The organism is Camelimonas sp. FR25, from assembly GCF_059740505.1.
On sequence record NZ_JCAWFG010000066.1, the window covers coordinates 1 to 57,671 of the forward strand.

Below are 57,671 nucleotides of genomic sequence, written 5' to 3' on the forward strand. Positions count from 1 at the left end.
GAACTGCATCGGCAAGCTCGTCGACATCTTCAAGCCCGATGAATGTGAGAACTACTTCGTTTCATGCGGATATGAGCCGGAATGATCGAAAAACGCTCTAGCGCCATTTTTCGTTTCAGGTGGAACAAACACCCTGCGTTAACCCTTCTGTCGACGGTCCGCACCGCGATGGGGGCGATGGCAGGGGGTAAAGAATGGGTTTGACGAGGAGGATCGGCGCGGGCGCCGTGGCTAACGGCTACGGCGGTGAGCGCCTTGTTGGTATTGTCGCCAGACATGGTCGTGGCCGGCAGCTGCTCACCGGGCGCCGGCGCGTTCACGGTCGCCTGCACGGGCGCAGCGGGCGATGGCGGCATGCCAGATCCAGCCTATCGCAGGGGCGGCTTCGGCCCGGATGCAGCTGACACCTTCCCTGAAAGCGGCTCTGTGTCGCTGACCATGGGCCCTGGCGCCGGGATTGATACGCGGGCAGATACAACCGTCGACAACGCGATCGCCATTTGGATGACGGGCGACGTCATCGCCAACCTTGCAGCCGGCTCCAGCCTTGGCGCGCATGGAACCGCCTTCCACGCCTACGGCGAGGGCGGAGTCAATGTCACAGCCGCCGGCTCCGTTCACAGCACCTATGGCGCCGCTTACGACCTGCGCTCCCATGGCGACCTCATCGCCAGCATCGGCGGCGATGTATATGGCGGGTCGAATGGCGTCTCCGCCGTGAAGACGGGCGCTGGCGTGCTCAACGTCGCGGTGTCTGACGGCGCCTCGATCATCACGGGGGCGGAAAACGCCGTCTATCCGTCCGGACCGTTCCCGGGGCCAGTGGCGATCGACACGCTCACCCTGGCCACCAATTTTCCCGTCGCCGTGTTCGCTGACCATGGCGGCGATGGCGACGCGACAGTGTCCATCGGCGCCAACGCCACTGTGGCGGGTTTCAATGGCGTTTCGGCCTATCTGTCCGGCACGGGCGTGCTGGACATCAGCACCGGCGCCGGCTCCATCGTCCGGGGTCATGGTCTGTCGGACGTGCCGGATAGCGCGCTTGCAGGCACAGGCTTTGGCATCTCTGGCTATGTGAGTAACCCCGCTGCAACGCTGCGCATGTCCACCGGCGACAATGCGCTGGTTGAGGGCGCGCAATATGGTCTCATCGCCCAGAATTACGGTGAGCAGGCGACCATTATTGAAACGGGCGCAGGGTCACAAACCCTGTCAGACCAGTTCGCCATCCTTGGCGCCGGCGGCGGCGTGTCGGCGTTCAACGCCACCCTGGGCGCTGGCAGCCGGACCATTGGCGGGGTCAGCGGCCTGATGGCGCTGGGCGGGAGCAATGGGCTTTCCGTCAACACTGGCGCTGGCAGTCTGGTTGAAGGCGGCTGGGCTGGCATGGTGATCAACGCCGTGGGCGACGCCAGCATTGTTACTGGCGCTGGCAGCACCGTGCGCGGCGCCGGCACGAACATGCCGATGGGCCTGCCATTCAGCTTCTATGTCCCGAATGACACGATCGGCTTGCCAGAGGGCAGTACATTCGGCTTTGGCATCGTCGCCATGGTCGGCTCGCAGCCGACGGACGGCTGGCGTAACGCGTCGATCACCACAGGCGCTGACAGTGTTGTTGAGGCGCGCGGCAATTATAACAACGCCATCCACGTCAATGGTGTGTTCGCCAATGGCGGCGCCGTGCAGGTGACGACAGGCGATCGTAGCCTGGTGGAAGGCGGCGCAGCTGGCATCGCCATGCCGCAGGGCATGGCCGCGGGCGCCGGCATCCAGGTCCAGGCGATCGGCGCCGGCCTCACCGCTGACGCCCCGCCGGTGGACGTCAGCATTGTCACCGGCGCAGGCAGCGTCACACGCGCCGGTCCCGTCGGCATCGCGGCTATGGCCCATGGCGGCTACGCGCCAGCCACCCTCAACATCACCACTGGCGCGGGCAGTATTGTGGAGGCCACCGCCGCCCCCATCACCCTGACCCAGGGTGATGAGACCTATATGACCGTGTCGCGGCTGCCGACCATGGGCATCGCCGCCTCCACCTATGGCGCTTTTGCAAGTTCGGTGCACGTCGCCACCGGTGAGAGCAGCATCGTGCGGGGCGCAAGCTTTGGCATCGCCGCCATGCCGGGCGTCTACAACGGACCAGGCGTCGCCAATCCTGGGGTGACGATCGACGTCGGCGCCAATTCCCAGGTGCTGGCCACGGGAGAAGGCCCGATGGCCTATGCCATCATGGAGGGGGTGCGCGGCGACATGGGCATCCTCGGCGAGGCCGCCGGCATGGCCGACCTGTCCGCGGGCATCCACGTCGGCTCGGTCCAGTTCAACGCGTTCATCGCGCAATATGCGCCGACTGGCGACCCGGACAACCCATATGATGTGCTGGCGATGGGGCCGGCGAAAGCCGCGCCGGTCAATATCACTACCGCCCCAGGCAGCCTGGTGCGCGGCGTCGGCAATGGCGTCTCCGTCGCCAGCTTTATCGTCGCGCAGGAAATGATCGCCCTGGATGGTGAGGGCAACATCGTCGACATCGCCTCGCCAGATGTTGTGCATCTGGAGCCGGTGATCGTGCCCTATGCCGGCATCGCCGGCGACGTCACCATCACGGTCAACGGAACCGCGAAAGGTGAGACGGCGCATGGCGTTTATGCGGCCCATGGCGGCAACGCCACGCTGACCACGGTCAATGTCGGCCCCACCGGCGTGGTTCAGGGCGCGATCGACGGCGTACACGTCGCTTCCGTCGATCCGGCCACCCAGCCGGAAATCGCCAGCCAATTGTTCTTCGGCCTGGATCAGAGCGCGGCTGAAGCTGTGATCAACAATGCGGGCGAAATACGCAATCTGTCTGGCGTCTCCTCCGACCGGGCCATCACCACCTCGCGCACCATGACGACCATCAACAATGCGGGGCTGGTCACCGGCGTGGTCAATCTGGATTCAGAGCGCGGCAACCGCTTCATCAACCGCTCTGGCGGCGTCTGGAACACGGCCAATGGCGTCAATGAGATGGGCGCCGCGCGCATGCTGAACAGCATCAGCAATGAGGCTGGCGCCAGCATTGTCGCGGCCGCCGACGCTGGCGTGACCGAGACCACGGTGTTCAATGGCCTCGGCGTGCTGGCCAACGCTGGCCTGATCACCATGCAGGACGGCGCCCCCGGCGACCGCGCCATCATCAATGGCGACTATGTGGGCCAGGGCGGCCGCGTGGCTCTGGATACCCATCTTGGGCCCGACGCCTCGCCGTCAGACCTGCTGCATGTCAGCGGCGCAACATCGGGCGCGTCGTTCTTGCAGGTGCGCAACGCGGGCGGCGCCGGCGCGCAAACCTTGGCTGACGGCATCAAGGTTGTGCAGGTCGACGGCGCCTCGAACGGCGTCTTCCGGCTCATCAGCGATTACAATATCGCCGGCCAGCCTGCCGTGGTCGCCGGCGCCTATGGCTACACGCTGTGGCAGAATGGCGTGACTGACCCGGCTGACGGCGACTGGTATCTGCGCTCACAACTGGCGCCGGTTGCGCCGACCCCTGAGCGTCATGTGATCACGCCGCTCTACCAGCCCGGCGCGCCGGTCTATGAAAGCTATCCGCAAACCTTACAGGCGCTCAACGGCTTGCCGACGCTGCATCAGCGGGTTGGCAACCGCTATTGGTCACAATTGGGCCTCGCGCCTGGCGAAACAGGCGTCAACGGCGCGGTGGCCCAGGGCAGCGGCGCGTGGGCGCGCGTTGAAGGCGTGCTGGAGCGGTGGCGGCCCGCCACCTCCACCACGGGCGCGCGCAGCAACGCCAGCGTGTTTTCCCTGCAGGCGGGCCTGGACGGATTGCTAACCTCTACGGCTGACGGCGTGCTGGTGGGCGGGCTTAACTACCGTTACGGCTCGGCCAATAACGACGTGTTCTCGCGTTTTGGCGACGGGCGCATCCGCACCACCGGCCATGGCGTCGGCGCCACCCTCACCTGGTACGGCTATAATGGCGTCTATGTCGACGCCCAGGCCCACGCCACCTGGTACAACAGCGATCTGACCTCGCTTCTCGCCGGTCGCCAGCTGGCGCGGGATAATGGCGGCTTTGGCTACGCGCTGTCGGTGGAAACCGGTCGCCGTATCCCGCTCAACGCACGCTGGGCGGTGACGCCCCAGGCGCAACTGGTCTGGTCGCATGTGAGCTTCGACAGTTTTGTCGATCCATTCCGCGCGCAGGTGAGCGCCGGGCGCGGCGACAACCTGTTGGCGCGCCTCGGCGTGGCGCTGGATGGCCGGGAAACCTGGCGCAATTCCCGCGGCATGATCAACCGCCTGCATATCTATGGCGTCGCCAATCTTTACTATGCCTTCGGCGACGGAACCCGGGTCGATGTGGCTGGCGTGAGCCTCACACAAAGACAAGACCGCTTGTGGGCCGGCATGGGTCTTGGCGGCTCCTACAATTGGGACGACGACCGCTATTCCCTCTATGCGGAAGGCTCGGCCAACACCAGCCTGGCCAGCTTCGGCCAGAGCTTCAACGCCAAGGGCACGCTCGGCTTCCGCATGCGTTTCTAGCGTTTATGCCAGAACCCGATGCGCCTTGCGCAACGGGTTCTGGTCCGGCCCGGCGGGCGCATTGTCGCCGGGCAGATGCTGGCAGCCTTGCGAACTCTGACGCGGCGCCTGGCCCCTGCTCGCCCCTGTCACAATAGCGCGGTCGGTCGCCGCCGCAGACTTGAGGGACGCAAATCTCTCCGATAAACGAAAGCTTGTGCACAGGCGTCCTGGGTGGTCGATGCTCTGGCGCTGACCCAGTTCTGCCGGATAATCTGGCAGATTCAGGTTTTGGACAGAATAAGGGGGCGGACGCATGCAGAGCAGACGCGGTTTTCTTGGCGCCATATTGGCGATTGCGGCCGGCGGCGCGCTGAATGTCATGGGCGGCGACGCTGCCGAAGCGCGCCCTGCCTCTCCGAGCCACCGCCCGCCGCCTGGCGCGCCGCCGCCGCCGCAACCAATGCGCGAGCGGGTTCCGCCCATTCGCCGGGGCTATGTCTGGGCCGCCGGCCATTGGGTCTGGGATGTTCGCCGCCGCACCTATGTCTGGGTTCCGGGCCGCCAGATCCGCCGCCGCCCCGGCCTGCGCTGGCGCCAGCCGCGCTGGGTGCGGCGCAATGGCCGCTGGGAACTGATCCCAGGCGCCTGGGTGCGCTGAACGTCTGATGACCAAACCCGACGCGCATGCCGCATCGGGTTCTTGTCGACCCAGGCGGCGATTGAGCATTTCCGGTCGCGGATGCGTCAGCAATTTCGCGGCCGGGTGTGGGCCGGTCACCGCGCACAGCAGGCGCCGGGCCATGGGCGATCGACTGGACCGCTCGTCACGCGCGGCTTGATAGCTGGCGCTCCGCCTGTCGCTTAATAGCGGAACGACCGCGCCAGCTGGTCCTGGATTGGCTTCACCACATAGGCCAGCGGCGTGCGCTCGCCGGTCTGGATGAAGGCCTCGGCGGGCATGCCGGGGGTCAGCTCCTTGCCGTTCAGGCGGTCAATTTCCGGGCGATCAAGGGCGATGCGGGCCGTGTAAAACGTCGCGCCGGTCTGCTGGTCAACGCTGGTGTCGGCCGAGACATGAACAAGTCGCCCCTTGAGATCCGGCGTGGTGGCGCTGTCGAAGGCCGGAAAGCGCAGGATCGCCGGCTGCCCGACATGCAGGCGATCGATCATCGTCGGCTCAACCCGCGCCTCGACCACCAGCCCCTCGGTTTCCGGCACGATCAGCATCACCTGCTCGGCCGGGCCGATCACGCCGCCGATGGTGTGCACGCTGCGCTGATGCACGAGGCCGTCCTGGGGCGCGCGCATGTCCACACGGGCCAGCTGGTCGCGCGCCGCAATCCGCCGCTCCGACAGATCGGCGATCTTGCCCTCCACGTCACGCAATTCGCCGGAGACCTCGCGCCGCAGGTCCTGGTCGATCTGTAGAATCTGCAATTCGATTTCGGCGATGCGACCCCGCGCCCGGGCCGTATCAGCAATCAAACTGCCCTCCTCACCGTCCAGCCGCGTCGCTTCGCGCTGCAAAGTGGTCAGGCGGGAGATCGCCACCAGATTCTGGGCGAACAGCTTTTCCACGCCCTGCAATTCCTCGCGGATAATCCGCGCCTGGCTGCGCACCGCCGCAATCTGGGCGTCGAGACCCGTGATCTCCTGACGCGACTGGGCGATGCGTTCGCGCAATTGCGAGCGCTGCACCTCGGCCGCCGCTTTGCGGCTGCGAAACAGCGTCTTCTCACCCGCCATCGCCTGGGCGACCGTCGCCTCCTCAGCCTGTTGCAGCAGCGCCTCAGGCATCTGCAGGTGTTGCACGCCGTCGCGCTCGGCGATCAGCCGGGCGCGGCGCGCCTGAAAGCGGTGCAATTCGATATCAATCAACGCAAGGCTGGCGCGGGCATGGGTATTGTCGAGGCGTAGCAGGATATCGCCCGCCTTGACCCGGTCGCCGTCACGCACATGGATTTCCGAGACGACGCCGCCGGACGGGTGCTGCACCTTGCGCACATTGCTTTCGACGACGATCCTGCCCGAGGCGATCACCGCGCCGGAGAATGGCGCTGTCGCCGCCCACAGCCCCACCGTGCCACACATGATGGCGATCGTCGCGAGGCCCCAGATCGTGGCGCGGCGGATGTCGCGGCGGGGATCGAGCCGCCCTCCCAGTTCAGGCTGCGCCGGTGCGTGAGTTGTGTCATTGCGTTCAGCCATGGGCCTCGACCTTGCTGATGGGGGCGGAAGGCGACGCGGCGCGCGATTTTGGTTGCGGCCTGTCAGGCTGGCCGGGCTGCGGCGCCGCCGCCAGGCCCTTGCGCAGCACCTCTTCCTTGGGGCCAAACGCCTGCACCTGACCGCCGCCGAGGATCATCACCAGGTCGACCCCGGCCAGCGCCGATGGGCGATGAGCGATGACCACCGCCACGCCGCCCCGCGCCCTCACCCCCATCAGCGCCGTCGCAAGGGCGGCGTCGCCATCGGCGTCGAGATTGGCGTTGGGCTCGTCCAGCACCACAAGGAACGGTTCGCGATACAAGGCGCGCGCCAGCGCGATGCGTTGCCGCTGGCCGCCGGACAGTCCGCCGCCGCCCTCCGCGATCTCCGTGCTGAAGCCCTGGGGTAGCCCCAGGATCATCTCATAGGCGCCCGCAGCCTTCGCCGCAGCCAGCACCGCGTCTTCGGTCATTGCAGGATCAAAGCGGGCGATATTGTCGGCGACCGTGCCGGCGAATAGCTGCACGTCCTGCGGCATGTAGCCGATCATTGCGCCACGCAGCTCATCTGGCCATTGGTCGAGGGTGGCGCCGTCAAGACGCAGCTCGCCGCGCGCCACGGGCCAGACGCCGACCAACGCCCGCGCCAGGGTGGATTTTCCGGAGGCGGACGGTCCGATCACCGCCAGCCCCTGGCCCGCCTGCAGGCTGAAGCTGACATCCTTGAGCACCGGTAGCGGCGCGCCGGGCGCGGCGACGAATGCATGGTTCAACGTCACGCTGGAGACGGGGCGCTCTGGCGCCACCGCAGGTTGCGGCTCAGGCTGCGACAGCGCTGCGCCAAGCCGCGCCCATGCCTGACGGGCGCCGATGAACGGCCGCCAGTTGCCGATCGCCAGCTCGACCGGCGCCAGCGCCCGGCTGCTGAGCACCGAAGCGGCGATCATCACGCCGGACGAGGCCTGATCATTCATCACCAGCCAGGCGCCGACGCCAAGCATTGCTGACTGCAGCATGAAGCGGATGACCCGCGACAGGGCGCCGAGGCCGCCGGTGATATCCGCAGCATGGAGATTGGCGCCGATAAAGCGGTCATTGACCCGCTCATACAGCGCGGTGATGCGTTGCATCATGCCCAGCGCCACCACGGTTTCAGCGTTGCGGCGGGCGCCTTCGAGCATGGTGGCGCGCTCACCCCCGGCGCGCGCGGCGTCCAGCCCTGGGCGCCGTGACAACAGTTCGGTCAATAGCGCCAGGGCGATCAGGATCACCGCGCCGCCGACCAGCGTCCAGCCCAGCAGCGGATGCAGCACAAAGCACAGGCCGCCATACAGCGGGATCCATGGCAGATCAAAGAAGGTGGTGGGCCCAAGACCGGAGAGGAAGCCGCGCACGCTGTCCAGATCGCGTTGCAACTGGCCGGCGCCTGGCGCCTGGCGCAATTGCGCGTCAAGGCTGGCGGCGATCACCGGCCCGCCGAGCTGGCGGTCGAGCTCCACGCCAATACGGCTGAGGATGCGCTGGCGCAGCCAGTCAAAGGCGCCGAGCAGGATATAGAGCGTGGCTACAATTAGCGACAGCGCCACCAGCGTCGGCAGGCTGCGCGACGGCAGCACCCGGTCATAGACCAGCAACATATACATCGAGCCGGTCAGCATCAGCACATTCACCAGGGCGGAGAACAACGCCACGGCCAGAAGGGCGGCGCGGCAGGAGGCCAGCGCCGTGGCGGCTGGCGTCTGCGGCGACGGGGAAAACGCTTGTAACAACACAGTCTGATCCGTCCGCTGCTATGTGGCGCGCAAGATCTGCGCGAGGCGATGCCCCGGCGCCTAAAGACCTTGTGCGTAACCAGGATGACGGCAGCGCGTATTTGCCGGTCGCGCCAGCTCACGACGGCGTGCGCCGCACATGACAATCGCAGTTAAAAAACCTTCAACCGACCGTCATGCGTTTCCGGCACTGAAAGGGCCGATTTATTTCTGCGACAGGCGTCGGCGACCAACGGAGACGCATCGCAGCATTCAGGACAATGACTGAAGGGATTGGCGCGATGGCGATGGCTGCGGATGGGACCGGACTGGTCGGATATATGGCCGATGGCGGCGATGGCGTGGTGTTCTCGGTGCTGGAGCCGGTGTTGGCTGGCTCGGTGATCCAGTTCAGCCGGGAGGATGCGGTGGGCGCCGCAGCCAATTGGAACTGGACGGCGGACGCCGATCTTGCGCCCGGCGTGCGCTATCACGCCCGGCCCTCCGGCCTCGTCAGTGAAGCGGAGGCCACGCTGGTGGTGAAGGTCGCGCCGGCGCAGGGCCCGGCCACTGATGGCGCAATGTCCGAGCCCGAGGCGCCTGTGGCGGTGAGCAAGCTGCGTAGCGCGTCCCCGCAAGAAGATGACGGCGTGGCGCAGGTGGTCGGTGGCGGCGGAGGCGCAAGCCAGGCCGCCTCCCGGAGCAATGCCGTGGACACAATGTCGCTGGCCATGGACGAGGTGACGGCGAAAGTCGCGCCAGGCGACGGCAATCCCAATCTGGACGATCCCGACCTCATCGATGCTGGCGAGAGCGACAAGGCGCCGTCAGTCCCCGTCGCATTTAGCGACGCCGATGACGTGCTGGACAACGCAGCGCTGCTGGAAGATGGCGTCGCCATGCTCGGCGGCGACGACGAACTGATCAATTCCGGAACCATCATCGGCGCGCATGGCGTGGCGATCGACATGGGCGATGGCGACGACCGCGTGTTGCTGCAGACCGGCTCGCGCATCTATGGCGACATCCTGCTCGGCGCTGGCGATGATGAGCTTGAAGCCCGCGACGTCACCGCCTCGCTTACCATTGACGCCGGCGACGGCAATGATCTGGTGCGCGCCGGCGTTGGCGACGATGATGTCAGCGGCGGCGACGGCGACGATGTGCTCGACGGCGGCGCAGGCGATGATTTGCTGCGCGGCGGGGCCGGCAACGACCAGCTTCTGGGCGGGGACGGCGACGATCTGCTGTATGGCGGGGCTGGCGATGACATTCTGTCGGGTGGCGCAGGCGATGACCTGCTGGATGGCGGCGACGGCGACGATCGGCTGAACATCGGCGCCGGCGACACCGCTTTGGGTGGCGCGGGCGACGACAGCTTCATCGTCACTGCCGGCGACAGCGCCCGGCTGACGATCAATGGCGGCGCGGGCGATGACAGCGTGCGCCTTGGCGGCGCAGGCGCGGGCCAGTTGGCGGCGACGAGCGGGGTCGAGAACCTCGTGGTCAGCGGCGGCGCCTGGTCGGTGGCGCAGAGCCAGAATTACAGCCGCATCAGCATTGGCGATGGCGCCAGCATCACCTCCGCCATCACCCTGGATCAGGCCGATGTGCTCGACATCGCCACAGGCGGCGCGCTCGCTGTCGCCCAGGGGGCGATCATTTGGGCTGGCGCAAGCGACAGCAACGGCGCCAGCGTCATCAACAATTCCGGCGCCATCACCGGCGCGGCCGCCGCCCCGGTGCTCGCAGTCACCGCCGGGGCGACGGGCGCTCTGGTCATCAACAATCACGCCGGCGCCGCCATCACGGGCCAGTTGTCGCCAACAGCGGCGGCGGCGAACGGCGCAACCATCACCATCAACAACGCCGGCGTCATCGAGGCGAGCGGACGGGTGATGGATTTCCGGAAATTCGACGCCAATGGCGCGACGGCTATCATCAATAATCTGGCTGGCGGCGTCATCACCCAACACGGCGACAACACGGACGTGCTTCGCCCTGGCCAGAATGGCGTCGTCAACAATTGGGGCACGATCACCACGGACGCCAGCTTTGCCGGCGGCGGCGACCTGATTGATTTCCAGAGCGATACGGGCGGCAAGGTCAACAATTACGCCGGCGGCGTCCTCGACGGCGCCAAACATGCGGTCACCGGCGACCGCGCGGTCACCGTGGTCAATCATGGCGTGATGATCGGCCGCAACGGCTCAGCGGTGAATATCGATAATGATGGCAGCGACGCCGAGCGCGTCTCCATCAGCAATTACGGCGTGATGCAGGGTCGCTCCGCCGGCCTTGATGACAGCGATGGCGACGCCATCGACGTGGATGGGCAGCTGTATCTGCTGAATTACGGCAAGGTGGAAGGCCTCGGCGCCAATGGGGCGCATGATGGCGAGCCCAATGTGTCGGAAGCCATCGCCTTTAGCGGCGGCACGATCGTCAATGATGGCGAGATCATCGGCTATGGCCGTGGCGTGCAGGTCGACAATTCAGGCAACCAGCAGGCCCCGGCGGCGACTCTGATCGTCAATCGCGGTTTGATTGAAGGTCAGGGCCATGGACCGGCGGGCGTGCCCGCTGAAGACGCGGCGCGGTTTGGTCTGCGCGGCAATGAAGCGATCAATCTGATCGGCGACCACGACGACGAGATCATCAATGTCAGCACAGGCCGGATCATTGGCGGCGTCGCCATGGGCGGCGGCAACGACCGGTTCGGCAATTCGGGCCTCGTCACCGCCACCGGCGGCGCCGCCATCGACATGGGCGATGGCGATGACCACCTGACGCTGTATGTCGGCGCCCGGGTGGAGGGCAAAATCCTGCTCGGCGCGGGCCATGATCTGGTGACGGGCTCCGCCTATGACGCCGGCTTTGACATCGACGCGGGCGACGGCGACGACCAGATCTACATCGGCGATGGCGACGACCGCATCGACGGCGGCGCGGGCGATGACGTCATCTACAGCGGCGGCGGCGCGGATTTCATCCAGGGCGGAGCCGGCGCTGACCGGCTGTTCGGCGAGGCTGGCGACGATGTGATCTACGGCGGCGCCGGCGACGATCACATCAATGGCGGCGCGGGCGACGACGAGATTTTCGCTGGCGACGGCGATGACCTGATCATCACCAGCGACGGTCGTGACCGCATTGATGGCGGCGCAGGCTTTGACACCCTCGACCTCTCCGCGGCGACCGGCCCGATGCGCGTCGACATGGCCGCCGGCATCGCCTCTGGCGCCGGCATCGGCCTGCAGCAATTTACCGGCGTCGAGAACATCAGCTTTGGCGACGGCGGCGTGCATGTCACCGGCGGCTCGGGCGATGACCGCTTCACCGCTGGCGCAGGCGATGATGTGCTGATTGGCGGCTCCGGCGACGATGTCCTCGCTGGCGGCGATGGCGCCGATGACCTGCGCGGCGGCTCCGGCGATGACCAACTCGACGGCGGCGCCGGCGACGACGTGCTGGCCGGTGGCTCGGGCGACGATGTCCTCGCTGGCGGGCGCGGCGATGATGTGCTGGCCGGCGGCTCGGGCGCGGACTGGCTCGACGGCGGCTTCGGCGACGACATGCTCAGCGGCGGCTCAGGCGCCGACGCCTTCGTGTTCGCGCGCGGCTATGGCAAGGATGTCGTCAGCGATTTCTCCAGCGTCGATGGCGACGTCATCGCTTTCTTCGCCGACATCGCCAGCGACTTCGACAGCCTGATGGGCAACGCCGCCCAGCTGGGCGATGACGTGGTGTTCAGCTTTGCCGCCGGCGATACGCTGACCCTGAGCAATGTCAGCCTGAACACGCTGCAAGCAGACGATTTCCGCTTCGTCTGACGGGTGAACGAGCGGGAGCGTGATGGCGCCGCCCTGACACGCCTCCTACCAGCACCCGATGAGCTTGACTCATCGGGCGCTGGTCAAGCCCGTGCGGCGACTGAGCATGCCAGGTTGCGGATGCGTCAGCATCTTCGCGGCCTGGCGTCAGGCTCTCAACCCGGATTGGCCGATGCCACTGCGCGTGCGCGCCGCTGCATTGCGTGGCGTCAAAGGCCGAAGCGGTCATGGCCGTCGTGCTGGGTGCGACCAGCCTCCAGCCGGTCGCAAACGTCGCGCGCCGCATCGAGAAACGCCCGGATCAGCGGCGAACGGACCAGATCGCGCGGACAGGCGACGAATTCATCAAAACCCGGCGCCGGCGCCTCAAGCGGTACGAACACCGTGCGCGGATCGTGGCCGGCTTCCGAGCGCAGCACTGGCGCGAGGCCAAAGCCGCAGGCCACCGCCTCCTTGGTCGCCTCGCGGCTTTCCACATCAATCAACGCCGGCAGGGGCAAATCCGTCGCCTGCAGGGCGCTGAGAAAGGTGCTGCGGGTCACCGAGCCCTGCTCGCGGATAATCAGCGTCTCCTGCGTCAGGGCGCTCATCGCCACCGCCTCCTGGGTGGCGAAGCGATGCTGACGCGGCGCCAAAAGCCCAATTTCGTCGCGGCGCAGTAACTGGATATGGAACTTGCTGTCGCCGGCCTTGAGATCGGCCATGATGCCAATGTCGATGTCATATTTCATCAAAGCGTCGAAGATTGCGCTGGAATTTCCTGTACGTAAGGAGAATGTCACGTCGGGATGACGCAGGCGTAGCTCCTGCAGGATCGGCAACGCCTGATAGGGGCCGACCGCGCCAATGCGCAGCCGCCCCTGGCTCAGGTTCTTGTGGCCAATCAACAATTCCCGCGCTTCTTCCTGCGCCGCGTAAATCCGTTCGGTGATGGCCATCAGATGCAGGCCGAAATCGGTCAGCTCGATCTTGCGACCGACCCTGCGAAACAGCTGGACGCCATAACCTTCCTCAAGAATTTTGATCTGCGTCGAGACGGTTGGCTGGCTAATGCCAAGTCGCGCGGCGGCCCGCGTAATGCTTTGTTCCTGCGCCGCTACGTGAAAGCAGCGAAGTTGGGCGTCATTCATCAGCCGGCTACCTTGTAGCTGGCCCAGCTATGACTCGCATTGGCGGTTTCAATTGGATGAACCCCGGGCTGATCTTCATAACCAGCAGGCCCGCCCGTTTCTGTTATGAAGAGAGTGCCGGACATGAAATACCTCAACCCCATCAACGACCAGTTGCTGCGCCTTGGCGTCGACGCCACGAAGCATATTGATCTCAAAGCGGCTTTTGGCGACAGCTATACGACATTCACGCTTGAGAGCAGCGATGGCAGCGCCATCGACGCCAGCATTGTCGATGGCGTGCTGACCGTCAGCGCGCATGACCTCGGCTATACGGATCTGGTGATCACCGCCGCGACCGACAGCGGCGCCGTCATCACCGACAATGTCCGCATCAACGCCGCCGGCGCCAATGCCTTCACCATCGCCGCCTTGCCGGACACCCAGAACTACACGTCGAACCCGGCGCTCAACTATATTTTCGGCGACATGACCGAATGGCTGTCGCGCAACGCCGACAGCCTGAACATTGATTTCGTCATTGGTCTGGGCGACGTCACCGACAATAACAACGCCGCGCAATGGGCTATCGCCGAAGCCGCGCTGCGCAAGCTCGATGGCCAGATCCCCTACTCAATCCTGCCTGGCAATCACGACCAGGCCGCCGGCGGCTCCGCCGCCAACCACAGCACGGATTTCCTCGACACCATCTTCTCGCCTAAGGCCCAGGCCGCGACCAATCCCGACACGTTCGGCGGCGTTTATGACCGGGAGCCCGATCGGTCGGCCAACACTTACCATACCTTCAGCGCCCCCGACGGGACGAAGTGGATGGTGCTGAGCCTCGAGTTTGCGCCGCGCGACGACGTGTTGCGCTGGGCTGGCGAGGTGATCGGCGCGCATCAGGACCACCGCGTCATCCTCGCCTCGCATACGCTGACCAATTACGCCAGCCGCTCCGACCCGATGGCCGGCACAATCGGCGCCGCGCCGGTGCAGGGCTATGGCGTCGCCAATTCGCCCGAGGGCGTCAATGACGGCGAAAACGTCTATCGCCTGCTGACCAGCCAGTATCCGAATGTGGTGATGACGCTGTCGGGCCATGTGCTTGGCGACGCAGCTGAGACCAATGTCAGCTACTCGCAGTTCGGCAATCCCGTCCTCGAAATGTTCGCGGACTATCAGGGCGGTTCCTCAACGGAAATCGTCACCCGTGGCGGCGAAGGCGCCATTCGGCTGCTAACCATCGACCCGGACAATGGCCGGATCTTCACCTCGACCTATTTCACCGACCGCGACGAATACATGGTCGGCTACCGCGACAAGCCGGAACTCGACCGTGACGGCCTCACCGGCCCGTACCGCGACCACCAGCAGGAATTCACCGGCCTCGCGTTGGGCACGCCGGAACAATTCGCCGTCGCCCGCGCCGGCAAGGACCTGTTCCTAGACGCCGAAGCCGGCGCCGACAGCGTCATCGTCGCCCTCGACGCCAGCGCCTCCCTGAACAGCGCCAGCGCCATCGCCTTTGAATGGCGCGACGCCGACGGTCGCCTCATCGCCACGACGGCGCAAGCCAGCATCGACCTCGGCGCCGGCAAGCATCGCCTGACCCTCAGCGTCACCGACGCCAGCGGCAAGGTCTCCACCGACGAAAAGCTCGTCATGGTGCGCGATGAGAACACGCTTCTCATTGACAATTTCAATGATGGCGACGCCGCTGGCTGGTCGCGTCCGCCGGCCCCGCCGACGCCCGATCTTGCTGATCGCATCGCCTTCGGCGCGCCGGCCGACTTCGGCCTGCCTGATGGCCCGGACGCCGCCATGGCTTTTCCGGCGCTGGCGCCGACTACCGAAGGTTTCCATATCCGCCCCGACTTTGCGACCACCGGGCCACTCAAGAGCTATACCTTGGCGATGGAAGTGCTGGTCTCGTCGCAATACGCTGGCAAATGGTTCGCCTTGCTGCAGACCGACCCGGCCCAGTCCTCCAGCAATGACGCCGACTTTCTGATCAACAAGGCCGGCGGCGTCGGCATCAGCGGCGATTACAAGGGCGCCTTCCAGTACGACCAGTGGCAGCGCATCGTCGTCACCCTGCAGGATCTGGGCAATGGCACGTCGACGATGGCGCGCTATATTGATGGTGAATTCGTCGGTTCACTCAATCTGCCGACATCCCGTTTCCAGATCGACCCCGACAAGGGCTTCGCGATCTTCTCGGACAACGCGCCGAACGGAAGCGATCTGCAGACCCAGCCCGGCTATGTCGGCGGCGTCATGCTCACTGACCGCGCCATGAGCGCGGCGGAAGTCGCGGCGCTTGGCGGCACGTCGGCGGGCGGCATCCTCGCCAGCGCGCCGACCACCGGCAATACCCTCCAGTTCAACTTCACTGGCGCCGAGCCGTTGGCGCCGTCGCTGGGCGATGGCGCCTTCAACATCAATGAATACGCCAGCATCCATGACGCCACCCACTTCGGCACGGCGGCGGAGCTTGGCATTCCCGCGCTGTCCGGCGACGCCAGTGACAGCGTCATGGCCTTCCCGGCCGTGGGCCCTGATGAAGGCTACCTCGTCAGGCCTGGCTTTGCCCCGGCTGACGGCAAGCCGCTGACCACTTACTCCATCGTCTGGGACATTTACGCGCCAGGCGCCGTCAATCACTGGATGGCGCTGTTGCAAACCGATCCCACCAATCGCAGCGACGCCGACTTCCTGATCAATATGGACGCCGGCATCGGCATCAGCGGCAATTACACGGGCAAATTCGACGCCAGCCAGTGGCAGCGGGTGGGCCTTACCGTCAAGGACAATGGCGATGGCACGGTGACCCTGAGCAAGTATTTGCAAGGTCAGCTGGTTGGGGAACAGAAGATGGATGCCAGCCGCTATGCCATTGATCCGCAGAAGGGCTTCCTGATCTTCTCCGATGAGGGCCATTTCCAGTGGAACTTTGAAACGCTCGACGGCTATGTCAGCAGCGTGTTCTTCACCGACGCAGCCCTGACCACCCAGCAGATGACGGAACTCGGCGGCGCCAGCGCCGGCGGCGTCATGCAGGCCGCCGACGTCGATCCGGCCCACGCGGTGCAGTTTGACTTCAATAAGGGCGCGCTTGCGCCGAGCTTTGGCGCCGGCACGCTAAGCCTGTGGGACAACAGCACGCTTGTCGATCTCGACGGCTGGAAGGTTCAGGGCACGGCCAACGCGCCGGGCGCTGACGGGGTCAATGGCGAAGGCGCCCTGCATGATCGCAGCGACGCCGCTGGCAAACATCTGGTCTGGGACAACGCCGACGCCCGCCAGTGGAGCAACTACATCTATGACGTGACTCTGAAGTCGACCGACAATGACGACATCGGCGTGCTGTTCTACTACCAGGACGCGGCCAATCACTATCGCTTCGTCATGGATAATGAGGCGGTGTCCCGCAAGCTGATCAAGGTCAGTGACGGCCTCGAGACGGTGTTGGCGCAGACCTCCGCCGGCTACCGCTTCAACGACGACCTCGACCTGCGCGTCGTCGTCTCCGGCGACAAGATCGACATCATCCTCGACGGTCGCAGCGTCTTTGACGGCCCGGTCAGCGACGCCACGCCGCTCAATGGCGGCACGATCGGCGTCTACTCGGGCGAGCAGAAGAGCTCGATCTTCGATGACGTGATGGTCAATCGCCAGAGCCTCACTGCGCACGGCGAAAGCGCCCTGCGGGTCATCGCTGAGGACGGCGCCGACAGCGCCATGGTTGAACTCACCGCGCGCTCCTCCTTCGGTCCGGACGACATCGTAGCCTGGCGCTGGCTGGTGGATGGCGAGGTGGTCGCCACCACGGCGGAAGCGGCCATCGAACTCGGCGCCGGCGCGCGCGACGTGGTGCTGGAAGTCACTGACAGCACCGGCAAGACGGCGACGGACATTGTCCATGTCACCGTGGCCGGCGCACGCGACGTGCTGGCCCGCAACGGCTTCAATGGCGATGCGCTCGGCTCGGCCTGGTCGATCCTCGACGAGGGCGATATTGAGGGGCCTTCTGACTGGGTGATCCAGGATGGCCGGCTGTTCCAGAACTCCAACATCTACAGCAAGCAGCTCACCGCTGGCGGCCCGAGCAACCCGGACGACTGGCAGAAGGGCTGGAGCCCGCTTGGCGACGGCAATTTCATGCTGCGCAAGGGCACGATCGCGGTCTACGACGGCGACAATAACAGCGCCCACGACTGGAAGGATTACTCGATCGACGTCTCGTTCCGCACCCCGGACGATGATGGCCTCGGCGTGGTGTTCTACTACCAGGCCCCCAACAATTACTACAAGCTCGAACTGAACCACCAGTACAATGTCTGGACCCTGCTGCGCATGCAGGACGGCATTGAGGAGCAGCTGGGGCAGGCGTGGAACAAATACGCCCTCAACCAGGACACCCACCTGCGCGTCGACATTGTCGACAACCAGATCATGGCCTGGATCGATGACGAGGCCCTGTTCCCGTACCCGATCGAGGACCGTGGCCTGAGCCATGGCGCTTTTGGTCTTTACTCATGGGGCAGCAAGGGCGTCAGCTTCGACGACGTCACGGTGGTCTCACTGGCCAACCGCAGCCAGATCTCCGGCACGGACGGCGACGACGTGCTCAGCGGCACGGCGGGCGACGACATCATCCTGGCAGGCGCTGGCGATGACATCGTAGCGGCTGGCGCAGGCGACGACGAGATCGACGGCGGCTCAGGCGATAACCGCCTTGACGGCGGCGACGGCGATGACCTGATCCGTGGCGGCGCCGGCGACGATGAACTCATCGGCGGCGCAGGCGGCGACCTGCTGGCCGGCGGCGCGGGCGATGATCTGCTCGATGGCGGCGACGGCGTCGACACCGTGTCCTACGCCGATGATACCAACGGCGTTGAGGTCAACCTCGCCACTGGCGAAGCTTCCGGTGATGAAGCTGGCTTGGATGCACTGGTCAGCATCGAAAACATCATCGGCGGCGCGGGCGATGACATCCTGATCGGCGACGCCAACGCCAACCGCATTGAGGGCGGCGCGGGCGACGATGTGATCCGGGCGGGCGCCGGCGATGACCTGATCATCGCCGGAGCTGGCGATGACCAGGTCGATGGCGGCGCGGGTTACGACACCCTCGATCTGTCGGCTGCGACGGCTCCGGTTCAGGTGGACTTCGCCGCTGGCAAGGCGAGCGGCGCTGGCATCGGCGTGCAGAGCTTCACCAATATCGAAAAGCTGCAATTTGGCGCAGCCGATGATGTGGCGACCGGTGGCTCGGGCAAGGAGACCCTTGCGGGCGGGGCTGGCGATGATGTGCTCAACGGCGGCGCCGGCGACGACGTGCTGTGGGGCGAGGCCGGCGACGACCAGCTCGACGGCGGCTCGGGCGCCGACCATTTGCTCGGCGGCGCAGGTCAGGACGTGATCCGCGGCGGTTCGGGCGATGATCTGATCGAGGCCGGCGCTGGCAATGACAGCGTCAACGGCGGCTCGGGCGCGGACCGCATCATCGGCGGCGCGGGCGATGACGTGCTCACCGGTGGTTCCGGCAATGACGTCTTCGTCTTCGCGGCCAATTTCGGCCACGACCGCATCACCGATTTCCGCAGCAGCGGCGGCTCTGCTGACGTCCTCGAGTTCGCCGCCGATATCTTCGCCGACTATGACGCGGCGATGGCGGCCGCGACGCAGCAGGGCGCCGATACGGTGATCACCGTCGACGCTGATCACAGCGTCACCCTCACCGGCGTCCAGATCGCCTCCCTCCAGGCCGACGACTTCCGCTTCGTCTGACCAGGGGCTCGCAACGATCTGTCGCACGACAACCCGACAGGGCCCCGGCAATGGGGCCCTGTCTGCCTTTTTCTGGCGCGCGCGCCAGGCGCTTCCGGCCACCTGACGCCAGACCCCGATGAACACAACTCATCGCGATCTGGTCAAGCCCGTGCGGCGCCTGAGCATTTCAGGTCGCGGATGCGTTAGCATCTTCGCGGCCTGGTATGATGGCTCAGGGATCAGCGGCCATGACGCAACGATGTTCTGGCCGGACGTGGCAGCGTTTGCGCGGCGCGATCAGCAACAATGCCCAGGCGCCTGGCGGACGCCGGCCACAGCGCTGCCCCCGGCTGCAGCCTTGGGGGGCGGCGAAGGGCGCCTGTGTGGCGACCCATCGCCACCCGACCGCCGCGCGGGTCGTCGGGTGGCGGCGCGCGATGCGGCGTTGGGTCAGTTGTGGTTGAAGCCGGCGGCTTCGTCTTCGGTCATGGGGGCGGAGACCGGGTGCTTCTCGAACCAGGCGATGGCGCGGCGCATGTCGTCGAGCAGCAGCGTCGCCAGATCGCGGCTGACGCCGTGGCGGACGAGGATGCGCTGCACTACCAGATCGGTGCGGTTGGCCGGCATGGAATAGGCCGGCACCTGCCAGCCGCGGCTGCGCAGGCGGTCGGCGAGGTCATACAGCGTATAGCCGCCGATGCCCCGCTCGTCCTTCAGTTTCCACGCCAGCGCCGGGATGCCAGCCTTGCGGTCGCCGTTGAACAGGATCTCGAACGGTCCCATGGCGGCGATCTCGGCGGCCAGAAATTCCGCCGTGTCGTAGCAGGCGTTATGCACGGCGGCGTAACCGTCGCGGCCAAGGCGGAGGAAATTATAGTATTGCGAAATGATCTGGCCGCCGGGACGCGAGAAATTCAGCGCAAAGGTCGGCATGTCGCCGCCAAGATAATTGACGTTGAACACCAGCTCTTCTGGCAGATCGGCCTTTTCACGCCACACCACCCAGCCCACGCCCAGCGGCGCAAGACCAAATTTGTGGCCCGAGGTGTTGACCGATTTGACGCGCGGCAGGCGGAAATCCCACTCCAGCTCCGGCGCGCAGAACGGCGCGAGGAAGCCGCCCGAGGCGCCGTCGACATGCACGGGAATGTCGAGACCAGTCTCCTGCTGCAATTTGTCCAGCGCCTCACACACCGCCTTCACCGGCTCATACTGGCAGGTGAAGGTGACGCCGAGGGTCGGCACGACGCCGATGGTGTTCTCGTCGACGCGCTTCAGCACCTCATCGACATTCATGATCAGCCGGTCGCCCTCGAGCGGGATTTCGCGCAGCTCCACGTCGAAATAGCGGGCGAATTTGTGCCAGCAGATCTGCACCGGCCCGCAGATCAGATTGGGCCGGTCAGTGCTCTTGCCTGCGGCGGCGCGCTTCTTGCGCCAGCGCCATTTCAGCGCAAGGCCACCGAGCATCGCCGCTTCTGACGAGCCCGTGGTGGAGCAGCCAAGGGTGGTTTCCGGCGAAGGCGAATGCCACAGGTCGGCGAGCATGCGCACGCAGCGCGCCTCGATCTCGGCGGTCTGCGGATACTCATCCTTGTCGATCATGTTCTTGTCGATCGACAGATCCATCAGCTGGCGGATCTCGTCATCCACCCAGGTCTGGCAGAAGGTCGCGAGATTCTGGCGCGAATTGCCGTCGAGCATCAGCTCGTCCCGCACCGCGGCGAACACATCCGGGGCCATGCTGGCGCTCTGCGGGAAGGCGCTTTTCGGCAGGCATTTGCTCAGCACGGTTGAGGCGTAGATGTCATCCAGCACGTCATTCCGCCGCGCGCTGTGGGGTTTCTCCGACATTCCATCGTCCTCTCTTCACCTGGGCGCCGTAAGCGCATCACTCAGGCTCAAGCTTAATTGTTTGCAACCGCGCTTTGCAACGGTTGACCTGCCAAACAAATGCGCAGCTCTACAACAGGTGTGTGGCGCAACCGCCGCGGTGGCGGGGCCGGGGCGGCGCGGCACGGCGACGCGTCAGCGCTCCCGCAACGCCTCCCCCGCCTTGTTGAGCGGCTTGAGCAGATAGGACATCACCGTTCTGCGGCCGGTGCGGATTTCAGCGGTGGCCACCATGCCAGGCATGATCGGATGGCGCTTGCCATCGGCCGATTGCAGGAAGCCCTGATCGGTCAGCACATAGACCCGGTAGTAATTGATGCGCTTGTCGACGTCATCGATGATGGTGTCGGGCGAGATCCGGTCGACCCTGGCGCTCAGCGCGCCATAGATCGCCGAGTCATAGGCGGTGATTTTAACCGTCGCTTCCTGGCCAGGGTGGATGAAGGCGATATCGCGCGGGCTGAGCCTGTCCTCCACCAGCAATTGGTCATCGAGCGGCACCACTTCCATCACCACGCCGCCCGCCGCAACCACGCCGCCAATGGTCGATACGCGGATATCCTTGACCACCCCGCGCGCCGGCGCGGTGATGGTGGTGCGCCGCAACTGGTCGGCGCGACCCTCGCGCACCTTCAGCAGCGGCTCAAGCTCGGCCATGGTTTTGGCGAAGTCGGATTTGAGGGCGACGTAATATTCGCGCAGCGTGGCGGTCAGCCGTGTGTCGATCTCGGCGATTTTCTGGCGCATGCGCAGCACCTCCGCCGAATTGGCGGCGCCGCTTTTCAGCAAGGGCGTGGCCATCGCCAGCTCCTCGCGCGCCAGCTGCAGCTGCAGCCGCAACTGGGCGGCGTTTTGGGTGAAGGCCCGGCGATTGGCGGTGAACAGCTGGCGCTCGCGCGCTATCACGGCGCCGGCGTCCTGCAGATCATCATCGAAGCGCACGTCGTCGGCGTCGTGCATTTCCGCCATCAGCCGCGCCGCTTTGGCGCGCAAGGCGACGATCCTGACCTGCGCCTCCTCCATGGCGGTGCGCGCCTGCACCGGATCGAGCACCGCCAGCTGCTGCCCCACCTCGACGATGTCGCCTTCGCGCACCAGCATCTGGGCCAGAATGCCGCCCTCAAGGCTCTGGATGATCTGGCTGCGCGAGGCCCGCGTCACCTTGCCTTCGCCAATCGCCACCTCATCCAGCGCCGCAAAACCGGCCCAGACCAGCAGCGCCATGAGCCCGCCCATGATCACCCGCAGCAACAGGCCTGACCGGCGAATGACGGGGACGTCGGCGATCAGCAGCCCGCTCATGGTCTCGCTCCCATGCGCGGCGTGGCGGCGACCGGAGCCGGCGGCGAGGCAGCCGCCCTTGTCGCCGCGCCAGATAGCGCCCGGATCACCTCATCCTTTGGTCCATTCATGGCGACGCGGCCGCCATCAACCACGATGATGCGGTCGACCAGATCGAGCAGTTGATAGCGGTGCGTGGCCACCACCAGGGTGCGGTCGCCCAGCCAGCCCTTGAGCTGGCTGATGATCGCCCGCTCGGTGGTCTCGTCCAGCGCGGCGGTCGGCTCATCCAGCAGCAGAACCTGCGGACTGCGCAGCAACAGCCGCGCCAGCAGCAGGGCCTGACGCTGACCGCCCGACAGGCCGGCGCCGCTCTCGCGCAAGTGCAGGTCAAGCCCATGTGGCTGGTTGAGCAGCAGGCTGTCGGCGCAGGCAAGGCGCATGGCCGCCAGCATCTGTTCGTCGCTGGCCGTCGGGCAGCCCAGGCGCAGATTGTCGCGCAATGTGCCATAAAACAGGCTGGAATCCTGCAGCAACAGGCCAATGTCACGCCGTATGTCGGCCACGTCGAGCACGCCCATGGCCGCGCCGTCGAGCAGGATGCGCCCATTGACTGGCGTCGCCATGCCCGCCAGCAGGCGCAGCAGGGTGGATTTTCCTGCCCCCGCCCGGCCCAGGATGGCGATGCGCTCGCCAGGCTCAATGCGCAACATCGGCACGGTCAGCGCCGGCGCATCGTCGGGGCCATAGGCGTAGACGACGTTCTCGAACTGATAGGCGCCGCGCAGCCGTGGCCGGTGGTAGGCGTCGCGCCCTGGTTCATGATCCACCGGCAGATCCAGCAGCCGTTCCAGCGCCTTCTTTCCAACCCGGGCGCCTTGCACCCGGCCGAGCACGCCGGCGATCTGCCCCAGCGGCGCGATGGTCCGGCTGGTGAGGATCGAGCAGGCCAGCACGGCGCCAAACGACAGGGCGCCGTCGAGGATGCCATAGACGCCGCCGACGATGACGGCGGCATAGGCCAGCTGCTGCACGGTGGCGGCGTAATTGACCAGCACGCCGGCGATGAACCGCTGCCTGAGGCTGATGTCGCCGGTCTTGCGATTGGTCGCGGTCCAGATCTGGCGAAAACGCGGCTCGGCCTGCAGCAACTTGATGTCCTCGGCGCGATAGATGCTCTCCATCAGCACGGCGCTGCGCAGGGCGCTCTCCTCCATGCCGGCGTTGGCCAGCTGCGCCAGCGGGAATTGCAGCAACAGCCCCGGAATGACGATGAGCGGAACCGCCGCCAGCGGCGCCAGCGCCCCGCCGAGCAACCAGATGATGAACAGGAACACCAGCACGAGGGGCAGATCGAGCAGCACGCCGAGCGTCGACGAGGTCAGCAGCTCGCGCACCTGCTCCAGCTCGCGCAATTGGGCGATCAGCGTTCCGGGCGAGCGCGGGCGGGCGTCATTGCGGATATCCAGCACCCGGGCGAAAAACATCGTCGACAGCCGGATGTCCGCCTGCTTCCCCGAAACTGTCGGTGAGCGCCACCCTGAGGGTGCGGATCAACAGCTCCAGCGCAAGGGCGATGGCCACCCCCGACGCCAGCACCCAGAGCGTGTTGATCGACCGCGCCGGCACCACCCGGTCCCACACCTGCATGGCGAACAGCGAGGTGGCGATGGCGAGGAGATTGCCGCACAGCGACCCCATGCCGAGATCAAGCAAGATGCGCCAATTGCTGGCGAACACCCCGCGCAGCCAGGCTTTGGGCCGCTCGCTGAGAAACTGGTCGAGACGGGTCTGACCGGCGGCGCGGCGCGGTTGCAGCAACAGGAGCCGCAGCGGGCCAAGCGCCCGAAACTCGGCCAGCGGCACATGACGCGTCACCGCCTGGCCGCCCATCGGCACGACCATGGTCACCACATCCGCGCCGATATGGGTGATGACCCCGGCGTAGCGGGCGCCGATCGGCGCGATCGCTGGTAGCAGCATTGGACTGAGGCCGGGCACGGCTGCCTTGACCAGCACGCCCTGCAGACCGGCGGCGAGCGCGATGTCGGGCAGCGCCGCGTCCGCCGCCAGGCCCATGGCCCAGTCACAGGCGTTGCGCGTCTGCTCCGGCGACGCCGCGACCTCCAGTTCGGCGGCGGCGATCAATATGGCCTCGGTCCAGTGCTGCAGCATCACCGGATCGGCGACCTCGCCGGTCCTGGAGCCCAGGCGCCCGTCGCTGCGATGGCCGCCGTGCTCCACCTTGCCAGCGCCGGAGACTGAAGCGGGCGCAACGTCGGCGTTGGTCGCGCCGCCTTCGCTGGCGGCGGCTCGCCCCGCACTCTCCTGCGCTTCACCTGCCCCGCCAGCGGCTGATGCGGCCGTCGCCACGGTCCAGCGCATCAGTCGCGCCCCTTCGCCTGGTCGCGCAGCAGCGGCGTCAGCTGGCCCACCGCCGCGTGCAATTTGAGCCGGGCCAGCACACCGTCAGCCACCGCGTCGAGACGCTCGGTTTCAGCCTGGTAGATGTCGCGCTCGGCGTTGATGACGTCGGTCAGCGGGCGCTTGTTGAGGGTGTATTCATCCCACGACAGGGCGCGCTGGCTACGCGTCAAGCTGATCACCTTCTCGAAGCTGACCGTGCGGGCGGCGGCGCCTGTGGCCTCCAGTTCCGCCGAGCCGAGCGCCGTGCGGGTGACCAGCTTCTGGTTTTCGAGATTGTGGGCTGCTGCGTTGCGCTCGGCCTCGGCGGCGGCGATGCGGCTGCTGGCGAGCCCGCCGAGGGAAAAATTGCCGCCGATGGTGACGCCGACAAAGGCGTTGTCATTGGCGTTGCGCGGCCCGGTCGACACCGAACGGCTGAGCCCCAGCCCGATCTGCGGCCAGCGCTCCGCCTCGGCGACACGGACGCGGGCCGTTGCCGCGTTGAGCGCCGCATCGGCGGCGCGGACCGCAGGCGTGTTGTCAATGTCGCCGCGCCCCGCGCCGAGCCTGATGGTGAAGCTGCGGGTGGCCCCAAGCGACGCCACCCGCGTCGGGCGGACCCCGAGCAGATCGGCGAGCCTGCCGCGCGCCACCTCCACCTGCGTCTGGGCCTTGAGCTCCTCCGCCGCGGCGCGCTGGATGGCGACGTCGGCGAGGTTCTGGTCGGTGGCGTCCGACAGGCCGGCCCGCACCCGCTCGCCAATGCGCGCTCGGGTCTCCTGCAGCCCCGCCGCCTGGCGGCGGGCGGCGAGATGCCGGTCCTGGGCGGCGGCCAGCTCGACAAAGGTTGAGGCGCAAGTGTAGGCCACCTGCTCGATGGCGTCGTCCAGCAGCCGCCGTTTCTGCGCGAGCGTCGCCTCCGCCGCCGACACCGTGTTCCGGGTGCGGCCGAAATCATGGATCAGCTGGTTGACGCCTATCGAGGCGCTGGCCCCGAGCGCGCGCTTGTCGTCGCCGTAGACCCGGCCATAGCCGGGGCGCACGCCATATTCGAGGGTGGGATACCAGGCCGCCCTGGCGATGGCGACGTCTGACTGTCCGAGACTGACCACAGCGTTGGCCTGGGCCACCGAGGGATGACGCGATATGGCGATGCCAACGGCGTCTGACAGGCTCAGCCCGTCCAGAGCGACGCGGCGCACCCCGCCAGAGCCTGTTCCCGGGTCAGATCGTGGCCCCCGGTCCGTATCCGGGCCCTGACCAGCCCCCTGCCCGACGCCATCTGCGGCGCTCCCGCCAGATCCGTGCGGTGACGCGGCGCTGGCCGAGGCGCCAGCCGGCTCGCTGATGGCGGCGCAGCCTGGCAACGCCAGGGCTATGCCCAGCAGCGCCGCGCGAAACGCCGCAATGGTCCACCGCCGGCGCGCCAGCCTGGATGACGCCGCTGGCGCCGGCCGATCGGGCGCCATCTGGAGCCACAGCTGCGACGACAGGCGCGGCGACGGGAGGCGCGGGCAGGAGCGCTTGCAGGACGCCGGCGCGCGGCCAGCCACGATGTCAGACAAACGTCTACCTCTTACGCAGGAGTGCTGCATTGCATTGGCCGCATGGCCAGCCAGCCCGCCGATCCGGGGGCGCTGGCATGACAATGCGGCACGCCTCAGAACGGGGAAATTCGCTGCAACGCCATATGCCTAAGCCAGAAGCCGGGAATTGCGCCGCCAGCGCCGGTCGCATGCGCCAGTGGGGTAGCCCCGGCGCAGCGCATCGATTAGCAGGCGCGCTGTTGGCGGCTGCGCGGCGCGGGCCAGCCCAACATGAAAGGGCGGAGCCTATGAGGCCCCGCCCTTGCGCATCGGCAGACCAGGACGGCGGGCGGCGACATCTGTCGCCGTCCACCGTCCGCCGGTCACACCACGGTCATGCCCTGCTCCACCCAGATATCGCCCAGCGTATTACCGGCGGCCAGATCGATGTGATGGTAGATGTCGAACTGGCCGCCGCCAACCGACTGGCTGCCGGTGAGCTGATATTTGGTCAGATCAAGGTCGAGCGTGTCATTGCTGTCGCCAAGGATGGTCAGCGGCTGCGTGTGTGCGCCCGACTGGCTTTCTGTGAGCCGCAGAACATCGGCGAGGCCGAGGATCACGGTGTGGCTGCCATTTTCCTCTGGCGAAGCGCCCTGCAGATCGATGATGCCAAAGTTCTGCACCTTCGCACCCAAAGCGGCGAAGTCCAGGGTCAGCGGCTCGATTGAATCGACGCACAAGGTGTTCAGGCCAGAGCCGCCGTCGATCCGGGTGAAGTTGAGGCCGACGATGCTGATCAGATCGTCGCCAGCCCCACCATAGCCCACGTCGAACAGGCCGCCGTCGCCAACATCGGCGGCGTCACCCAGGCCCAGGATGGCGTCATCGCCCCAGAGCCGCGACGGCGGTCGTGCAGCGCCAGCCGGCCGCCCGCCTTCTCCGCCAGTTGCCGGCTAATCGGCAGGCCGAGACCCGTGCCCTCGGGCCTGGTCGTCATGAACCTGTCGAACAATTGTCCGGCGTGGGTGGCGGGAAGCCCCTGACCATTATCAATCACCCACACCGTCAGCCGATCCCCGCCCCTGCGCACTGCGATGCTGACGCAGCCGCGCGGGGCCGACGCGGGAATGGCCTGCAGGCTGTTGAGCAACAGATTGACGATAATCTGCTCGAGCTCACACCTTATGCCGATCACCATGGCAGGTCGGCGATGACCAGGACGGAAGCGCAAGGGAACGCCGCGCGCGGCGAATGCGTGCTGCATGAGCTGCAGCACCTCGGCGATCGCCTCATTGATGTCGACCCGCGTTGGCTCCTCATCATGTGCTGCGGCACATCTGCGAATGCGCATCATGATCTGCCGCGCCCGCTCCAGCTGGGCCGCCGCTTTCGTTTCGGCGCCATAGGCTTCCTCAACGTTTCTTTGCGGCTGATCGAGCCAACGCTGTGTTGCGCCGATGAAGATCGCCGCCGCATTGATCGGCTGGCTGATTTCATGCGCCATGGTCGCCGACAGCGCCTCAAGCACCAGCAAGCGGTTCATCCGCGCCATTTCAGGCCGCCAGACCTCGTGCGCTGTCCCGGCCACGGCGCCATCCAGATCACCGGCGGCCTCCGTTGACGACGACGGATCGGGCCGTTGCTGAAGGATTGTCGTGACCGGCGCCCACGCCAGACCTGCGGCAGACGGCTGACGCCTGTTGGCCCCGCCGCCAGCAGCGACACGAGCGACGTTCACTTGGCGACTGGCCGCCGCAAGGAAGAGTTCAGCGAGGCCGGCGCCCATCAAGGCAATGGCGACTTTGCTGACAGGGGTCCATGCGGCATCCGCCGATGGTCCGACCAGGAACAGCAAAAACGGCGCTGAACTTAGACCAAACAGCGCCATATTGGCGTAAATACTGCCCATACTCGTCAATAACATGCCATTGACATGCATTGTGATGGGCAACAACGCCAGCACCAGCGCTGTGTCCGATATGGCTTCCGGAAAGATAATCAACTGACCGATGCACATCAGGTAGGTGGCGTTCAGCAGAATGCACAATGGCCCAGCTGGCGTCGCCGTCCCGTCACGCGCAATCATCGCAAGCGCCAGCAGCAAGAGCGCCAGACCAAGCGCCATGTGCAGCAATGGCAGTCGCCATGGCGCCATAAATAACACGAGCCCAAAGGGCGTTGTCGCCGCCAGGATCGTCGCCCGCCCCCACTTCGACAGCGCGGGCCCCGGCACGGCGCCAATACGCAACGTGCCTTCTTCGGTTTCGTTTGTGTCAGTTATGCGCCGCACATGTGCGCTGGCGCGCCTCAACGACATCGCCAAACGGCAGGCAATATTCAGGCTCCGGCAAACGATCCTCATCTTTTTCGCAACAGACGTGCGGGCGACCGGACGCAGCTGCAACGCAAGGGCCGCGACGCTGTGGCGGCCCCCTTGTCGTATGTCGCGCCTGCATGTGCGGTCCCTTCTGCGCGCCAGTGCTGGCGTGGTCTTCGCAGCGGAACTGTTCTGAACGGTCTGGACCCTTGCGACTGATGCGCCGCACGCCAGCCAGAACCAGGCGCCCGGCGCGATGGCGCGCGGCTGGTGCGATCACTGGCTCGCCGCATGCAGCAGCAGCATCTCGCCGAGGGATTGCACGCCGAGCTTGTTGATGATGTTGCGGCGATGCACCTTGACGGTCGCCTGCGACATGCCGAGTTCAGGCGCAATCTGCTTGGTCAGACGGCCCTGACACAACAGCAGAAACACTTCCAGCTCCCGTCGCGACAGGGTGTCGATGCGGCGCACGGCGTCGGCGCGGGCGCGCTCGCGGTCACGACGGGCGCTGTTGCGCGCCAGCGCCACGTCAATGGCGTCGAGCACATCCTGGTCCCGCACAGGCTTGGTCAGAAACTCTACGGCATCGGCCTTCATCGCCTGCACCGCCATGGGAATATCGCCATGGCCAGTCATAAAAATCACCGGCGTCGCCAGCACTTTCTCCGCCAGCCGCCGCTGCACCTCAAGGCCACTTGGCCCTGGCAGCCGCACGTCGAGAATAATACAGGCGTCGATACCGTCCCCCAGCACATCCAGCAGTTCCTGACCCGATCCGAACAGCTGAACCTGATAGCCGACCGACCGCAGCATGGTGTCCAATGCGCTACGGGTGGCGACATCGTCATCGACAACAAATATATTCTGCTCATGCATGTATTCAGATACTTTCCGTCAATTTGTCGCGACGGTAAGCGTATTTAGATCCAATGTAAAAGAGGGTGCAGCCAAAAAGGGTAGAGGCGCTGACGTTTGAGGTAGAACGCCGGATAGATTCCCCGGACGGCGCGGCATGGCGCCGTCCGTCGGCCGCGCGGGCCATCTGCTCCTGTCGCGCCGATCAGGCCATAGCGTCACGGCAGGCCTTGCACCTGCGAGGCTGGCGGCGTCACGTTGCAGGCGCAGCCAGGGCGAGCGCCGCGCTGGGCCGTCCCGTTACGGCCGCAGCATGTTCTTGTAGATCCGGCCATCCTTCATGATGACCAGCAGGCGGCGCTCCGGGTCAGCGAGCAGATTGATATCGCGGGTCGGGTCGCCGTCCACAAGGAGAAGATCCGCCAGCGCGCCCTGCTCGACCACGCCCAGACGCCCCTGATAGGGCGACCGCTTGCCCGACAATTGCAGCAGTTCGGCGTTGCCGCCCGTCGCCTGCTGCAGGATCTCGGCCGGTGTGAACCAGGCCGACAGGGACGCCAGCATGCGCCCCTGCATTTTCGCCATCGCAGCCGAAAACAGCACGTCGGTGCCGAAAGCAAGCTTCAGACCATGTTTCCTGGCCATGACGTAGAGGCGGTCCGTACCCGCTATCACCTCCTGCGCCTTTTGCGCCTGATCGGAGCCGGGTGGAAACATGCCGCCGAAAAATTCAGCAGTGATAGGTTGCGCCGACAGCCAGACACCCTTTTCCGCCATGTAACGCGCCGTATCGTCATCCATCAGTTGCGCGTGTTCAATCACCCGCACGCCGGCGTCCACGGCGCGGCGAATGGCCGGCGCGGTATAGGCGTGCACGGTGACATAGGTTCCCCAATTGGCGGCGGCGTCCACGGCGGCCTTCAGTTCTTCAGGCGTGAAGGTCAAAACATCGAGCGGGCTATGCGGCGAGGCCACGCCGCCGCCAGCGGTCAGCTTGATCTGGCTGGCCCCCAGCATCAGCTGCTCGCGCACCCGTTCACGCACGCGGTCGGGACTGTCGGCGACCATGGCGGCGCCCAATTGCTCCATGCGCGACAGGGGACGGGAGCCGTCTCGCGGCAATTCTGAGCGCAAACGGAAATCGCCATGGCCGCTGGTTACGGTGATCATCGCGCCTGACGGCCAGATGCGCGGGCCAGGCAGCACATCGGCGTCGATCGCCTGCTTGAGGCCGAACGTCGGGCCGCCGGCATCGCGCACCGTGGTGAAGCCACGCAGCAACGTCGCGGTGGCCTCAGCGCCAGCCTGCAGAACGTTGAAGCCATAGTCGCCGCCCAGCAATTGCTCTGGCGAGGGGCGAATGTACATGGCGTGCCAATGGGCGTCGATCAGCCCGGGCATCAGGGTGCGGCCTTCGCCCTCCACCACCAGGGCGCCGGCTGGCGGCGCGGCGGCGGCGCCAATACTGGCGATGATCTGGCCCTGCACCAGCACGGAGGTCAGCGCCGACAGCGCGGAATTGTGGCCGTCAAACACCCGGACGTTGCGAAACAGCGTTGGCCGGAGAGCAACTTGTGAGGCTTGCGATGGCGTGACGCCAGGCGGGGTCGGCGTGACTTGATGCACAGCTGCCGGCAGGGCCGACGCAAGCGCAAGCATGATGCCTGCAATGACCCTCATGAGCGCCGTCCCCCCTGTCAGGGCCATGGCCTGCCAGCCCGCGACGCAAAGCTTAATACCAGAACCCGATGAGTATGACTCATCGGGTTCTGGTTAAGCCCGTGCGGCGCCTGAGCATTTCAGGATGCGGATGCGTAAGCATCTTCGCATCCTAGTATAAGCTAGACGGAGATTTAGCCCAAATCACATCGGCCTGAGCCGGCGACGATCAGGGTGGACCCGCGCCAGAACGCGCCGCGCCGAGCATGGCGACGTCAACCGCAGCGCGCCAGTCCGGCCCCAGGCCAGGGGTCAGCCGCAACAATTGTGCGCGAACCAGGTCCGCGCCGCTTGTTCCAGCTGTGGCCAGGCAGCCTGCAGGGCGAGGGCCGTGAGCGTGCGCTGGCGGTACAGTCGCCGCATTGTCTCCTCCGCAGCGTCAAGGTCGATCCCCTGCGGCCTGCCGTCGGCGACGATGCGCCGCCCGGCCACCGTGACGTCGCGCACGCAGGCCATATTGGCGCGCGCGAACAACAGGTCGAGCGGATCGACCGGCATGATCTGGTCGCGGTCGAGCCGGTCGAAATCGAGCGTCACGAAATCTGCCGGCGCGCCAGGTCTTATCGCCCCTGTTCCGGGCGCGCCAAGGCTGCGGCGGCCATTGTGGGTCGCCAGCGCCAGAAACTCACCCCGCCCCCAGGTGCGGTCGAAGCCGACGCCGTCATGGGCGAGTTGCACCAGCCGGTGCTCGCGGATGGCGTCATCATCTTCATCGAGCGCAACCCCATCGACGCCGACCGCCACGCGGCAGCCGCAGCGATGGGCGCTGGCGATCGGTCCCATGCCGGAATGCAGATGCAGGTTGGAGCTGAAATTGGTCACGATGGTCGCGCCAGACGCCGCGATCATCTCCAGCTCATCAGGCCGTGCATGGATGCAATGGGCCAGCGTCAGCCGCTCTGACAGCAGCCCGATATCTCGCAGATAACGCACCACGCCTTGCGGAAAGCGCTCATCGGCCCACGCTCGCTGGCACACCGTCTCCAGCAGGTGCATGTGCACCCGGCGACCGGTTTTGGCCGAACGCGCCGCAATGGCTTCCAGCAGCGCCTCCGAGCACCATTGCACCCCAGCCGGCCCATATTGGACATCGACAAGCGGGCCGGCGATGGCGGCGTCAATGGCGTCGATCAGATCCAGATAAGCCGCCGGCGTCAGCGGCTGGGTCATGAACGTCGCCGCCACCGGCGCCTGCGCCTCGGGCGGCAGGGACGCCAGCACCGCCGCGCTGTCGCCATAGGTCAGCGGATTCTGGTCGCGCAGCGCCAGCGCGAAGGCCATGCGGACGCCAACATCATGGGCGGCGCGGGCAATTTCGCCCGCCTCAGCGACGATATCCATGCGGCCGCTCGGGCGGGTATAATGGATCATCATGCCGCCGCAGCCAGCGCGGGCCGAGCGGGCCAAGGCGACGGCGGCAGCCAGGTAAGCGTCTGGCGGCGTGGCGAGGGCGGCGCGCAGGATCCAGGTTTCCAGCGGCATGCCGCCAGCTCCGAACGAGGTCATGGCCGGGCGGGCGTGGTCATGGGCGTTGACCAGCGCCGGGATGATCAACCGACGTGGTCCGTCTGGCGCCGGCTGGTCGGGCCGCACGGCGGTGATGACGCCATCGCGAAAGCTGAGCGCCACATTGGCCCATGTCCGCTCGCCGTCGAACAGATGGTTGGCGAACACCGTCTCCGTCATGCCGTGCCCCCGGGGCAGCGCCTGACGCCTGCCGTTCGAAGAGTGATGGTCGCCATGCGGCGGGCTGGGCCGCCGCATCAGCCGAGGGCGCTGACGCCAGGCCGCGAAGATGCTGACGCATCCGCGACGAAAATGCCCAGTCGCCTCATGGGCTTGACCAGAACCCGATGTGTCATGCTCATCGGGTTCTGGCATCAGGCCGTTTTTCGCTGCATCAATTGGGCGTGTAGACCAGCGCGCGCGCGCTCTTCGGCGGCAGGAACGCGCGGGAGAACACCTCTTCCGGCTTTGGCTTGCGCGTCAGCTGGTAGCCTTCGGCGATAATGTCGATGGCCCGGGCCATGCGATCATCCCTGGTGTCGCCGACGCCAATCTCCTGCATCTCGGGCGAGACGATCAGATTGGTGAAGGAGAACTGCATGCGGCGCTTCTCGATCGCTTCATTGACCAGATTGTCGAAGTCCAACACGCTCTTCATGCCCAGATTCTGGTCCCTGGCGATCTCCATCAACGCCTTGTTGGTGGCGCGCACCAGGCCTTCGACCGCCCTGGGGTTCTCCTTCAGCAGCTTCTGCGACACCATCAGGCCGTTGGAATACAGATCGAGGCCGTAGTCACCGAAGGTCAGCCAGTTGAAATCCTTGTCCGGGTCCTGGCGATTGAGCAGCAGGTTGAAATAGCTGGTGATGTTGAACACCAGGGCGCCGTCGATATCGCCCTTGATCAGCATCGGCTCCTGCAGATTGGGCGCCATATTGCTCATCTTCACCTTGCTGGCGTCGACGCCATTCTTGCGGGCGAAGACCTCGAACAGGCGGGTGGTGGGCGTGCCCTGGGCCCCGCCCAGCGTCTTGCCCTCCAGGTCTGCGGGCTTGCTGATGCCCGTGGCCTTCTTGCTGGAAATGGCGAAGGGCGGGCGGTTCCAGATCATATAGACCATCACCGGGTTCTCGCCCGGTCGCGCGGCGGCGTTCTGGATGATGGCGTTGACGTCGCCGAAGCCGGCGTCATAGGCGCCGCCCATGATGCGGGTGACCGTGGCGCCGGAGCCTTCGCCCTGGTCGATGCGCACGTCGAGGCCTTCTTCCTTGAAGTAGCCCTTGTCGCGGGCGACGAAGAAGGCGGCGTCGGAGCCTTGCGTCTTCCACCCCAGGGTGAAGCGAATGACCGTGTCTTTGGCCAAGGCCGGCGCGGTGAAGGCGACGGCGGCGAGCAGCGTCGCAGCAAACAGCTTCTTCATGGTCCTGATACCCCTCTTTGAAACGCCAGGCGCAGGCGCGCCCTGTCAGGCGGCGGCGAAATCGTTCTTGCGGGTGGCCCAGCCGGTGACGCGCATCTCGATCAGCGAGAAGGCGACGTAGAGCGCCACGCCCAGCCCGGCGAGAATGAACAGGCAGGCGAACACCAGCGGCACGTTGAAGTTGGATGAGGCGGTCATCATCACATTGCCGATGCCGCGGTTGGAGGCGACGGTCTCGGCCAGCACCGTGCCAACAAAGGCGTAGGTGACGGCGACCTTCAGCGAGGCGAAGAAGAACGGCATGGTGCGCGGCAGGCCGACATTCCACAGAATGTCCAGCTTGTTGGCGCCCAGCGCCTTCAGCACGTCCTCCATCTCCGGCTCGGTGGTGGCGAGGCCGGTGGCGATGTTGACGACGATCGGAAAGAAACAGATGGCCAGCGAGGTCAGGACGGCAGGAACCGTGCCCGAGCCAAACCACAGCACGAAAATGGGCACCACCGCCACTTTCGGGATCGAGGAGAAGCCAATCAGCAGCGGGTAGACCGTGTCATACGCCGTGCGCGACACGCCGATCATCGCGCCAAGCACGCCGCCCAACAGCACCCCCAGCGCAAAGCCGATCATTGTGGTGGCCAGCGTCTGCAAAATATGCGGCCACAGCACCGGCATGCGCAGGATCATGGTTTCGATGATCTGGCTGGGGCGCGGCAGGATCAGATCCGACATGCCGCTGGCGAGGCAAAACACCTCCCAGCCGACGAAGAACAGCACGATGAGTGATGCGGCGCCCAGGCGGCGCCTGAAGCTGGCGGACATCTCAGGCGTCTCCCCTGGCTGGCTCGCCCGTGCGGGCGTCGACGATCAGCGACCGCAGACGCTGGTTGAGCGCCACGAAATCGGGCTCGAAGGTCATGGCGATACTGCGCGGGCGGGCGAAGGCGACGGGGCTGTCGTCGATGATCCGGCCAGGCCGGGCGCTCATCACGCAGATGCGGCTGGCGAGGTAGCCCGCCTCCTTGAGATCATGGGTAACCAGCAGCACCGTCGGCCGCTCGGTCATCCAGAGGTCCTGCAGGATCGCCCACAACTCCTCACGGGTGAACTGGTCGAGCGCGCCGAAGGGCTCATCCAGCAGCAGCATGCGCGGTTCGTGGATCAACGCCCGGCACAGATTGGCGCGCTGCAACATGCCGCCGGACAGCTGCCACGGATATTTGCCAGCGAAACCCGCCAGCCCGACCCGCGCCAGCAGCGCCTGGGCCCGGTCGCGATAGGCGCCGCGCTTCTCCTTGCGGAAGTTCGAGCGGAACGGCTCGACGATCTTGAGCGGCAACATGATGTTCTGCTCCACCGTCATCCACGGCAGCATGGTCGGGTTCTGGAAGGCCATGCCAATGCGGAGCGCCTTCGCCGCCACCTCCCGCCCGCCGACGATGACCGCGCCCGAGGTGGGGCGCACCAGCCCGCTGACCAGACGGAGAATGGTGGATTTGCCACAGCCCGAAGGGCCGACGAGGGCGACGAACTCGCCATCCTCGATCCGCATGCTGGTCGGCGTCAGCGCCGGCGTGGCGGTCGGGCCGCTGCCAAAGGTGACGGCGGCCTGGGACAGCTCAACCGCAAGCATGGCGCGTGCGGCTGGCGGGCGTCCGGGCGGGGACGCGACCTCAGGGGCAGGGGCTTGCCGGGCCAGGCCTGCTTCGGTGGGAGAAATGTCGACGTGGCTCATGCCAAAGTGCATGCAATTGCCGTGCCAGAGCGCTGACCTTTTCCTCCGGGTGCATGGCTGCGACGCCTTTGCCGGTCGGCTCCGCTCTTGCGCTTCCGGCCCCGGCGAGCTGGGGCGATGCGGCGCGGATTGTACGCATTGCGCATGGGCGCGTGTGGCGGTACAGCGGGTCAGCCGCTCCGGCGCATGACGGCCCACAGGCGTCGGCCTCTCGCGTCTGCGCCGGCCGCGAGCGGCGTGAGGCCGGCGCGGACTGATCTGGCGCGGACTGATCTCGCGGCGGACAAACAGAACCGGAACCTATCGATGGCGCGACCCACCGGCAGCGACAGTGAGACGCCCGACAAGGTCGGAGCGATCTGCCGCGCCCTGCGCTGCGCCATCATTGAGCGCGCGCTCGAGCCAGGCGCCAAGCTGCCGGAAGATGCGCTGGGTGACCGTTTTGGCGTCAGTCGCACGATCGCGCGGCAGGCGCTGGGCCAGCTGGCCGCCGAGGGGCTGGTGGAATTGCGCCGTAACCGCATCGCCCTCGTCGCCACGCCGAGCTGGCAGGACGCCCGCCACACCTTCGACATTCGCACCGAGCTGGAGCGACTGGTCGTGCGGCAGCTTGCCGGCAAACTCAGCAAGGCGCAGATCGCAAGGCTCCGGGCGCATGTCGCGTCAGAAGAAGACGCCCGCCACGGTCCGGACGCGGTGTCGATCCGGCTGGCGACAGAATTTCATATCCTGCTTGCAGAAATGACCGGCAGCCCGGTGATGATCCGCTATGTCAGCGAGATCGCCTATCGCTGCTGCCTTACCCTGTCGCAGTTCAGCCGGCCGCATTCGTCAGATTGCGGAATAAATGAGCACCGCCTGCTGATTGATGCGCTCGAGGCCGGCGACGCCGACGCCGTGGAGCGGCTGATGCAGAGCCACATCCATTCGGTGGCCGAGCGGGCGCTGGTGACCGAGAGCCCGCAGCGCCATCGCGATTTCATGGACATTCTGGCGCCTTATGCCGCCGCAGCCACGATCCCGCCCCCTGCGCGCCGACGTCAGACGCGCAACGGGCGCTGACGCGTCTTTGCCTGGGGGCCAGGGTTGCGGGCCAGTTGAGGCCACGGAGCGGGCGTGCGACGCATGTGGCTCCGCTCAAACCCGCGCGGCGCCTGAGCGGCTCAGCATAGGGATGGGGCGGCGGCCAGCCGCCCTGGAATGCTGACGGGCATGGGCGCAGGCCAAAGCCGGCGACCCTGCCCCGCCTGGGGGCAGGCAATTCGGAGCGACGGCGGCAAAGCGCCCAGGCGGCAAGACGGCAAGGCGGCTGACATTGGCCTGTTGGCTCAGGCCTCGATGCCGCGTCGCGTCAAAATGCGTTCGGCGCTATCGTTCCAGACATCCATTTTGACGATCTGGCCGTCGCGCACCACAAAGCGATCGACGTAACGGTTGCCCTCAAAGGCTTCGCCATCGGGCCATTCGCCGTAGAGTGTGCCGACGCTATAGACGATGGTCTCGTCGGCGCCAGCACAGACGTCAAATCGCTCCATGCGCTTCTTCACCCAACGATAGCGACCGGCGTTAAAGCCTGATGGTCCGCGCGGGTGGTCGAAATCGCGGCCGCCGGTGAAGGTGATGATGGTCCCTGGCCGCATGTAGCGGGCCGCCGCCTCCGGATCCGGGATCATCGACGCCTCAAGATAGGCCTCGACAATCGCCGCGGGCGTCAGGCCGGCGGCGCCGGCCGGATCAGCAACTTCACTCATCACGAACCCCTCATATTGGCATGGCGACGCCAGAGCCGGCGCCGCCGACGATTGCCTCCCGCACGGCCCCGGGCCGCGTTGCGGTCTGGCGGCGCACGCCTTCATCTAATCAGTTGGCACGCAAACTGCATGTAGAAAATTTGCACAAATGTATACCAAATGGATAGCTGCTGATGAACATGAACAGCCCGCTCGATCTCCTGTTCCGCCAGGCAAAGGCGCCCGGGCATGAGGCGCTGCAGGATATTGGCGTCAAGTACGGGCGGATCGTCGCCATGGCGCCGACGATCGTCGCAGACGCGCCTGTGGTCGATGTAGCTGGCCGCGCCGTGTTGCCGGGCTTTGTCGACACCCACATTCATCTCGACAAGGCCTGCCTGCTGGGCCGCTGCGGCCATAACCACGGTGGGCAGATTAACGAGAGCCAGGCTAACGGGGGACTTGCGGGGGCCATCGCTGCGGTGGCGGCGATGAAGCGCGACTTCACCGTCGACGACGTCTATGCCCGGGGCGCCCAGATCATCGAGAAGGCCATCGCCCGGGGCAGCACGCGCATGCGGACCCATGTCGAGGTTGATCCGCGCGCCGGCCTGCGCAGTTTTGAAGCGATGAAGGCGCTGCGCGCCGATTACGCCTGGGGCATCGAGCTGCAGATCTGCGTCTTTCCGCAGGAGGGGCTGACCAATGACCCTGGCGCAGAGGAATTACTGACGGCGGCGCTCGCCGATGGCGCCGATGTGCTCGGCGGCTGCCCTTACACCGACACCGACCCTGCGGCCCAGATCAGCCGGCTGTTCGCCCTCGCCCGGCGTTTTGACGTTGATCTGGATGTGCACCTCGATTTTGACCTTGATCCGTCGTGGATGCACCTCGACGACATCTGTCGCCAGACCACGCGGCATGGCTGGGGCGGGCGTGTGACCATTGGCCATGTCACCAAGCTGTCGATGTTGGCGCCAGATGCACTGGCGGCTGTGGCGCAACGGCTGGCCGATTGCGGCGTGGCCCTGACAGTGTTGCCTGCGACCGACGTCTATCTGATGGGCCGGGAGTTTAGCCACGCCAGGCCGCGTGGCCTGACCCCGGCGCACGCGCTGGCGGCGCAGGGCGTGACCTGTTCAATCGCCAGCAACAATGTGCTGAACCCGTTCACCCCCTTTGGCGACGCCTCGCTGCTGCGCATGGCCAATTTCTACGCCCATGTGGCGCAATGCGGCCCGGACGCCTTCGCGACATGCATTGATCTGGTGACGACGGCGCCGGCCCGGCTCATGCGGCTCGACGATTATGGCGTGGCGGTCGGCAAATCCGCCGACCTCATCATTCTCGACGCCCCCACCCCGGAGGACGCCCTCGCCGGCCTCGCCGACCCCATCATGGGCTTCCGCCGTGGCCGCCAGAGCTTCGAGCGCCCGGCGGCCCGCCTGCACCGGCCATAGCGGAGCAACGGCGCTGTGAGGCGGCGCCTGCATGGCGGGGAAGGACGTTCACCGCCATGAAGCCGCCGGACCCGATCATACCAGGCTGCGAAGATGCTGAGGCATCCGTAACCTGAATTGCTCAGGCGCCGCACGGGTTTCACCAGAACCCGTTAGGTCATGCGCATTGCCCTGGCGTCAGCGCGACGTCACTGCGTCGGCAAGGGCTTGCCGATAGGCCGCCAGGCGGCGCCATCGAACTCCTGCAGTTGCATGGTGTCATACATGCTGTAATTGTCCGGCCGGATTGTCAGGCCCGTGTCCGGCAGCATCATCGCAGGGCGGTAATTGCGCACCTGCTTGGCGGTCGCCATCACCCGCTCCTGGGTGACGTCCCTGCCCGTCTCCTGCAGAATGTGCCGGATCAGATCGCCGATGACATAGCCAAAGACGTTGCTGCCGTTGGTCTTGTCGCCGCGTGGATTGTATTTGTCCATCCACTGGGTCCAGGCGATGGTTTCCGGATCATCCTTCCAGCGCGGGTCGGTGGGGTCCTTGAGCACGGCGGCGGTGACCACGCCCTTGGCGTTTTCCAGCCCGGCGTTCCGGAAGGTCGGGTTCACCGAGGCGCCGATGTAGCTCAAATAAATCTTCGGCTTCCAGCCCAGGGCCGCCATGCGCTGCAAGGCCTGGCTGGTCTGTTTGGAATAGGAGCCCATCACCAGCGTGTCGGCGCCAGACGCCTTGAGCGCCAGGATCTTCGAATCCACCGTCGGATCAGTCAGCTCGTAGCTTTCCTTCGCCACGATCATCTTGTCAGCCTTGTCGCCAAGACCAATCTGCACGCCGCGCAAATAATCCTTGCCGAAATCGTCGTTCTGGTAGAACACGCCAATCTTCGCATTGGGATTATCCTGCAGAATGGCGCGGGCATACAGTCTGGCCTCGCCATAATAGGTCGGCAGGCCGGGCATGCTCAACGGCGCGTTCTTCGGATCCTGGAAGACATGCGAACCCGACATCACGAACAGCTGCGGTATGCCCTTGGCGTGCAAATATTTCTGCACGGCGATGCCGGTGGGCGTGCCGCTCTGGCCAAACAAGGCGAAGATGTCGTCCTGCTCCACCAGCTTGCGCGCCTGCTCCACCGCCTTGGGCGGGCTGAGGGCGTCGTCACGCAGCAGCACATTGATTTTACGCCCGTGAATGCCGCCCGCATCATTGACCTTGGCGAAATAGGCCTCGAACGCCGCGCCAAGGATGCCATAGGCCGAAGCAGGCCCGCTGAGCGGCTGCATGGTGCCCATACGGATCTCCGTGTCCGACACGCCCGGAGCCGCAGCGGCCATTGTCCCTGAACCGGCGATGGCGCCTGCAACCAGGCAGGCGCCAAGCGCGGCTGCGCGCATGTTGCGCATGATCGTCATTATGTTTCCTCACCTTTTGACCGGCTGTTGCGTCGTTGCGCACAGCCTTGCCATGAGGTTAGGCGCCCTTGGGAAATCCCGTCAAATCACCAAAAGCCCATGAGCCTGCTGTTAGCGCGCGGGTCGCCGGCCCGCGCGCGCCGGCCAGGTTGCTCTCGCGCGGCGCAAATCTGCCGCCACGACTCAGCCTTTGCTGCGCAATTCGGCGCCTGACGCAGCGACGCGCGCGCTCCGTCGCAGCGCTGGCGTAACTGTGATCGGGTCGCAGCCGTTCTGGCGGGCGCGCCAGCGCCTGGGCGCGCGCCTTTTTGGCGTGAGCCACTTGCTTTTGGAATGATCGGGATATTTGTTATATGTAATGACAATAGCAATCCCTTGGAGGTTTGCAGGCCTGGGAGACGTCGGGATGGCGCATCACCGCATTTTCGAAATGCCGGTATCCACCGTCGCAAGACCTGCGGCCGCCGGGACCAGCGCCCGCCAGGCGGCGGCGCCCGGCCCACTCCGACGCTGGTGACGCCATGCGCGCTTACGTCCTGCGTCGCATGCTGGCGCTCATCCCCACGCTGATCTTCGCCAGCCTGATCGTCTTCCTGACGGTCCGCATGATCCCCGGCGACGTCATCGACATGATGCTGGCGCAGTCCGACTCAAGCTCTGACCAGAGCCGTCAGCAGCTCGAGCAGGCGCTCGGCCTCGACCAGCCGGTATACATCCAGTATTTCCGCTGGCTCAGCGGCGTTATACGTGGCGATCTGGGTCATTCGCTGTGGCAGAACACGGCGGTGCTCGACCAGATCCTTGACCGGCTGCCCGTGACCTTCGGGCTGGGTCTGATGGCGATCATCATCGGGCTGGTGATCGCGGTGCCCATCGGCGTCTATTCCGCCCTGCGCCAGGATACGGCGGGCGACTACATCATGCGCTCGCTGTCGATCCTGATGCTGGCGGTGCCGTCGTTCTGGATCGCCACCATGGTGATGGTGTTCCCCTCGATCTGGTGGGGCTGGGCCCCGTCGATGGTTTACGTACGCTTTAGCGACGATCCGCTGGGCAATCTGCAGCATCTGTTCATTCCGGCGCTGATCCTCGGCATGTCGCTGTCGGCGATCACCATGCGCATGACGCGCACCATGATGCTTGAGGTGCTGCGCCAGGATTACATCCGCACCGCCTGGGCCAAGGGGCTGGATGAGCGCACCGTCGTGCTGCGCCACGCTTTGCGCAACGCCCTTATCCCTGTGGTGACCCTAATCGGCATCCAGGCCCCGCTGGTTCTCGGCGGCGCCGTGATCATCGAGCAGATCTTCGTCATCCCCGGCATGGGGCTGCTGCTGCTCGACGCTGTGGGACAGCGCGATTACCCGATCATCGCCGGCGTGTTTCTCGTCGTCGGCGTCGCGGTGATGCTCATCAATCTCCTCGTCGACCTGAGCTACGGCCTGCTCGATCCCAAGGTGAGGTATCGCTGATGACCATCGCGCTCGACCCACCCACGCAACGCCCCCGGGACATCTCGCACGATCATTCCGGCCTGCGCCAGGAGCCGCTCGCCGGCGTCGCCCGCCCCCGGCGGGGCGCGGCCTTCATCACCTTCCTCGGGCGGTTGTTTCGCGAGAAGCCGCTGGGCGCAGCCGGCGCAGTGATCTTCCTGCTGTTCCTGTTCTGCGGCCTGTTCGCCGACTATCTGGCGCCTTACGGCTACAACCAGATCAGCCCGATGAACCGGCTGAAACCGCCGTCATGGCAGTTTCCCTTCGGCACCGACAATCTGGGGCGCGACGTGTTCTCGCGCTGTCTGTATGGCGCGCAGCTGTCGGTGATCATCGGCTTCTGCGCCGCCGGCATAGCCACGCTGACCTCGGTGGTGATCGGCGTGCTGTCCGGCTATTTCGGCGGCAAATTCGACATGATCGTCCAGCGCATGGTCGACGCCTGGATGAGCTTTCCCGACCTGATCGTGCTGATCGTCGTGGTCGCCGTGGTCGGGCCAGGGCTGTGGCCGATCATCGTCGTGCTGGGGCTGCTGCTCGGGGTCGGCGGCTCGCGCATCGTGCGCGGCGCCGTGCTCTCGGTGCGCGAGAACATGTATGTCAACGCCGCCCAGTCCATGGGCGCCAGCACCAGCCGCATCCTTTGGCGCCACATCCTGCCCAACGTCATGGCGCCAGTGATCATCCTGTTCACCACTCGCGTCGGCTTCGTCATCCTGGCGGAATCCGGCCTGTCGTTCCTCGGCCTCGGCGTGCCGCCGCCGGCGCCGACCTGGGGCGGCATGCTTTCGGGCAGCGGCCGCACCTTCATGTTGCAGGGGCCCTGGCTCGCTTTGGCGCCTGGGCTGTGCCTGACCGTGGTGGTCTACGCCACCAATGTATTCGGCGACGCCCTGCGCGACCTGCTCGATCCGCGCATGCGCGGCAGCCGCTGATAGCAGCGCGCGATGAGCGTGGCTCGCAACACGCGGACTTGGTCCAGACCCCGGCCATTGGCCCTGGCGGCGAACGGTCTTTGCAGGGCGCCGGCGCAACAGCGTCCCGGCGCCCTGGGATAAACCTGCGGGCCGGCGCGCTGGCCCCCTCACACGACTGGCGCATTGCGCCGGAAAGGAGCCGCCGGGTGGAACGTCCCGTCCTCGAGGTGAAGAATCTGGCGGTGGAGTTCGGCTCCGGCGCCAACCGCGTCCGCGCCGTCGACGACGTGTCGTTCGACGTCCGCCCCGGCGAAACCCTGGCGATTGTCGGCGAGAGCGGCTCGGGCAAGAGCGTGACGGCGCTGTCATTGTTGCGCCTCGTGCCCACCCCGCCGGGGCGTGTCTGCTCTGGCGAAATCCTGTTCGATGGCGAGGATCTGCTGCGCGTGCCCGACGCGCAGATCCGCAGTATTCGCGGCAACCGCATCGCCATGATTTTTCAGGAGCCGATGTCGTCGCTTAACCCGTCGCTGACCGTCGGCCTGCAGATCGCCGAGCCAGTGGCGTTACATGGCAAGACCGGCTGGGGCCGCGCTCTCGACAAGGCGCGGGAGCTGCTCGGCAAGGTGCGTATCCCCGATGCGTCCCGCCGGGTGAACGCCTATCCGCACCAGTTCTCCGGCGGCATGCGCCAGCGCGCCATGATCGCCATGGCGCTGGCCTGCAAGCCTGGGCTGATTATCGCGGATGAGCCGACCACCGCGCTCGACGTCACGGTGCAGGCCCAAATCCTTGAACTGCTCAAGGATCTGACGCGCGAGACCAATGCGGCGCTAATCCTGATCACCCACGATCTGGGGGTGGTGGCCCGCTACGCCGACCGGGTCTGCGTCATGTACGCCGGGCGGGTGGTGGAGAGCGGCGCGGCGCGCGACATCTACGCCAATCCGCGCCACCCCTATACGCGCGGCCTGATGGCGTCGATCCCCCGCCTCGATCAGGACGCCAGCGGCCGCCTGACGCCGATCGATGGCCAGCCGCCCGATCTGGCGGCGCTGCCGCCGGGCTGCGCCTTTGAGCCGCGCTGCCGCTACGCCATGGACCGTTGCCGCGTCGAGCGCCCGGCGCTCGAACTGGAGGGAGGGCGCCATTACCGGGCGTGCTTTGCCAATGTCAGCCATTGAGACGACGCCCCGCCCCACCGACGCCGCGCCGCTGCTGCGGGTTTCCGGGCTCAAGGTGCACTTCCCCATCCACGACGGCATGCTGGTGCGGCGCAAGGTCGGCGCCGTCAAGGCGGTGGATGGCGTTTCCTTCGAGGTGGGCAAGGGGGAAACCCTTGGCCTGGTTGGGGAATCCGGTTGCGGAAAATCCACCACCGGCCTCGCCATTTTGCGCATGACGCCGCTCACGGAAGGGCGCATCACCTTCGAAGGCCGGGATATTTCAGCGCTGGGCGCAGGTCAGATGCGCCCCCTGCGCCGTCGCCTGCAGATGGTCTACCAGGACCCCTATGGCTCCCTCAATCCGCGGATGAAAGTGGGCGATCTGATCGGCGAACCATTGTTGATCCACGCCATGGTGGGTGATCGCGCCGAGTACCACGCCCGCATCCATGAATTGCTGCGGCTGGTCGGCCTGCGTCCTGACATGGCCGAGCGCTATCCGCACGAATTCTCCGGCGGCCAGCGCCAGCGCATCTCGATCGCCCGGGCGGTGGCGCTCAATCCGTCGCTGGTGCTGTGCGACGAGCCCGTGTCGGCGCTCGACGTGTCGATCCAGGCCCAGGTGATCAACCTGTTCCAGGAGCTGCAGGAGCGGCTGGGGCTGTCCTATCTTTTCATCGCCCATGATCTGGCCGTGGTCCGCCATGTCAGCCATCGCGTCGCGGTGATGTATCTGGGGCGCATTGTCGAAACGGCGCCGCGCGACGCGCTGTATCGCACGCCGCGCCACCCTTACACGCGCGGCCTGCTCGCCTCGGCGCCAGCTCCCGATCCTGAAGCGGCGCAAAACGAGGACGTCCATCTCATCGCCGGCGAGCCGCCGAGCGTCGTCAACCCGCCCTCCGGCTGCCATTTCCACCCGCGCTGCCCGCTGGCGCTGCCAGTGTGTGCGCAGGTCACGCCGGAGCTGAAGTCGGTCGGCGCCGGCCACACTGTCGCCTGCCATTTACAGGACGCGCTGGCGGCCTGAACGGCCGACGCGCGCAGGGTGAGGGAGTAGCTCTTGACGGATATGCCGCCCCAGGACGCGGAAGCTGGCGAACGCATCGATGGCGGCGCCGATGGCCGGCTGACCGAACGCTATGAGCGCAAGCGCGAGCTGATCCTCGACGCCGCCGCCCGGCTGTTCCACCAGCATGGCCTCGATGGCGTCACCCTCGCTGATATCGCCGCGCGGGTCGGCCTCGCCACCAATAGCGTCACCTATTATTTCCGCCGCAAGGACGTGCTGGTTGCGGCCTGTTTCGCGCGCGCCTTCGCCGCGTTCGACGTGCTGATTGATGACGCGGCGCGCTGTTCGCAGATGGAAGACCGGGTCAGGGTCCTGCTCCGCGGCTATTTCCAGCTGCTGGCTGACATCGCCGACGGCGCCCGCAGCGAGATCGTCAGCCCGGTCAACGTGTCCGTGGTGCGCGGCCCGGCGGCGGAGCCGACCAGCGCCGCCTACACGGCGCTGTTCCGCAAGGTGCGGGCGCTGCTCGATGATGGCGACCGCTCAGCGGATGCGCGCATCCGCCTCAATTGCTGGACGCACCTGCTTTTGGCGATCAGCCAGTGGGGGCGCGTGTGGCTACCGCGCTATGAGACGGATGGCTATGTCCGCGCCGCCGATAGGGTGGCCGACATTTTTCTGTATGGGCTTCTCCCCGGCGATCAACCCCGCCGCGCCGCGCCTGCCACGGGCGCATCTGCTGAGGCGCCGGAGGCGGAACGTTCTGGCGTCGGCGCGCGACGCCGCCATGTCGCCACGGCGGCGCTGACGGCGGCCAATGATCCGTTCCTGTCACGCGAGGTGTTTCTGCGGGCGGCGACGCGGCTGTTCAGCGCTCATGGCATTCATGGCGCCTCCGTCGAGCGCATTTCCGCCAGCCTCAACGCCACCAAGGGGGCGTTTTATCACCACAACGCCGACAAGCATGAGCTGATCGCCGCCTGCTTCGACCGCTCCTTCGCCATCATCCGCAACGCGCTCGATGCGGCGCAGCAGCGCGCGGCCGGCCGCGACCGTCTTGAGGAGGCGGTGGCGGCGCTGGTGCGGTTCCAGCTGTCTGAGGCAGGGCCGTTGCTGCGCATCACCTCGCTGGTTGGGCTGCCGCCAGCCGAGGCCGCCGGCGTGGTCACCACCGTGAACCGCCTGTCCGAGCGCTTCGCCGGCTTCGTCATTGACGGGGTCATCGATGGCTCGCTGCGCCCGGTCGACCCCACCGCCGCCGCCCAGGCCTTGCAGGCGACGATCAGCGCCGCCGCCTCTGCGCCCCGCTGGATCTCCGGGATCAACCAGGACAACGCCGTGACCTTGCTGGTCACGCCGCTGATGCATGGTTTCTGCGCCGGCCAACCGCGACCCATGCCGCCAGACGCAGTAACCGATGCCGATGAAAGGCCAAGGGCCGACGCACCGCGCCGGCCCGCCAGATCGACCCGCAACGCCGGGAACTGACGCGACAGACAGATCGCGCAACAGGGAGGACCAGACATGCAGCCCGCCGCACGCCGACGACAGACGCTCGCCCTGATGGGCCTTGGCCTCGCCGCCTGCCTTACCCACAGCCTGACCGCCGCGCCAGCGCGCGCCGAGCCAACGCCGAAGCCCGGCGGCACGCTTGAAGTAGCCACCCTTTACCGGGCGCTGCCCACCCTGACCTGGGACCCCGCCGAGTGGAACTGGAAGACCAACCACGACACCGGCCAGATGTATGAGCAGCTGTTCGTGGCTGATCTCAGCAAGGCGAAGCGGCTGGGCGGCCCACATTCCTTCTATGCCGACGCTTGGCTACCGTCTGACGCGATCAAGGGGGAGCTGGCCGAGAGCTGGGAGTGGAAGCAGAATCCGACCCGCCTTGTCGTCAAGCTGCGTGAGGGCGTGCGCTTTCCGGAGAAGCCTGGGGTGATGGCGGCGCGCGATCTGGTGGCCGACGACATTGTCTACGCCTACAACCGCATCAACCAGAGCGCCAAAAAAACGGCCGGCTATTACGATTATCTGGAGAAAGTCGAGGCGACTGACCCGCGCACGGTGACCTTCACCTTCAAGACCTTCAATTCAGAATGGGATTACCGCTTCGGCTACGGTTATTATTCCGGCATTTACCCGAAAGAAGTTGTCGACGCTGGCATCACCGACTGGAAAAACCTCAATGGCTCCGGCCCGTTCCGGCTCAGCAATTATGTCCAGGGCAGCGCCGCGACCTATGTGCGCAATCCGGATTACTGGGGCACGGAAAAGATCAATGGCGAAACCTTCAAGCTGCCGCTGGTCGACCAATTGGTGTTCCGCAATATCCGCGATCCCTCGACGGCCAACACGGCGTTGCGCCAGGGCAAGGTCGACATGCTGGAATCGGTGCGCTGGTCCGACGTCGACCAGCTGAAGAAATCAGCGCCGCAGCTGAAATGGGCCAAATGGCTCAATATGTCGGGCCAGTTCCTCGCCATGCGCATGGATGCCAAGCCGTTTGACGACATTCGCGTGCGCCGCGCCATGAATATGGCGGTGAACAAGAAGGAGATCGTCGAGGCGTTCTATGGCGGCCAGGCGGAGCTGTTCTCCTATCCACAGCACCCGGACTATCTCGGCTATTTCGAAACGCTGGACAAGATGCCGGAGAGCATCCGCGAACTCTATGAGTACAACCCCACCAAGGCCAAAAAGCTGCTGGCTGAGGCAGGCTACCCGAAGGGCTTCACCTTCAAGGCCCAGGTCTGCGCCTGCAATCCCGATCACATGGAGCTGCTGCCGCTGATCGCCGCCTATCTCGAACAGGTTGGCGTCAAGGTTGAGATCCAGCCGATGGAATATGGGGCGTTCCTGTCGACCATCCTGAGCAAGACCCATGCGCCAGGCCTGCTGTCCTCGACCCCCCACAGCAACCCGACCACAACCCTGCGCACCAGCTTCCTGCCCGGGCAGCAAGCCAACACCTCGATCTATCGCGATCCCGAATATGCCAGGAAGCTGGCCGAGGCTTACGCCGAGCGTGACGAAAGCAAGCGCCAGGAGATGATCAAGGCCCTGACCCGCGAAGCTCTCGACAAGGCCCCCTATATCTGGCTGCCCACCCCCTATGTGTTCACTGCCTGGTGGCCGTGGGTGATGAATTATGGCGGCGAGCTGCGCGCCGGCGCCAACCGCCCCGGCCCGATCTATGCCCGCATCTGGATCGACCAGGAGATGAAGAAAAAGATGGGCTACTGACGCCAGGCCACGTGCATGCTGACGCATCCGTGACCTGCATGGCGCGAGCGCGGAACGCATAAACCAGAGCCCGATGAGCGATGCTCAAAGGGCTCTGGTAAAGCCGGTTGTGCCTTCCCACGGGCGCGCTGATCCTGGCGCGCCAGTATCGCGAGGCGGCCACCACCGCGCCCGGGTCATGATGGCCCTGTGCGTGGCTTGCCGACGCCGCCTGACACATGCGCCCTGATCCATCCCCCAAAACTGACCCGAGAGGCAGGCTGCAGCTTCGCTGTCATCGGACTGACATCTGCGCGTCATCGCCGCTTCATATGCCCCCGCCACTATTCCGGCAGCTTCACTGACGGCGTCTTGCCCGGTTTGGTCGCCCTGTTCCGGTTTCGCGTCTCCCCTGTCCAGGGGCGCGGGCTGGCGGACAGGCGGCGTACTGGCAGGATGCTGTTCGCCGCCGACGCAAGGACGGGACCGCAGCCCATGCTAACCTTCGACAACCTCACCCGCCAATATGGCGCCAAACGCGCTGTCGACGGCGTGTCGATCGCCATCCCGAAGGGGGCTTTCGTTGGCGTGATTGGCCGGTCAGGAGCTGGCAAGTCGACGTTGCTGCGCATGATCAACCGGCTGGTCGACCCCTCCTCCGGTCAGATCCATTTCGATGGCGTCGACGTCACCCGGTTGCGCGGCGCCGAGCTGCGGGCGTGGCGGGCGCGTTGCGCCATGATCTTCCAGCAGTTCAACCTGGTTGGCCGCATGGATGTGCTGACCAATGTGATTATGGGCCGGCTCAACGTCATCCCCGCCCGTCGCGCCATGCTGAAGCTGTGGCGTGACGAGGATAAGGCGCTGGCGCTGGCGGCGCTGGAGCGGCTCGATATCGCCTCCCTCGCCGCCCAGCGCGCCGACCAGCTGTCAGGCGGACAGCAGCAGCGCGTGGCCATCGCCCGCGCCCTGATCCAGAACCCCGACATTATCCTGGCCGACGAGCCGATCGCCTCGCTCGATCCGCGCAATACCCGCGTCGTCATGGATGGCCTCGCCGCCGTGAACCGCGACTTCGGCATCACCGTGCTGTGCAACCTGCATTCGCTCGATCTGGCCCGCAATTATTGTGACCGGCTGATCGGCATGGCCAACGGCCGCGTCGTCTTCGCCGGCGCCCCCGAAGATCTCACCGACGCCGTCATCACCGAATTTTATGGCCTGGATGACGCCGTCGGCGAACCCGCTACTCCCGTCATTCGCCCGCTTGGCCGCCGCTATCCTGTTGCGGCCGGCTTCGCTGGCGCGAGCACGCTGGCGGCCGCGGGCGCCTGAGCCTTTCTGGATGCGGGCGCCCCGCATCTTCGCAGCCTCCTGTGACACGACCCTTCTCAAGGACTTACGCCATGACCACCCGTCGCCTGCTGCTCGCCGCAGCCGCAACCCTTGCGCTCGCCATGCCGATGGCCGCTGCCCAGGCTGTCGCCAGCGGCCCGGACGAGCTGGTCTTCGCCATCATCCCGGCGGAGAATTCCGGCACCGTGCTCGATCGCTGGACGCCCTTCACCGACTATCTGTCGAAGGAAACCGGCAAGAAGGTCACGCTGCGCATCGCCAATGACTATGCGGCGGTGATTGAAGGCCAGCGCGCCGGCAATATTCACATCGCCAGCTATGGCCCGGCCTCTTACGCACGCGCCCGCATGACCGGCGTCAAGATTGAGCCCTTCGCCATCGAGGTGAACCCGGATGGCTCGCGCGGCTATTATTCGGTGCTGTGGACCAAGGCCAATTCGCCCTACCAGAAGCTTGAGGATCTCAAGGGCAAGAACCTCTGCCTCGTCGATCCCAATTCGACCTCCGGCAATAATGTGCCGCGTCTGGCCATGAACAAGCTGGGCGTGAATCCCGATACGTTCTTCGGCAAGGTGGTCTATGCCGGCAGCCATGAGAATGTGATCTTCGCCGTCAATCAGGGAACCTGCGACGCGGGCTTCAATTTGTGGGTCAATGACAATGAATCGACCCTGAAGCGCATGTCCGACAAGGGCGCGGTGAAGGCCAGCGACTTCCGCCAGATCTTCCGCTCCGACCTGATCGTCAATTCGCCGTTCGCTTATCTCACCGATCTGCCGGCCGACCTGCGCGAGAAGATCGCCACCGCAGTCATCGCCATGCCGCAGAAGGCCCCCGAGGCGCTGCGCAAGATCTTCGACGGCAAGAACGGCAGCTATCAGCCCGTCGATCACAAGGCCTATGAGCCGATCATGGAGCTGAACGCCTTCGTCGACAGCCTGCGCAGGAAGCGCTGAACCGCCTGGCGCTGATCATGGCGCCGCGCATCACAATGCCGGGCGCTGCGCGGAGCGAAAGTTCCGCAGCAGCGCCTCGCCACAGGCGCAAGGTTTCGACAGGCGGCCCCTGCAACCGAAGGGGTCCTCGCAGCAGGGCCCTCGCAGGGAGGCCCCAGTCGTTGAGGCTCACATTCAAGCCCACTTGCAGGCCCACCTGCCGGCCCATCTGGCTGCGGGCCTTGTCACCCTTGCGCTGACGCAGTTCTGGAGGGCCCGGGCCCCGTGATCGTTTCTGACACCTCGCAGCCGCCGCGCGCGCTTGCCATGGCTGAGCCGTCCGCGGCGCTGGCGGCGCATGCGCGCAACTGGCGTGACGCCCAGCGGCGCAAGCGGCTGCACACGCTGATATTCTGCATCGGTCTCGCCGCAGCCACCCTGTGGTCAGCCTGGATGGCCGACGCCAATCTGGGCAAGCTGTTCGGCAATATCGGCAATTTCTTCAGCTATTTCGACCGCATCCTGACGCTGGATTCCGGGCCTGCCGCCGGCCAGCGTGTCTGGGCCGCGCCAGGCGAATGGATGTGGGGTCTCGGGCGCTGGCTGCCGCTGCTCGGCGACACCTTGCTGATGGCCTATCTCGGCACCTTGCTGGGCGCCATTGGGGCGCTGGCGCTGTGCTTCTATCCGGCCAAAAACATCACCCCCAACCCGTGGGTGCGGGTTTGCGTCAAGCGTGGCCTCGAATTCTGCCGCACCGTGCCGGACATTGTCTTCGCGCTGATCTTCGTCGTGGCTTTTGGCCTTGGCCCGATGGCCGGCGTGCTGGCCATCGCCGTGCACACGGTGGGCGCCCTCGGCAAGCAATTCTCCGAGGTGGTCGACAATATCGACATGAAGCCGGTGGAAGGCCTCGTCGCCACCGGGGCCGGGCGCTGGCCGATGATCCGCTTCGCGGTCGTGCCGCAGATGCTGTCGAATGTGGTCAGCTATGTGCTGATGCGCTTTGAGGTCAATGTGCGCGGCGCCTCGGTGATGGGCTTCGTCGGCGCTGGCGGCATTGGCATGGATCTGATCGAATCCATCCGCAAATTCTATTACGCCGACGTCTCCGCGCTGCTGGCGCTGATCGTGCTCTGCGTTTTCCTGATTGATTTTGGCTCCGAGAAGCTGCGTCACGCGCTGATCGGCCGTGAGGCCCATGCATGAGCACGCCTGCTGACGCCGCCCCCTCGCACCTTTCCCATGGCGTCGCTGTCAGCGCCGCCGACATCGCCCGGCTCAGGGCCGCCTATCCGGCCAGCTTCACCGCGCCGCTGTGGCGCCGGCTGGCGCCCTGGCTGATCACTTTCGCGGCGCTGGCGCTGGTGGCGCTGGCCCTGTGGCGGTTCGACTTCTCGCTGACCCGGATCATCACCGGCCTTGTGCGCATCGGCGACATTGTCTGGCTGATGCTGCCGCCATGGCCAGGCAGCGTCTCCCAGGCGCTGTTCGTGTTCAAGGCCATGGGCGAGACCATCGCCATCGCCTTCCTCGGCACGCTGGGCGCGGCGGTTCTCGCTTTGCCGCTGGCCTTTCTCGCCGCGCGCAACACCACCTTCAGCCAGATCGCCCGCTTCTTCACCCGCCGCAGCCTCGATTGCGTGCGCGGCGTCGACACGCTGATCTGGGCGCTGTTGTGGATCAATGTGGTGGGGCTGGGTCCGTTCGCCGGCGTGCTGGCGATCATGACCTCCGACATCGGCCTGTTCGGCAAGCTGTTCTCGGAAGCGATCGAGGCCGCCGACCGCAAGCCTGTGGAAGGCATCGCCTCCACCGGCGGCGCCCATTGGGGCCAGGTGCGCTTTGGCGTGCTGCCGCAGGTGTTGCCGATCCTCGCCGGCCAGGTGCTGTATTATTTCGAATCCAACACCCGTTCGAGCACCATCATCGGCATTGTCGGCGCTGGCGGCATTGGCCTTTATCTGTCCGAACAGATCCGGATGTTCGAATGGCAGGGCGTGTCCTTCGCCATCCTGCTGGTGCTGATCGCGGTGTCACTGATTGATCGTCTGTCCGGCAAGCTGCGGGCGGCGATCATTACTGGGGGTGTTCAGAAAGCGGCCTGACACCAGGTCGCGACCATGCTGATACATCCCCAACCTGCAAGGCCCGGGCGCCGCCCGGGCCTGACCGGCGCCCGATGCGCCTTGCGCAGCGGGTTCCATCCTTCACTCTGCATACCTCCGCGTGATCCCGATCGCGCAACCTTGGCCGGTGGGCGCTGCTCACCGGCCCTTTTCGTTTACGGCTGCCCGTTCAGGTTTCGATGTCGAGTTCAACCCGATCGGCGGCGAACAGGGTGCGGGTAGCCTGGATTGGCGCGCCATCCAGATCGACATTGACGCTGTCGACCACCAGCAACGCCCGCCCCGGCGCCAGCTCCAGATGCTGCGATTCCACGCTGTCGGCGAGGCGGGCCCGCACCCGCGTGCTGGCGCGGGTGTAGTCGCTGACGCCGGACAGCTGCAAGGCGCGGGTCATCGAGCCGCTGCGGGCGTAATCCGCATCCAGCCTGTCAAAGCGCGGCAGCGGCAGATGGGTGTGGGCCAGCGACAGCGGCGTCGCGTCACCGCTGCTCAACGTCACCAGTTGCAGCACCTGTGCGCCAGGCTCAAGACCCAGCGCCGCCGCGACCGCAGGCGGCGCGGCGATCGCGCCCGATGACAGCAAAACCCCAGACGCCTCCTTGCCCACCCTGGCGAGCGCCGCAGAGAAGCGGGTGCGGCGGCTGACCGGATAAGGCAGCGGCGCGTTCTCGACGAAGGCGCCTCGCCCTTGGGTGGCGCGCACCACGCCATCGGCGGCCAGCGTCGCCAGCGCCCGCCGCACGGTGTGCCGGTTGACGCCGAAGCTGGCGGACAGCTCCGCTTCGGTCGGCAGCCGGTCGCCCGGGGCCAGCCTTCCAGCATGAATGTCAGCCAAAAGCGCATCGGCGATCTGGCGCCACGCCGTGGTGCCGCCGCCACGCCTGATCTGGCGATCGGGCCCCGAGCCTTGCTGCAATTGCTGTGTCAGTTCACTCACCACGTCGTCCATCAATCGTCCGGTCGCGCCCAGGGCGCGGTGTTACAGGCGCAGGGCGTAAGCGGCGCACAGCTTTGCAGGCGCATGGCCGCCGCACAATCACAGGCCGTCGCAAGGCCCTTGCCCCCTGCCAGGCGTCCGCCCCCCAGCCACTGTCCGACTCTGTCACCGGCAGGTCATCCACCGGGCATTGAATAGCGGCGCGCTGCGTCATTCAGATGTCATGCGCCACGCATATTTGTCTACACAACCAGACAAGTTGATTGAGACATTTGGTGGATGAGTTTATCGCAATGCTGTGCACGACCCCCCCTGCTGATGCGCTGAATGCAGCGCCAGCCCCGAGCGTGACGGAGGCGCGTCAGGCTGTGATGGCCATTTGCGCCGAGGCCACCACCGCAGAACTGGCGGAGGTTGTCGCGGCCTGTGGCTATGCCGGCGCCATCCGTGAACTACGCCGCCCCGAATCCGGGCTGGTGATGGTGCGTGGCCGCATTGGCGGCGATGGCGACGCTTTCAATCTGGGCGAAATGACCATCACCCGCTGCGTCGTCCAGCTCGATGGCGGCGAAGAGGGTTACGCCTTCACCCCAGGCCGCGACCGCGACCGGGCCCGCAAGGCGGCCGAAATTGACGCTTTGTTGCAGAGCCCGGCGCACGCCGGGGTGGTGCAGGCGGCGTTGCAGCCGGTCAAGGCGCGCATCGCCGCCGATCTCGCCCAGACCGAGGCGCGCATCGCCGCGACCCGGGTGAATTTCTTCACCATGACCCGCGGAGAAGACTGATGCGCGGTTTCACCGATGCGGCGATTGAATCGCAATCCGTGTTCCGGGCGGTGATGGAGGCCATGGCCCGTCCGACCAGCGTGCAGCCGCTGACCATCGCCGTCGAGGCCCCGGCCCCGCTGTCGGCGGAGCTCGCGGCGGTCGCCCTCACCCTCGCCGATACGGACACGCGGCTGTGGCTGGATGAGGCGCTGCGCGCCTCCCCCGAGGTGACGCATTACCTGCGCTTTCACACCGGGGCGACGCTGACCGACGACGCGGCCAGCGCTGACTTCGCGCTGGTCAGCGCGCCCGAGCTGTGCCCACCGCTCGCCGCCTTCCCGCAGGGCACGGCGCATTACCCCGACCAGTCCGCCACGCTGGTGCTGGAGGCTGGCGGCTTCGCCGCAGCCGACGGGGCGCAATTTACCGGACCGGGCATCGCCAGCGACGCCGCCGGCCGCTGCGCCGCCGAGCGGCTGCCGGCGGATTTCATCAGCCAGATCGCCGCCAATCGCGCCCAATATCCGCTGGGCGTGGACCTGATCTTCGTGGCGCGCGGCGCGGTTTCGGCCCTGCCACGCTCCAGCGCGCCGCACATGGCGCCCGCGTCGGCGACCGCGTCTGCTGCGCCAGCCGCCCACGCCTGAGGAGACTGACCATGTATGTGGCTGTCAAAGGCGGCGAAGCCGCCATCGCCAACGCCCACCGCCTGCTCGCCGACCGGCGGCGCGGCGACCGCGCCGTCCCCGAGCTCGACGTCGAACAGATCCGCGAGCAGATGAGCCTGCTGGTCGATCGCATCATGACCGAGGGCTCGGTTTACGACCGGGATCTGGCGGCGCTGGCGCTGAAGCAGGCGCGCGGCGACGTCACCGAGGCGATCTTTCTGGTGCGCGCCTGGCGCAACACCGTGCCACGCTTCGGCGCCTCGACCCCGGTGGACACGGCGCAGATGCGCATCCACCGCCGCGTGTCGGCGACGTTCAAGGATATTCCCGGCGGCCAGGTGCTCGGCCCGACCTTCGACTACACGCACCGTCTTGTCGATTTCGCCCTCGCGGCGGGCGGCGAGCCGGAAGCGCCGGCGGTGGCCGATCCCGGCGCCGACAGCCGCGACTGCCCGCGCGTCACCGACCTGCTCGATGGCGAGAGCCTGATTGAGCGCAACATATGCACCGGCGCGCCCGCCCCCGATCTCACCCGCACGCCGCTGGACTTTCCGGCGGAGCGCCCGCTGCGCCTGCAGGCGCTGGCGCGCGGCGATGAGGGCTTCATCCTCGCACTCGGCTATTCGACCCAGCGCGGCTATGGCCGCACCCACCCCTTCGTCGGCGAAATCCGCACCGGCGATGTGGCGGTGGATTATGTGCCGGAAGAGCTCGGCTTCGCCGTGCCGCTTGGCCGCATCACGCTGACCGAATGCCAGATGGTCAACCAGTTCCTCGGCTCGAAGCAGCGGCCGCCGCAGTTCTCGCGCGGCTATGGCCTCGCCTTTGGCGCGGCGGAGCGCAAGACCATGGCCATGGCCCTGGTCGACCGCAGCCTGAGGGCGCGCGAGCTCGGTGAAGAGCTGACCTCACCGGCCCAGGACGAGGAATTCGTGCTGGCCCATTGCGACCCGCTGCAGGCCACGGGCTTCGTCGAGCATCTGAAATTGCCGCATTACGTCGATTTCCAGGCCGAGCTGGAGCTGGTGCGCAAGATGCGCGCCGAATACGCCGCGCGCCAGCAGGACGCGCCGGCAAGCGGCCAGCCGAAGGCCGCTGCTGCCGAAACGCCTGCGACGACCGCAGCATCCACGCCCGACGCTGGCGCCACGCCCACCCTGGAGGCTGCAGAATGAGCCCGCACACCAGCCCCGCAGCCGCCGCTGGCTACAATTTTGCTTACCTCGATGAGCAGACCAAGCGGATGATCCGCCGCGCCATCCTCAAGGCCATCGCCGTGCCTGGCTACCAGGTCCCCTTCGCCTCGCGTGAAATGCCGATGCCCTATGGCTGGGGCACGGGCGGCGTGCAGGTGACGGCGGCGATCCTTGGCCCGCAGGACGTGCTCAAGGTGATCGACCAGGGGTCCGACGACACAACCAACGCCGTGTCGATCCGCAATTTCTTCAGCAAGACGGCAGGCGTCGCCACCACCACGCAGACACGCGCGGCGACGGTGATACAGACCCGCCATCGCATCCCGGAGGCGCCGCTGCAGGCCGGCCAGGTGCTGGTCTACCAGGTGCCGATCCCCGAGCCCCTGCGCTTCCTCGAACCGCGCGAGACCGAGACCCGCAAGCTGCACGCGCTCGGCGAATATGGCCTGATGTATGTGAAGCTCTATGAGGACATCGCCCGTAACGGCCATATCGCCACCGCTTACGCCTATCCGGTGGAAGTGGCGGGCCGCTATGTGATGGACCCTTCGCCGATCCCCAAATTCGACAATCCGCGCATGCATGACATGGCGGCGCTGCAATTGTTCGGCGCCGGCCGCGAGAAGCGCATCTACGCCATTCCGCCGCATACCGACGTGCGCAGCCTCGATTTCACCGACCACCCGTTTGAACCGCAGAAATTCACCGACCCCTGCGCCCTGTGCGCGGCGCGCGGCGTCTATCTCGACGAGGTCATCCTCGATGATCGCGGCGGCCGCATGTTTGTCTGCTCCGACACCGACCATTGCGAGGAGCGCCGCGCCGCAGGCCATCGCGGCCATCTGCTCGGCGACGCGCCGGCGGCGCTGACCGGCGCCAGCCAGGACGGCCAGGGCGGCCAGCACGGCCACAGCCAGAAGGCCAGCACGGAGACTAGCCATGTCTGATGCGTCCCACCCGCTCGCCGCCAACCAGGATGACGCGCCGCTGCTCAGCATCCGCGATCTGGCGAAATTCTATGGCGCGCGCCGCGGCTGCGCCGATGTCAGCTTCGATCTGCATGCCGGCGAGGTGCTGGCCATTTGCGGTGAATCCGGCTCTGGCAAATCCACCTTGCTCAATCTGATCGGCGCAGAGCTTACGCCCGACGCCGGCGCGGTGATGTGGCGGATGCGCAATGGCGAGACGCGCAATCTGTTCGCCATGAGCGAGGCCGAGCGCCGGCAATTGTTCCGCACCGATTGGGGCTTCGTCCGCCAGGACGCCGCTCTGGGCCTGCGCATGGGCGTCTCGGCCGGCGGCAATGTCGGCGAGCGGCTGATGATGACCGGCGCCCGCTGCTATGGCGACATCCGCGCCACCGCCAGCGACTGGCTACAACGGGTGGAGATCGATC

Annotated in this window: 40 protein-coding genes (1 of these 40 running past the window's edge); 21 read left to right on the forward strand and 19 right to left on the reverse strand. The window is 66.1% G+C overall.

All coding sequences use genetic code 11. From position 1 onward, the window contains the following. Window positions 1–246 precede the first annotated feature (246 nt). Together AC6A67_RS07545 and AC6A67_RS07550 are read left to right on the forward strand one after the other, a co-directional pair. A complete protein-coding gene (locus tag AC6A67_RS07545) occupies window positions 247–4,557 on the forward strand; it encodes an autotransporter outer membrane beta-barrel domain-containing protein (RefSeq protein WP_498035934.1) in 4,311 nt (1,436 codons plus the stop codon). 295 nt (window positions 4,558–4,852) lie between these two features. Next, window positions 4,853–5,197 (forward strand): hypothetical protein, encoded by a 345-nt coding sequence (locus tag AC6A67_RS07550; protein ID WP_498035935.1) that lies wholly within the window; start codon window positions 4,853–4,855, stop codon window positions 5,195–5,197. A 203-nt stretch (window positions 5,198–5,400) separates the two neighbouring features. On the opposite strand, the gene AC6A67_RS07555 is transcribed toward AC6A67_RS07550, so the two are convergent. Continuing rightward, window positions 5,401–6,747, reverse strand: a complete 1,347-nt coding sequence (locus AC6A67_RS07555) for an HlyD family type I secretion periplasmic adaptor subunit (protein ID WP_498035936.1) — start codon at window positions 6,745–6,747, stop codon at window positions 5,401–5,403. Then, window positions 6,740–8,518, reverse strand: a complete 1,779-nt coding sequence (locus tag AC6A67_RS07560; RefSeq protein WP_498035937.1) for a type I secretion system permease/ATPase — start codon at window positions 8,516–8,518, stop codon at window positions 6,740–6,742. The genes AC6A67_RS07555 and AC6A67_RS07560 overlap by 8 nt, the downstream gene beginning before the upstream one ends. 281 nt (window positions 8,519–8,799) lie before the next feature. Here AC6A67_RS07560 and AC6A67_RS07565 point away from each other — a divergent pair, with 281 nt between their 5' ends. Next, window positions 8,800–12,330, forward strand: coding sequence for a hypothetical protein (locus AC6A67_RS07565; RefSeq protein WP_498035938.1), 3,531 nt, complete (start codon window positions 8,800–8,802; stop codon window positions 12,328–12,330). 209 nt (window positions 12,331–12,539) lie between these two features. On the opposite strand, the gene AC6A67_RS07570 is transcribed toward AC6A67_RS07565, so the two are convergent. Continuing rightward, the gene (locus AC6A67_RS07570) at window positions 12,540–13,460 is read right to left on the reverse strand and encodes a LysR substrate-binding domain-containing protein (RefSeq protein WP_498035939.1); all 921 of its coding nucleotides are present in this window, start codon (window positions 13,458–13,460) and stop codon (window positions 12,540–12,542) included. A gap of 123 nt (window positions 13,461–13,583) precedes the next feature. Here AC6A67_RS07570 and AC6A67_RS07575 point away from each other — a divergent pair, with 123 nt between their 5' ends. Next, a complete protein-coding gene (locus AC6A67_RS07575) occupies window positions 13,584–19,238 on the forward strand; it encodes a 3-keto-alpha-glucoside-1,2-lyase-like domain-containing protein (RefSeq protein ID WP_498035940.1) in 5,655 nt (1,884 codons plus the stop codon). A 432-nt stretch (window positions 19,239–19,670) separates the two neighbouring features. Here the strand turns inward: AC6A67_RS07575 and gad are convergent, their stop codons facing one another. From gad to AC6A67_RS07640, 13 genes are all read right to left on the reverse strand, one after another. Beyond that, window positions 19,671–21,074 carry a glutamate decarboxylase gene (gene gad, locus AC6A67_RS07580; RefSeq protein WP_498035941.1) on the reverse strand — a complete coding sequence of 468 codons (1,404 nt, stop codon included), beginning with the start codon at window positions 21,072–21,074 and terminating at the stop codon, window positions 19,671–19,673. A 174-nt stretch (window positions 21,075–21,248) separates the two neighbouring features. Then, a complete protein-coding gene (locus AC6A67_RS07585; RefSeq protein ID WP_498035942.1) occupies window positions 21,249–22,415 on the reverse strand; it encodes a beta-barrel domain-containing protein in 1,167 nt (388 codons plus the stop codon). Next, complete coding sequence (locus AC6A67_RS07590; protein ID WP_498035943.1) at window positions 22,412–23,881, reverse strand: ATP-binding cassette domain-containing protein; 1,470 nt, start codon at window positions 23,879–23,881, stop codon at window positions 22,412–22,414. Before AC6A67_RS07590 ends, AC6A67_RS07585 begins: the two co-directional genes overlap by 4 nt. Continuing rightward, complete coding sequence (locus AC6A67_RS07595) at window positions 23,847–24,779, reverse strand: hypothetical protein (RefSeq protein WP_498035944.1); 933 nt, start codon at window positions 24,777–24,779, stop codon at window positions 23,847–23,849. Before AC6A67_RS07595 ends, AC6A67_RS07590 begins: the two co-directional genes overlap by 35 nt. Further along, window positions 24,779–26,365 (reverse strand): TolC family protein, encoded by a 1,587-nt coding sequence (locus tag AC6A67_RS07600; protein ID WP_498035945.1) that lies wholly within the window; start codon window positions 26,363–26,365, stop codon window positions 24,779–24,781. The genes AC6A67_RS07595 and AC6A67_RS07600 overlap by 1 nt, the downstream gene beginning before the upstream one ends. 344 nt (window positions 26,366–26,709) lie before the next feature. Continuing rightward, complete coding sequence (locus AC6A67_RS07605; protein ID WP_498035946.1) at window positions 26,710–27,156, reverse strand: hypothetical protein; 447 nt, start codon at window positions 27,154–27,156, stop codon at window positions 26,710–26,712. Next, a complete protein-coding gene (locus AC6A67_RS07610; protein WP_498035947.1) occupies window positions 27,126–28,577 on the reverse strand; it encodes a sensor histidine kinase in 1,452 nt (483 codons plus the stop codon). Before AC6A67_RS07610 ends, AC6A67_RS07605 begins: the two co-directional genes overlap by 31 nt. Before the next feature lie 345 nt (window positions 28,578–28,922). Then, entirely contained in the window at window positions 28,923–29,525 is a 603-nt protein-coding gene (locus tag AC6A67_RS07615; RefSeq protein WP_498035948.1) for a response regulator transcription factor, read from the reverse strand. A 279-nt stretch (window positions 29,526–29,804) separates the two neighbouring features. Next, entirely contained in the window at window positions 29,805–31,184 is a 1,380-nt protein-coding gene (locus AC6A67_RS07620) for a metal-dependent hydrolase family protein (RefSeq protein ID WP_498035949.1), read from the reverse strand. A gap of 291 nt (window positions 31,185–31,475) precedes the next feature. Continuing rightward, a complete protein-coding gene (locus AC6A67_RS07625) occupies window positions 31,476–32,909 on the reverse strand; it encodes an amidohydrolase family protein (protein ID WP_498035950.1) in 1,434 nt (477 codons plus the stop codon). 214 nt (window positions 32,910–33,123) lie between these two features. Continuing rightward, the gene (locus AC6A67_RS07630) at window positions 33,124–34,149 is read right to left on the reverse strand and encodes an ABC transporter substrate-binding protein (RefSeq protein WP_498035951.1); all 1,026 of its coding nucleotides are present in this window, start codon (window positions 34,147–34,149) and stop codon (window positions 33,124–33,126) included. 45 nt (window positions 34,150–34,194) lie between these two features. Then, the gene (locus AC6A67_RS07635; protein WP_498035952.1) at window positions 34,195–34,968 is read right to left on the reverse strand and encodes an ABC transporter permease; all 774 of its coding nucleotides are present in this window, start codon (window positions 34,966–34,968) and stop codon (window positions 34,195–34,197) included. 1 nt (window position 34,969) lies between these two features. Further along, a complete protein-coding gene (locus tag AC6A67_RS07640) occupies window positions 34,970–35,779 on the reverse strand; it encodes an ABC transporter ATP-binding protein (RefSeq protein WP_498035953.1) in 810 nt (269 codons plus the stop codon). Window positions 35,780–36,187: 408 nt separating this feature from the next. On the opposite strand from AC6A67_RS07640, the gene AC6A67_RS07645 reads away from it, so the two are divergent. Beyond that, window positions 36,188–36,943: a GntR family transcriptional regulator gene (locus AC6A67_RS07645; protein WP_498035954.1), complete on the forward strand. Its 756-nt coding sequence runs from the start codon at window positions 36,188–36,190 to the stop codon at window positions 36,941–36,943. 266 nt (window positions 36,944–37,209) lie between these two features. Here AC6A67_RS07645 and AC6A67_RS07650 read toward each other — a convergent pair whose 3' ends face one another. Then, entirely contained in the window at window positions 37,210–37,632 is a 423-nt protein-coding gene (locus tag AC6A67_RS07650) for a nuclear transport factor 2-like protein (RefSeq protein ID WP_498035955.1), read from the reverse strand. Between the two features lie 173 nt (window positions 37,633–37,805). Between AC6A67_RS07650 and AC6A67_RS07655 the strand changes: the two genes are divergently transcribed. Then, a complete protein-coding gene (locus tag AC6A67_RS07655) occupies window positions 37,806–39,071 on the forward strand; it encodes an amidohydrolase family protein (RefSeq protein WP_498035956.1) in 1,266 nt (421 codons plus the stop codon). Window positions 39,072–39,259: 188 nt separating this feature from the next. Here the strand turns inward: AC6A67_RS07655 and AC6A67_RS07660 are convergent, their stop codons facing one another. Continuing rightward, the gene (locus AC6A67_RS07660) at window positions 39,260–40,477 is read right to left on the reverse strand and encodes an ABC transporter substrate-binding protein (RefSeq protein ID WP_498035957.1); all 1,218 of its coding nucleotides are present in this window, start codon (window positions 40,475–40,477) and stop codon (window positions 39,260–39,262) included. A 521-nt stretch (window positions 40,478–40,998) separates the two neighbouring features. Between AC6A67_RS07660 and AC6A67_RS07665 the strand changes: the two genes are divergently transcribed. The 10 genes from AC6A67_RS07665 to phnE (AC6A67_RS07710) all read left to right on the forward strand — a co-directional run bounded on the left by AC6A67_RS07665 (window position 40,999) and on the right by phnE (AC6A67_RS07710) (window position 52,686). Beyond that, window positions 40,999–41,949 carry an ABC transporter permease gene (locus AC6A67_RS07665; protein ID WP_498035958.1) on the forward strand — a complete coding sequence of 317 codons (951 nt, stop codon included), beginning with the start codon at window positions 40,999–41,001 and terminating at the stop codon, window positions 41,947–41,949. Then, complete coding sequence (locus AC6A67_RS07670; RefSeq protein WP_498035959.1) at window positions 41,949–42,905, forward strand: ABC transporter permease; 957 nt, start codon at window positions 41,949–41,951, stop codon at window positions 42,903–42,905. The genes AC6A67_RS07665 and AC6A67_RS07670 overlap by 1 nt, the downstream gene beginning before the upstream one ends. A gap of 188 nt (window positions 42,906–43,093) precedes the next feature. Continuing rightward, window positions 43,094–44,071, forward strand: coding sequence for an ABC transporter ATP-binding protein (locus tag AC6A67_RS07675; RefSeq protein ID WP_498035960.1), 978 nt, complete (start codon window positions 43,094–43,096; stop codon window positions 44,069–44,071). After that, a complete protein-coding gene (locus tag AC6A67_RS07680) occupies window positions 44,058–45,083 on the forward strand; it encodes an ABC transporter ATP-binding protein (protein WP_498035961.1) in 1,026 nt (341 codons plus the stop codon). Before AC6A67_RS07675 ends, AC6A67_RS07680 begins: the two co-directional genes overlap by 14 nt. Window positions 45,084–45,125: 42 nt before the next feature. Further along, complete coding sequence (locus AC6A67_RS07685; RefSeq protein WP_498035981.1) at window positions 45,126–46,553, forward strand: TetR/AcrR family transcriptional regulator; 1,428 nt, start codon at window positions 45,126–45,128, stop codon at window positions 46,551–46,553. Window positions 46,554–46,589: 36 nt separating this feature from the next. Continuing rightward, a complete protein-coding gene (locus AC6A67_RS07690) occupies window positions 46,590–48,308 on the forward strand; it encodes an ABC transporter substrate-binding protein (protein ID WP_498035962.1) in 1,719 nt (572 codons plus the stop codon). Between the two features lie 474 nt (window positions 48,309–48,782). Next, the gene (gene phnC, locus AC6A67_RS07695) at window positions 48,783–49,622 is read left to right on the forward strand and encodes a phosphonate ABC transporter ATP-binding protein (protein WP_498035963.1); all 840 of its coding nucleotides are present in this window, start codon (window positions 48,783–48,785) and stop codon (window positions 49,620–49,622) included. A gap of 71 nt (window positions 49,623–49,693) precedes the next feature. After that, window positions 49,694–50,599: a phosphonate ABC transporter substrate-binding protein gene (gene phnD, locus AC6A67_RS07700; protein WP_498035964.1), complete on the forward strand. Its 906-nt coding sequence runs from the start codon at window positions 49,694–49,696 to the stop codon at window positions 50,597–50,599. A gap of 306 nt (window positions 50,600–50,905) precedes the next feature. Next, on the forward strand, window positions 50,906–51,787 hold the full coding sequence (gene phnE / locus AC6A67_RS07705; protein WP_498035965.1) for a phosphonate ABC transporter, permease protein PhnE: 882 nt from the start codon (window positions 50,906–50,908) through the stop codon (window positions 51,785–51,787). Then, complete coding sequence (gene phnE / locus AC6A67_RS07710; protein WP_498035966.1) at window positions 51,784–52,686, forward strand: phosphonate ABC transporter, permease protein PhnE; 903 nt, start codon at window positions 51,784–51,786, stop codon at window positions 52,684–52,686. Before phnE (AC6A67_RS07705) ends, phnE (AC6A67_RS07710) begins: the two co-directional genes overlap by 4 nt. Window positions 52,687–52,876: 190 nt before the next feature. Here phnE (AC6A67_RS07710) and phnF read toward each other — a convergent pair whose 3' ends face one another. Next, window positions 52,877–53,644, reverse strand: coding sequence for a phosphonate metabolism transcriptional regulator PhnF (phnF, locus tag AC6A67_RS07715; RefSeq protein ID WP_498035967.1), 768 nt, complete (start codon window positions 53,642–53,644; stop codon window positions 52,877–52,879). Window positions 53,645–53,919: 275 nt separating this feature from the next. Between phnF and phnG the strand changes: the two genes are divergently transcribed. The 5 genes in view from phnG to phnK are tightly spaced (at most 11 nt apart) and all read left to right on the forward strand, a layout consistent with a single transcriptional unit that may run on beyond the window. After that, window positions 53,920–54,429, forward strand: coding sequence for a phosphonate C-P lyase system protein PhnG (phnG, locus tag AC6A67_RS07720; RefSeq protein ID WP_498035968.1), 510 nt, complete (start codon window positions 53,920–53,922; stop codon window positions 54,427–54,429). Then, a complete protein-coding gene (gene phnH, locus AC6A67_RS07725; protein ID WP_498035969.1) occupies window positions 54,429–55,058 on the forward strand; it encodes a phosphonate C-P lyase system protein PhnH in 630 nt (209 codons plus the stop codon). Before phnG ends, phnH begins: the two co-directional genes overlap by 1 nt. A gap of 11 nt (window positions 55,059–55,069) precedes the next feature. After that, complete coding sequence (locus AC6A67_RS07730; protein WP_498035970.1) at window positions 55,070–56,254, forward strand: carbon-phosphorus lyase complex subunit; 1,185 nt, start codon at window positions 55,070–55,072, stop codon at window positions 56,252–56,254. Then, on the forward strand, window positions 56,251–57,222 hold the full coding sequence (locus AC6A67_RS07735; RefSeq protein WP_498035971.1) for an alpha-D-ribose 1-methylphosphonate 5-phosphate C-P-lyase PhnJ: 972 nt from the start codon (window positions 56,251–56,253) through the stop codon (window positions 57,220–57,222). Before AC6A67_RS07730 ends, AC6A67_RS07735 begins: the two co-directional genes overlap by 4 nt. Then, on the forward strand, window positions 57,215–57,671 hold the 5' portion of the coding sequence (phnK, locus tag AC6A67_RS07740) for a phosphonate C-P lyase system protein PhnK (RefSeq protein WP_498035972.1). 353 nt of this gene lie beyond the right edge of the window; 457 of the gene's 810 nt are visible here — the first part of the coding sequence; its start codon is at window positions 57,215–57,217; the stop codon falls past the right edge of the window. Before AC6A67_RS07735 ends, phnK begins: the two co-directional genes overlap by 8 nt.

Bases quoted from the DNA above. Each gene is read 5' to 3' on its own strand.
- AC6A67_RS07550 (WP_498035935.1), top strand. From the start codon at position 4,853: ATGCAGAGCAGACGCGGTTTTCTTGGCGCCATATTGGCGATTGCGGCC.
- gad (WP_498035941.1), bottom strand. From the start codon at position 21,074: ATGTCGGAGAAACCCCACAGCGCGCGGCGGAATGACGTGCTGGATGAC.
- AC6A67_RS07640 (WP_498035953.1), bottom strand. From the start codon at position 35,779: ATGCTTGCGGTTGAGCTGTCCCAGGCCGCCGTCACCTTTGGCAGCGGC.
- AC6A67_RS07670 (WP_498035959.1), top strand. From the start codon at position 41,949: ATGACCATCGCGCTCGACCCACCCACGCAACGCCCCCGGGACATCTCG.
- AC6A67_RS07660 (WP_498035957.1), bottom strand. From the start codon at position 40,477: ATGACGATCATGCGCAACATGCGCGCAGCCGCGCTTGGCGCCTGCCTG.
- AC6A67_RS07590 (WP_498035943.1), bottom strand. From the start codon at position 23,881: ATGTTTTTCGCCCGGGTGCTGGATATCCGCAATGACGCCCGCCCGCGC.
- AC6A67_RS07680 (WP_498035961.1), top strand. From the start codon at position 44,058: ATGTCAGCCATTGAGACGACGCCCCGCCCCACCGACGCCGCGCCGCTG.
- AC6A67_RS07570 (WP_498035939.1), bottom strand. From the start codon at position 13,460: ATGAATGACGCCCAACTTCGCTGCTTTCACGTAGCGGCGCAGGAACAA.
- AC6A67_RS07655 (WP_498035956.1), top strand. From the start codon at position 37,806: ATGAACATGAACAGCCCGCTCGATCTCCTGTTCCGCCAGGCAAAGGCG.
- AC6A67_RS07575 (WP_498035940.1), top strand. From the start codon at position 13,584: ATGAAATACCTCAACCCCATCAACGACCAGTTGCTGCGCCTTGGCGTC.
- AC6A67_RS07690 (WP_498035962.1), top strand. From the start codon at position 46,590: ATGCAGCCCGCCGCACGCCGACGACAGACGCTCGCCCTGATGGGCCTT.
- phnD (WP_498035964.1), top strand. From the start codon at position 49,694: ATGACCACCCGTCGCCTGCTGCTCGCCGCAGCCGCAACCCTTGCGCTC.
- AC6A67_RS07735 (WP_498035971.1), top strand. From the start codon at position 56,251: ATGAGCCCGCACACCAGCCCCGCAGCCGCCGCTGGCTACAATTTTGCT.
- AC6A67_RS07635 (WP_498035952.1), bottom strand. From the start codon at position 34,968: ATGTCCGCCAGCTTCAGGCGCCGCCTGGGCGCCGCATCACTCATCGTG.
- phnC (WP_498035963.1), top strand. From the start codon at position 48,783: ATGCTAACCTTCGACAACCTCACCCGCCAATATGGCGCCAAACGCGCT.
- phnE (WP_498035966.1), top strand. From the start codon at position 51,784: ATGAGCACGCCTGCTGACGCCGCCCCCTCGCACCTTTCCCATGGCGTC.
- phnH (WP_498035969.1), top strand. From the start codon at position 54,429: ATGCGCGGTTTCACCGATGCGGCGATTGAATCGCAATCCGTGTTCCGG.
- AC6A67_RS07625 (WP_498035950.1), bottom strand. From the start codon at position 32,909: ATGACGGAGACGGTGTTCGCCAACCATCTGTTCGACGGCGAGCGGACA.
- AC6A67_RS07620 (WP_498035949.1), bottom strand. From the start codon at position 31,184: ATGAGGGTCATTGCAGGCATCATGCTTGCGCTTGCGTCGGCCCTGCCG.
- AC6A67_RS07645 (WP_498035954.1), top strand. From the start codon at position 36,188: ATGGCGCGACCCACCGGCAGCGACAGTGAGACGCCCGACAAGGTCGGA.
- AC6A67_RS07585 (WP_498035942.1), bottom strand. From the start codon at position 22,415: ATGAGCGGGCTGCTGATCGCCGACGTCCCCGTCATTCGCCGGTCAGGC.
- AC6A67_RS07630 (WP_498035951.1), bottom strand. From the start codon at position 34,149: ATGAAGAAGCTGTTTGCTGCGACGCTGCTCGCCGCCGTCGCCTTCACC.
- AC6A67_RS07565 (WP_498035938.1), top strand. From the start codon at position 8,800: ATGGCGATGGCTGCGGATGGGACCGGACTGGTCGGATATATGGCCGAT.
- AC6A67_RS07685 (WP_498035981.1), top strand. From the start codon at position 45,126: ATGCCGCCCCAGGACGCGGAAGCTGGCGAACGCATCGATGGCGGCGCC.
- AC6A67_RS07615 (WP_498035948.1), bottom strand. From the start codon at position 29,525: ATGCATGAGCAGAATATATTTGTTGTCGATGACGATGTCGCCACCCGT.
- AC6A67_RS07650 (WP_498035955.1), bottom strand. From the start codon at position 37,632: ATGAGTGAAGTTGCTGATCCGGCCGGCGCCGCCGGCCTGACGCCCGCG.
- phnE (WP_498035965.1), top strand. From the start codon at position 50,906: ATGGCTGAGCCGTCCGCGGCGCTGGCGGCGCATGCGCGCAACTGGCGT.
- AC6A67_RS07555 (WP_498035936.1), bottom strand. From the start codon at position 6,747: ATGGCTGAACGCAATGACACAACTCACGCACCGGCGCAGCCTGAACTG.
- AC6A67_RS07665 (WP_498035958.1), top strand. From the start codon at position 40,999: ATGCGCGCTTACGTCCTGCGTCGCATGCTGGCGCTCATCCCCACGCTG.
- AC6A67_RS07595 (WP_498035944.1), bottom strand. From the start codon at position 24,779: ATGCGCTGGACCGTGGCGACGGCCGCATCAGCCGCTGGCGGGGCAGGT.
- AC6A67_RS07730 (WP_498035970.1), top strand. From the start codon at position 55,070: ATGTATGTGGCTGTCAAAGGCGGCGAAGCCGCCATCGCCAACGCCCAC.